Source organism: Luteimonas changyuni (assembly GCF_039548395.1).
GTDB lineage: Bacteria > Pseudomonadota > Gammaproteobacteria > Xanthomonadales > Xanthomonadaceae > Luteimonas.
Window position 1 is genome coordinate 110956 of the sequence record NZ_JBCLUZ010000001.1, and the last position, 56356, is coordinate 167311.

Annotated in this window: 53 protein-coding genes (2 of these 53 running past the window's edge); 32 read left to right on the forward strand and 21 right to left on the reverse strand. The window is 68.5% G+C overall.

Features of this window, described 5'->3' with window-relative positions:
- Positions 1 to 116 carry the 5' end (the start) of an efflux RND transporter periplasmic adaptor subunit gene (locus tag WCD84_RS00530; protein WP_343280048.1) on the reverse strand. 1186 nt of this gene lie to the left of the window's left edge, so 116 of the gene's 1302 nt are visible here — the first part of the coding sequence; it begins with the start codon at positions 114 to 116; its stop codon lies off the left edge, out of view.
- 161 nt (positions 117 to 277) lie between these two features.
- Here WCD84_RS00530 and WCD84_RS00535 point away from each other — a divergent pair, with 161 nt between their 5' ends.
- The gene (locus WCD84_RS00535; protein WP_343280049.1) at positions 278 to 919 is read left to right on the forward strand and encodes a TetR family transcriptional regulator; all 642 of its coding nucleotides are present in this window, start codon (positions 278 to 280) and stop codon (positions 917 to 919) included.
- Between the two features lie 87 nt (positions 920 to 1006).
- Here WCD84_RS00535 and WCD84_RS00540 read toward each other — a convergent pair whose 3' ends face one another.
- Positions 1007 to 1600: a YceI family protein gene (locus WCD84_RS00540; protein ID WP_343280050.1), complete on the reverse strand. Its 594-nt coding sequence runs from the start codon at positions 1598 to 1600 to the stop codon at positions 1007 to 1009.
- Positions 1601 to 1910: 310 nt separating this feature from the next.
- Between WCD84_RS00540 and WCD84_RS00545 the strand changes: the two genes are divergently transcribed.
- The 3 genes from WCD84_RS00545 to WCD84_RS00555 are packed head-to-tail and all read left to right on the forward strand — an operon-like array spanning position 1911 to position 3789.
- Positions 1911 to 2618 (forward strand): pirin family protein, encoded by a 708-nt coding sequence (locus WCD84_RS00545; protein WP_343255082.1) that lies wholly within the window; start codon positions 1911 to 1913, stop codon positions 2616 to 2618.
- A 12-nt stretch (positions 2619 to 2630) separates the two neighbouring features.
- Entirely contained in the window at positions 2631 to 3215 is a 585-nt protein-coding gene (locus WCD84_RS00550) for a cytochrome b (RefSeq protein WP_343255081.1), read from the forward strand.
- A gap of 1 nt (position 3216) precedes the next feature.
- The gene (locus WCD84_RS00555) at positions 3217 to 3789 is read left to right on the forward strand and encodes a YceI family protein (protein WP_343280051.1); all 573 of its coding nucleotides are present in this window, start codon (positions 3217 to 3219) and stop codon (positions 3787 to 3789) included.
- A gap of 213 nt (positions 3790 to 4002) precedes the next feature.
- On the opposite strand, the gene WCD84_RS00560 is transcribed toward WCD84_RS00555, so the two are convergent.
- From WCD84_RS00560 to dtd, 7 genes are all read right to left on the reverse strand, one after another.
- On the reverse strand, positions 4003 to 4902 hold the full coding sequence (locus WCD84_RS00560) for a pirin family protein (protein WP_343280052.1): 900 nt from the start codon (positions 4900 to 4902) through the stop codon (positions 4003 to 4005).
- Positions 4903 to 4988: 86 nt separating this feature from the next.
- Positions 4989 to 6101, reverse strand: coding sequence for an alkene reductase (locus tag WCD84_RS00565; protein WP_343280053.1), 1113 nt, complete (start codon positions 6099 to 6101; stop codon positions 4989 to 4991).
- Positions 6102 to 6239: 138 nt separating this feature from the next.
- Positions 6240 to 7448: a beta-ketoacyl-ACP synthase I gene (gene fabB, locus WCD84_RS00570; protein ID WP_343255077.1), complete on the reverse strand. Its 1209-nt coding sequence runs from the start codon at positions 7446 to 7448 to the stop codon at positions 6240 to 6242.
- Complete coding sequence (gene fabA, locus WCD84_RS00575) at positions 7448 to 7963, reverse strand: bifunctional 3-hydroxydecanoyl-ACP dehydratase/trans-2-decenoyl-ACP isomerase (RefSeq protein WP_343255076.1); 516 nt, start codon at positions 7961 to 7963, stop codon at positions 7448 to 7450. Before fabA ends, fabB begins: the two co-directional genes overlap by 1 nt.
- A 659-nt stretch (positions 7964 to 8622) precedes the next feature.
- Positions 8623 to 9000 carry a hypothetical protein gene (locus WCD84_RS00580; RefSeq protein ID WP_343255075.1) on the reverse strand — a complete coding sequence of 126 codons (378 nt, stop codon included), beginning with the start codon at positions 8998 to 9000 and terminating at the stop codon, positions 8623 to 8625.
- Between the two features lie 782 nt (positions 9001 to 9782).
- Positions 9783 to 11681, reverse strand: a complete 1899-nt coding sequence (gene rpoD / locus WCD84_RS00585) for an RNA polymerase sigma factor RpoD (protein ID WP_343280054.1) — start codon at positions 11679 to 11681, stop codon at positions 9783 to 9785.
- Between the two features lie 55 nt (positions 11682 to 11736).
- Positions 11737 to 12177, reverse strand: coding sequence for a D-aminoacyl-tRNA deacylase (gene dtd, locus WCD84_RS00590; RefSeq protein WP_343280055.1), 441 nt, complete (start codon positions 12175 to 12177; stop codon positions 11737 to 11739).
- 46 nt (positions 12178 to 12223) lie between these two features.
- On the opposite strand from dtd, the gene WCD84_RS00595 reads away from it, so the two are divergent.
- Genes WCD84_RS00595 through WCD84_RS00605 form a run of 3 tightly spaced genes read left to right on the forward strand, consistent with a single transcriptional unit; the run spans position 12224 to position 15190 of the window.
- Complete coding sequence (locus WCD84_RS00595; protein ID WP_343280056.1) at positions 12224 to 13150, forward strand: lauroyl acyltransferase; 927 nt, start codon at positions 12224 to 12226, stop codon at positions 13148 to 13150.
- On the forward strand, positions 13147 to 13677 hold the full coding sequence (locus WCD84_RS00600; RefSeq protein ID WP_343280057.1) for a PH domain-containing protein: 531 nt from the start codon (positions 13147 to 13149) through the stop codon (positions 13675 to 13677). The genes WCD84_RS00595 and WCD84_RS00600 overlap by 4 nt, the downstream gene beginning before the upstream one ends.
- Positions 13661 to 15190, forward strand: coding sequence for a PH domain-containing protein (locus WCD84_RS00605; RefSeq protein WP_343280058.1), 1530 nt, complete (start codon positions 13661 to 13663; stop codon positions 15188 to 15190). Before WCD84_RS00600 ends, WCD84_RS00605 begins: the two co-directional genes overlap by 17 nt.
- Here WCD84_RS00605 and WCD84_RS00610 read toward each other — a convergent pair.
- Together WCD84_RS00610 and WCD84_RS00615 are read right to left on the reverse strand one after the other, a co-directional pair.
- A complete protein-coding gene (locus WCD84_RS00610; protein ID WP_343280059.1) occupies positions 15167 to 16066 on the reverse strand; it encodes a glycosyltransferase in 900 nt (299 codons plus the stop codon). The genes WCD84_RS00605 and WCD84_RS00610 overlap by 24 nt on opposite strands.
- A gap of 106 nt (positions 16067 to 16172) precedes the next feature.
- Positions 16173 to 17237 (reverse strand): CDP-glycerol glycerophosphotransferase family protein, encoded by a 1065-nt coding sequence (locus tag WCD84_RS00615; RefSeq protein ID WP_343280145.1) that lies wholly within the window; start codon positions 17235 to 17237, stop codon positions 16173 to 16175.
- On the opposite strand from WCD84_RS00615, the gene WCD84_RS00620 reads away from it, so the two are divergent.
- Both WCD84_RS00620 and asnB read left to right on the forward strand, forming a co-directional pair.
- Positions 17233 to 18048, forward strand: a complete 816-nt coding sequence (locus WCD84_RS00620; protein ID WP_343280146.1) for a glycosyltransferase family 2 protein — start codon at positions 17233 to 17235, stop codon at positions 18046 to 18048. The genes WCD84_RS00615 and WCD84_RS00620 overlap by 5 nt on opposite strands.
- Before the next feature lie 9 nt (positions 18049 to 18057).
- Positions 18058 to 19974 carry an asparagine synthase (glutamine-hydrolyzing) gene (asnB, locus tag WCD84_RS00625; RefSeq protein ID WP_343280060.1) on the forward strand — a complete coding sequence of 639 codons (1917 nt, stop codon included), beginning with the start codon at positions 18058 to 18060 and terminating at the stop codon, positions 19972 to 19974.
- Here asnB and rsmB read toward each other — a convergent pair.
- The 3 genes from rsmB to def form a co-directional block, all read right to left on the reverse strand.
- A complete protein-coding gene (gene rsmB / locus WCD84_RS00630; protein ID WP_343280061.1) occupies positions 19971 to 21290 on the reverse strand; it encodes a 16S rRNA (cytosine(967)-C(5))-methyltransferase RsmB in 1320 nt (439 codons plus the stop codon). The two genes, asnB and rsmB, sit on opposite strands and share 4 nt — an antisense overlap.
- A gap of 73 nt (positions 21291 to 21363) precedes the next feature.
- Positions 21364 to 22296, reverse strand: a complete 933-nt coding sequence (gene fmt / locus WCD84_RS00635; RefSeq protein ID WP_343280062.1) for a methionyl-tRNA formyltransferase — start codon at positions 22294 to 22296, stop codon at positions 21364 to 21366.
- Between the two features lie 48 nt (positions 22297 to 22344).
- Positions 22345 to 22860 carry a peptide deformylase gene (gene def / locus WCD84_RS00640; RefSeq protein WP_343280063.1) on the reverse strand — a complete coding sequence of 172 codons (516 nt, stop codon included), beginning with the start codon at positions 22858 to 22860 and terminating at the stop codon, positions 22345 to 22347.
- 141 nt (positions 22861 to 23001) lie between these two features.
- On the opposite strand from def, the gene WCD84_RS00645 reads away from it, so the two are divergent.
- The 9 genes from WCD84_RS00645 (at position 23002) to WCD84_RS00685 (ending at position 32665) form a co-directional block, all read left to right on the forward strand.
- The gene (locus WCD84_RS00645) at positions 23002 to 24180 is read left to right on the forward strand and encodes a LysM peptidoglycan-binding domain-containing protein (RefSeq protein ID WP_343280064.1); all 1179 of its coding nucleotides are present in this window, start codon (positions 23002 to 23004) and stop codon (positions 24178 to 24180) included.
- A 74-nt stretch (positions 24181 to 24254) separates the two neighbouring features.
- On the forward strand, positions 24255 to 25403 hold the full coding sequence (gene dprA, locus WCD84_RS00650) for a DNA-processing protein DprA (RefSeq protein WP_343280065.1): 1149 nt from the start codon (positions 24255 to 24257) through the stop codon (positions 25401 to 25403).
- 27 nt (positions 25404 to 25430) lie between these two features.
- Positions 25431 to 25904, forward strand: coding sequence for a DUF494 family protein (locus WCD84_RS00655; RefSeq protein ID WP_343255590.1), 474 nt, complete (start codon positions 25431 to 25433; stop codon positions 25902 to 25904).
- 217 nt (positions 25905 to 26121) lie between these two features.
- A complete protein-coding gene (locus tag WCD84_RS00660; RefSeq protein ID WP_343280066.1) occupies positions 26122 to 28653 on the forward strand; it encodes a DNA topoisomerase I in 2532 nt (843 codons plus the stop codon).
- 64 nt (positions 28654 to 28717) lie between these two features.
- A complete protein-coding gene (locus WCD84_RS00665; RefSeq protein WP_343280067.1) occupies positions 28718 to 29368 on the forward strand; it encodes a hypothetical protein in 651 nt (216 codons plus the stop codon).
- 75 nt (positions 29369 to 29443) lie between these two features.
- Positions 29444 to 30499, forward strand: coding sequence for an XVIPCD domain-containing protein (locus tag WCD84_RS00670; RefSeq protein ID WP_343280068.1), 1056 nt, complete (start codon positions 29444 to 29446; stop codon positions 30497 to 30499).
- A 59-nt stretch (positions 30500 to 30558) separates the two neighbouring features.
- A complete protein-coding gene (locus WCD84_RS00675; protein WP_343280069.1) occupies positions 30559 to 31122 on the forward strand; it encodes a Sua5/YciO/YrdC/YwlC family protein in 564 nt (187 codons plus the stop codon).
- A 74-nt stretch (positions 31123 to 31196) separates the two neighbouring features.
- Positions 31197 to 31976: a DUF4124 domain-containing protein gene (locus WCD84_RS00680; protein WP_343280070.1), complete on the forward strand. Its 780-nt coding sequence runs from the start codon at positions 31197 to 31199 to the stop codon at positions 31974 to 31976.
- Positions 31976 to 32665, forward strand: a complete 690-nt coding sequence (locus tag WCD84_RS00685; protein ID WP_343280071.1) for a DUF4124 domain-containing protein — start codon at positions 31976 to 31978, stop codon at positions 32663 to 32665. Before WCD84_RS00680 ends, WCD84_RS00685 begins: the two co-directional genes overlap by 1 nt.
- Here WCD84_RS00685 and WCD84_RS00690 read toward each other — a convergent pair.
- The 3 genes from WCD84_RS00690 to WCD84_RS00700 all read right to left on the reverse strand — a co-directional run bounded on the left by WCD84_RS00690 (position 32662) and on the right by WCD84_RS00700 (position 35767).
- Entirely contained in the window at positions 32662 to 34122 is a 1461-nt protein-coding gene (locus WCD84_RS00690) for a DUF2235 domain-containing protein (protein ID WP_343280072.1), read from the reverse strand. The two genes, WCD84_RS00685 and WCD84_RS00690, sit on opposite strands and share 4 nt — an antisense overlap.
- A 120-nt stretch (positions 34123 to 34242) precedes the next feature.
- A complete protein-coding gene (locus WCD84_RS00695) occupies positions 34243 to 34872 on the reverse strand; it encodes a hypothetical protein (protein ID WP_343280073.1) in 630 nt (209 codons plus the stop codon).
- An 85-nt stretch (positions 34873 to 34957) separates the two neighbouring features.
- Entirely contained in the window at positions 34958 to 35767 is an 810-nt protein-coding gene (locus WCD84_RS00700; protein ID WP_343280074.1) for a DNA-formamidopyrimidine glycosylase family protein, read from the reverse strand.
- Between the two features lie 162 nt (positions 35768 to 35929).
- Here WCD84_RS00700 and WCD84_RS00705 point away from each other — a divergent pair, with 162 nt between their 5' ends.
- The 14 genes from WCD84_RS00705 (at position 35930) to WCD84_RS00770 (ending at position 50803) form a co-directional block, all read left to right on the forward strand.
- The gene (locus WCD84_RS00705) at positions 35930 to 36676 is read left to right on the forward strand and encodes a DUF72 domain-containing protein (RefSeq protein ID WP_343280075.1); all 747 of its coding nucleotides are present in this window, start codon (positions 35930 to 35932) and stop codon (positions 36674 to 36676) included.
- A 72-nt stretch (positions 36677 to 36748) separates the two neighbouring features.
- Positions 36749 to 37000: a hypothetical protein gene (locus tag WCD84_RS00710; RefSeq protein WP_343280076.1), complete on the forward strand. Its 252-nt coding sequence runs from the start codon at positions 36749 to 36751 to the stop codon at positions 36998 to 37000.
- Between the two features lie 59 nt (positions 37001 to 37059).
- On the forward strand, positions 37060 to 40752 hold the full coding sequence (locus tag WCD84_RS00715) for a class I SAM-dependent DNA methyltransferase (protein ID WP_343280077.1): 3693 nt from the start codon (positions 37060 to 37062) through the stop codon (positions 40750 to 40752).
- A 120-nt stretch (positions 40753 to 40872) separates the two neighbouring features.
- Positions 40873 to 41343, forward strand: a complete 471-nt coding sequence (locus WCD84_RS00720; RefSeq protein WP_343280078.1) for an RDD family protein — start codon at positions 40873 to 40875, stop codon at positions 41341 to 41343.
- A gap of 38 nt (positions 41344 to 41381) precedes the next feature.
- On the forward strand, positions 41382 to 41609 hold the full coding sequence (locus tag WCD84_RS00725) for a hypothetical protein (RefSeq protein WP_343280079.1): 228 nt from the start codon (positions 41382 to 41384) through the stop codon (positions 41607 to 41609).
- 911 nt (positions 41610 to 42520) lie between these two features.
- Positions 42521 to 42853, forward strand: a complete 333-nt coding sequence (locus WCD84_RS00730; RefSeq protein ID WP_343280080.1) for a Qac family quaternary ammonium compound efflux SMR transporter — start codon at positions 42521 to 42523, stop codon at positions 42851 to 42853.
- A gap of 260 nt (positions 42854 to 43113) precedes the next feature.
- On the forward strand, positions 43114 to 44181 hold the full coding sequence (locus WCD84_RS00735) for a catalase family peroxidase (RefSeq protein ID WP_343280081.1): 1068 nt from the start codon (positions 43114 to 43116) through the stop codon (positions 44179 to 44181).
- Positions 44178 to 44735 (forward strand): cytochrome b, encoded by a 558-nt coding sequence (locus WCD84_RS00740; protein WP_343280082.1) that lies wholly within the window; start codon positions 44178 to 44180, stop codon positions 44733 to 44735. Before WCD84_RS00735 ends, WCD84_RS00740 begins: the two co-directional genes overlap by 4 nt.
- Positions 44736 to 45135: 400 nt before the next feature.
- Positions 45136 to 45552, forward strand: a complete 417-nt coding sequence (locus WCD84_RS00745; protein WP_343280083.1) for a DUF1801 domain-containing protein — start codon at positions 45136 to 45138, stop codon at positions 45550 to 45552.
- Between the two features lie 4 nt (positions 45553 to 45556).
- Complete coding sequence (locus tag WCD84_RS00750; RefSeq protein ID WP_343280084.1) at positions 45557 to 46051, forward strand: DUF6265 family protein; 495 nt, start codon at positions 45557 to 45559, stop codon at positions 46049 to 46051.
- 100 nt (positions 46052 to 46151) lie between these two features.
- Positions 46152 to 46583 carry a hypothetical protein gene (locus WCD84_RS00755; RefSeq protein WP_343280085.1) on the forward strand — a complete coding sequence of 144 codons (432 nt, stop codon included), beginning with the start codon at positions 46152 to 46154 and terminating at the stop codon, positions 46581 to 46583.
- Between the two features lie 37 nt (positions 46584 to 46620).
- Positions 46621 to 47898 carry a serine hydrolase domain-containing protein gene (locus WCD84_RS00760; RefSeq protein ID WP_343280086.1) on the forward strand — a complete coding sequence of 426 codons (1278 nt, stop codon included), beginning with the start codon at positions 46621 to 46623 and terminating at the stop codon, positions 47896 to 47898.
- A gap of 119 nt (positions 47899 to 48017) precedes the next feature.
- On the forward strand, positions 48018 to 50390 hold the full coding sequence (coaE, locus tag WCD84_RS00765; RefSeq protein WP_343280087.1) for a dephospho-CoA kinase: 2373 nt from the start codon (positions 48018 to 48020) through the stop codon (positions 50388 to 50390).
- On the forward strand, positions 50387 to 50803 hold the full coding sequence (locus WCD84_RS00770) for a DUF1801 domain-containing protein (protein ID WP_343280088.1): 417 nt from the start codon (positions 50387 to 50389) through the stop codon (positions 50801 to 50803). Before coaE ends, WCD84_RS00770 begins: the two co-directional genes overlap by 4 nt.
- 132 nt (positions 50804 to 50935) lie before the next feature.
- Here WCD84_RS00770 and WCD84_RS00775 read toward each other — a convergent pair whose 3' ends face one another.
- From WCD84_RS00775 to WCD84_RS00790, 4 genes are all read right to left on the reverse strand, one after another.
- Complete coding sequence (locus WCD84_RS00775) at positions 50936 to 51712, reverse strand: SDR family oxidoreductase (RefSeq protein ID WP_343280089.1); 777 nt, start codon at positions 51710 to 51712, stop codon at positions 50936 to 50938.
- Positions 51713 to 51717: 5 nt separating this feature from the next.
- Complete coding sequence (sppA, locus tag WCD84_RS00780; RefSeq protein ID WP_343280090.1) at positions 51718 to 53610, reverse strand: signal peptide peptidase SppA; 1893 nt, start codon at positions 53608 to 53610, stop codon at positions 51718 to 51720.
- A gap of 97 nt (positions 53611 to 53707) precedes the next feature.
- Positions 53708 to 55093 carry an MATE family efflux transporter gene (locus WCD84_RS00785; protein WP_343280091.1) on the reverse strand — a complete coding sequence of 462 codons (1386 nt, stop codon included), beginning with the start codon at positions 55091 to 55093 and terminating at the stop codon, positions 53708 to 53710.
- Positions 55090 to 56356 carry the 3' portion of a DUF3106 domain-containing protein gene (locus tag WCD84_RS00790; protein ID WP_343280092.1) on the reverse strand. Its footprint extends 227 nt past the window's final position, so the window shows 1267 of its 1494 coding nt (coding positions 228-1494); its start codon lies beyond the right edge, outside the window; it ends in the stop codon at positions 55090 to 55092. Before WCD84_RS00790 ends, WCD84_RS00785 begins: the two co-directional genes overlap by 4 nt.

Here is a 56356-nt window from a genome sequence, read left to right on the forward strand (position 1 = left end):
ACGGTGACTTCGGGCTTCGGGGGCTCTCCGCCCTGCTGGCCGCCGCCACAGGCAGTGAGCACTGCGGCAGCAAGGACGACAAGCATTGGGCGGGCACGGCGGAGGGTCGTGGTCATGTGGGCAGGGGCCTTGTGGGAATTCGAAAACATACGCCCAGCAACCGGAGTTCCGCGCTTGCGGCATCGGTGCTGGGCGTTTCAGGTGACGGGGTGTAATATACATACATGAATGTATGTTGGTCAACGGGCTTAGACTGCCCGCCGGACAGGAGGCGTTAATGGCACGCAGGACAAAGGAGGACGCGCAGGCCACGCGCGAGGGCATCCTCGACGCGGCCGAGGAGTGCTTCCGCGAGAAGGGCCTGGCCGGCACCAGCCTGGAAGCCATCGCAGCGCGCGCTAGCGTGACCCGCGGCGCCGTCTACTGGCATTTCAAGAACAAGGCCGAAGTGCTGGAGGCGATGATCAGCCGCGTCACCCTGCCCTTCTTTCATGGCCTGGATCGCGTCTCGCGCCCCGACGGCAGGACGCCACTGCTGGACCTGCGAGAAATGTTGCGCCAGGCCTTCGCGGACCTGGTGCACACGCTGCGGGTGCGCGCCACCCTCGAGGTGCTCGAGCTGCGTTGCGAAATCCCCGCTTCCGACGACGCCCTGGCCACGCTGCGCAAAACCGGCATGCACCAGACCCTGTCGCGCATCAAGGCGGCCTTCCGCCGCGCCGACGCCCTGGGCCAGCTGCGTGAGGACATGAGCGCGGACAGCTGCGCGCGCACGCTGCACTTCGTCATCGGCGGCGCCCTGCGCATGCACCTGGTGGATCCCGAGGAGATCGACCTGGAGCGCGACGGGCTGGCCGCGATCGAACTGGTGCTGCGCGGCTGCGCGCGCGATCCCTCGCAGTTCGACGCAAAGGGCTGAGCGTTCCGGCACTGAAAAGGAGCCGCCGCACCTCGCGATGCGGCGGCCCCTGGCGACGGCGTCTGCGCGCCTGCGCAGTGCCGGGGCTTACTCGCCCTGCTTGGGCACCGCGGCTTCGGTGGTGATGCGAAGCTGCACTTCGTCGCTGACGTAGGGCGCGTTCATGCCCAGGTCGAAGTCGGTGCGCTTGAGCGTGGCCACGGCATCGAAGCCGGCGGCCGGCTGGCTGGTCATCGGGTGGGTGTCGACCTTGTTGATGGTGGCGTCGAGCACCACCGGCTTGGTGATGTCCTTGATGGTCAGGTCACCGGTGATCTTGAGCTTGCCCTCGCCGGCGGATTCCACGGCGGTGCTCTTGAAGGTCGCCTGCGGATACTTGGCGGCATCGAAGAAATCGTCGCTGCGCAGGTGGTCGTCGAACGCCTTCACGTGCGAGGACAGACCGGCCAGCGGGAGGATGACCTCGACGCTGGATGCGGCCACGTTGTCGGCGTCATAGGTGATGGTGCCTTCGACCTGGCCGAAGTGGGCGATCGGGTTCGAGAAGCCGAGGTGGTTCCACTGCGCGACCACGTCGGTATGGCCGGGGTCGATGGTGTAGGTCACCGGCGCGGCAAAGGCGTAGGCCGACGCGGCGGCAAGGGCAAGACCGAGGATGGTGCAGGGAATACGGTTGGACATGACAGGCTCCTGGATGAGGCGTGTGCGTCGCGGATGATGGTGGGCTCGAAAGGACCGGAGGACACGGGTCACCAACCGAGGACGACAGTCTATCGTTCTGTATTCGTGTTTAGTTGCTTAAAAATGAAACAAAAGATCACAAATCTAGAACACGCGCCGATTTGAGACTTGCGTAATAGAGCCCGGCGCCGTCCTCAATGCCGACAATATTGGAACAATGATGGGTAATTGATGCTGTTTATCCCAAACATCGCATCAATCACACTGTCTCTCCACCGCGCAGAGTCGCATTCGCCACGGAGTCCGCATCATGATCACCTACCGCCCCGCCAACCAACGTGGACACGCCCGGCATGGCTGGCTCGAGTCCTGGCACAGCTTCTCCTTCGCAGGTTACAACGATCCCGACCACGTGCACTGGGGTCCGCTGCGCGTGATCAACGAGGACCGCGTGCAGGCCGGCCAGGGTTTCGGCACCCATAGCCACCGCGACATGGAGATCATCAGCTACGTGATCGACGGCGCGCTGGCGCACAAGGATTCGATGGGCAACAGCGCGGCGATCGTGCCCGGCGAGGTGCAGCGCATGAGCGCCGGCAGCGGCGTGACCCACTCCGAGTACAACCACGACCAGGAGGGCCTGACCCACTTCCTGCAGATCTGGATCATCCCCGACACCCGGGGCATCGCGCCCGGCTACGAGCAGAAGACCTATGCCGACGCCGAGAAGCGCGGCCGCCTGCGCCTGGTCGGCAGCCGCGACGGCAGCGAAGGTTCGGTCACCATCCACCAGGATGCGAGCATGTACGCGGGCCTGTTCGACGGCAACGAATCGGCGACGCTCGACATCGCCGCCGGGCGCCTGGCCTATATGCACGTGGTGCGCGGTGCGGCGGTGGTCAACGGCCGCGCCGTCTCCGCCGGCGACGCGCTGCTGTACGCCGACGAGCCGCGGGTGGAGATCACCAGCGGCGACAATGCCGAGATCCTCGTGTTCGACCTGCCACGCCTTCAGTAAGGGAACACCGCCATGCAAATCGTCAATTCCGACCATCGCTGGGGCCCTGTCAGCATGTTGCTGCACTGGGGCATCGTGGCCCTGATCGGCTGGATGGCCTGGCTGGGCCTGACCATGGTCGACCTGCCGCCGACGCCGGCGAAGATCAACGCCTACGCGCTGCACAAGTCGCTGGGCCTGACGCTGCTGGCGCTGGTGGCCGTGCGCGTGGCCTGGCGGCTGTTCGCCGGTGCGCCACGTCCGGTGCCGGGCACCCCGACCTGGCAGGAGCGCATCGCAAGCCTCACCCATATCGCGCTGTACGTGCTGCTGTTTGCGATCCCGCTGAGCGGTTGGGCGTTCAACTCCGCTTCCGGGTATCCGCTGCAGTGGTTCAAGCAGTTCAACCTGCCGGCAATCACCGGGCGCAGCGAAGAGCTGGCCGCGACCGCCATCCAGGTGCACGAATACGGCTTCTGGCTGCTGATCCTGCTGGTGCTGGCCCACGCCGGCGCCGCGTTTTACCACCACATTTTCCAGGGCGACGACACCCTGCGCCGCATGCTGCCCTCGCTGCGCCGCGCCGACGCCACTCCCGACCCGACTTCGGAGCACTGACATGAACACCCGCATCCTTCGCAACCGCATGCTTCCCCTCGCCCTTGCCGCCACGCTCACCGCGATCGCGGCCCCGGCCGCCGCCGCCGACTACGTCCAGTCTTCGGGCGCGCTGAGCTTCGCCAGCGAATACCAGGGCGAGACCTTCGTCGGCCTGTTCCCCGACTTCAGGGCCACGCTGAGCTTCGACCCCGCGGCGCCGCAGGACGCGAAGCTGGAGGTCACCATTCCGCTGGCCACGGCCGACAGCAAGAACGGCGACCGCGACGGCACGCTGAAGACCGCCGATTTCTTCAACGTCGCGAAGTTCGCCACCGCCCGCTACACCGCCAGCGGCTTCCGCAGCCTGGGCGACCACCGCTACGTCGCCGACGGCACGCTGGAGCTGCGCGGAGTAAAAAGGCCGGTGGCGCTGACGATCACCTGGACCCCGGGCCGGCAGCCGGTGCTGGTCGGCAATGCCACGGTCAAGCGCCTGGACTTCGGCGTCGGCGCCGGTGACTGGGGCGACGTATCGATCATCCCCGACGACGTCGCCATCTCCACCAAGGTCACGTTCGCACCCGCGCCCTGATCCGTGCGCCTTTTCCCTTGTGGAAGCCGCCATAGCGGCGAAGCTTCCGCCTTTGTGGGAGCCGCTATAGCGGCGAAGCCTCTGCCTTTTACAGCGGCGAAGCTTCTGCCTTTGTGGGAGCCGCTATAGCGGCGAAGCTTTCCACACAAGCGGCCGACGGCCCGCAACCCGGATCGACCGATCGCCGCCATGGCGGCTCCCACAGGGGTGCGCTCACGACATCGGTTCGGGCTCGCGCATGCGGCCGATCTTCGGCGGCAGCGGGATGAACTCGTCGTTGTCCAGGTCCGGCAGCTTCATCCGCCCGGCTGCCCAGTCGGCGCGCGCCTGCTCGATGCGCTCCTTCGACGAGGACACGAAGTTCCAGTCGATATAGCGCGGCCCGACGGGCTCGCCGCCCAGCGCCATGACCACCGCATCACTGAGCGCTGCGATGGTCGCAGCCTTGCCGGGCGCAAGGACCGCCATGCTCCCGGCCTCCACGCGCTGGCCGGCGACTTCCACCGCGCCCCTGGCAACGTAGACCGCGCGCTCGCTGTATTCCGCGGGCAGCGATGCCCGCGACCCCGCGCGCAGCTGCCAGTGCACGTAGAACTGCGGCGAATCGACCTGCACCGGCGACTGCACGCCCGCCAGCCGGCCCGCGATCAGGCGCCCGACGATGCCATCGCCGTCGAACACAGGCAGCGCGTCGCTGGGGTAATGCCAGAAGCCCGGATCCATTTCCTCCCGCGCATCGGGCAGCGCCACCCAGGCCTGGATGCCGTCGATCGGCCCGCCTTCGCGGCGCAGGCGCTCGAAGCGTTCGGAGTGGGTGATGCCGCGGCCGGCGGTCATCCAGTTGACCTCGCCCGGGCGGATGCCCTGTTCGGAGCCGACGCTGTCGCGGTGCATGATCTCGCCGTCGAACAGGTAGGTGATGGTCGACAGGCCGATGTGCGGGTGCGGTCGCACGTCCGCCTCGGGCGGCAGGCCCGGCGCGAGGTCCTTCGGGCCCATGCGGTCGAAGAAGATGTAGGGGCCGACCATGCGGCGCCTGGCGAAGGGCAGCACGCGGCCGACCTCGAAGCTGCCGAGGTCGCGGGCGCGCTGCTGGATGACGAGTTCGATCATCGACTGGCTCCGGCCTGATGGAAACGGGTTCGCGGGTCACGTCGACTATCGCACCGGGCGCGTGCGGTCGCGTTGTCCCGGATTCCTCAGGCCGGTTCGGCTTCCAGGCGATAGGCGGGATAGTCGGTGTATCCGGCCGCGCCGCCGCCGTAGAAGGTGTCGTTGTCGCCATCGGCGAGCGGCCAGTCGTTGCGCAGCCGCTCCACCAGGTCGGGGTTGGCGATGAAGGGCCGGCCGAAAGCGACCAGGTCGGCGAGGCCGGCGGCAAGGTCGGATTGGGCGCCTTCGCGCGTGTAGTTGCCCGCCAGGATCAGCGTGGTTCCGGCACAGGCCTCGCGGAAGTCGCGCAGGAAGCCTTCGCCGGCATTGTCGATGATCGCGCCGCGGTTGCTGAGGTGCACGTAGGCCAGGTCGCGCGTGGCGAGTTCGCGGGCCAGCGCAAGCGCCGTATCGGCCTCGCCGTCAAAGGCCGGCATGTCGAACACGCGGTTGAACGGCGACAGCCGGATGCCGACGCGATGGCTGCCGATGGCCGCAGCGACGGCGTCGACGGTTTCGAGCACGAAGCGCAGGCGGTTGGCGATGTCGGCGCCGCCGTAGCGGTCGTCGCGCACGTTCAGTCCACCGTTGATGAACTGCTCGAACAGGTAGCCGTTGGCGCCGTGGATCTCGACGCCGTCGAAGCCGGCCTCGATCGCGTTGCGCGCCGCGGCGACAAAGTCCGCGGTGATGCCCGCCAGCTCGTCGGCGGCCAGCGCGCGCGGGGTGCTGGTCGGCATCTGCCCCGGCGTTCCGTCCTCGCGGTAGACGAAGGCCTGTACGCCTTCGGCCGCCTTGGCCACCGAGCTCACCGGCGCGCGTTCGCCCGGCTGCAGCGAACGGTGCGCGACGCGGCCCACGTGCCAGAGCTGCGCGAAGATCGCGCCACCCTCGGCGTGCACCGCCGCCGTGACCGCCTTCCAGCCCTGCACCTGGGCCTTGGAATGCAGGCCGGGAGTGAACAGGTAGCCGCGCGCCTGCTCGGAAACCTGCGCGCCTTCGGTGACGACCAGCCCGGCGCCCGCGCGCTGCGCGTAGTAGGTCGCGGTGAGCGCGTCGGGCACGGTGCTGGCGGCGCGGGAGCGGGTCATGGGGGCCATGACGATGCGGTTGCGCAGGCCGAGGCCGCGCAGGTCGAAGCGGTCGAAAAGAGTGCTCATGACGGGGTCCGGTGTTCCAGTGACGTATGCGTCCAATCTACGTCGCCGGCGCCCGCGGCGGGCGCCCTGCAGTGGAACGATGGATTCCGGACGCGTCGTGCCGTGGCGCCTTGAAGGGCCGCGCCACGGCGCTGCGCATCAGGCGCGCGCGAACACCAGGCTGCCGTTGGTGCCGCCGAAGCCGAAGCTGTTGGACATCACCGTGTCGAGCTTCGCGTCGCGGCTTTCGCGCACGATCGGATAGCCCTCGGCACGCGCGTCGAGCTGGTCGATATGCGCCGAACCGGCGATGAAGCCGTCGCGCATCATCAGCAGGCTGTAGATCGCCTCGTGCACGCTGGCCGCGCCGAGCGAATGCCCGGTGAGCGCCTTGGTCGACGACAGCGGCGGCATCGCCCCGCCGAAAGCGGTGCGGACCGCTTCGAGTTCGACGATGTCGCCCAGCGGCGTCGAGGTGCCGTGGGTGTTCAGGTAATCCACCGGCGCGTGCACCGACGCCAGCGCGTTCTTCATGCAGCGCACCGCGCCCTCGCCGCTCGGCGCGACCATGTCGGCGCCATCGGAGGTCACGCCATAGCCGACCAGCTCGGCGTGGATGGTCGCACCGCGCGCCTTCGCGTGCTCGTACTCCTCGAGCACCAGCATGCCGCCGCCACCGGCGATGACGAAGCCGTCGCGGCCTGCGTCATAGGGCCGCGAGGCTACCGCGGGCGTGTCGTTGTAGCCCGAGGACAGCGCGCCCATGGCGTCGAACATGACGCTCATCGCCCAGTGCTCTTCCTCGCCGCCACCGGCGACGACCACGTCCTGGGCCCCGTGGCGGATCAGGTCCGCGCCGGCGCCGATGCAGTGCGCCGAAGTGGCGCAGGCCGCCGAGATCGAATAGCTCAGTCCGAGGATGCCGAAGGCGGTGGCCAGCGTGGCCGACACCGTCGAGCACATCGTGCGCGGCACCATGTACGGGCCGACCTTGCGCACGCCCTTGGCGCGCAGCAGGTCCGCGGTGGCGACCTGCCACTCGGCCGAGCCGCCGCCGGAACCGGCGATCACGCCCACGCGCGGGTTGCTCACCTGTTCGGCGGACAGCCCGGCGTGCGCGATCGCGTCACGCATCGCCACCCAGGCGTATGCCGCGGCATCGCCCATGAAGCGCTTGCGCTTGCGGTCGATCTCGGCGTCGAGGTCGATCACCGGCACGCCGGCGACCTGGCTGCGCAGGCCGAGTTCCGCGTACGCCGGCGCCGCGGTGATTCCACTGCGGCCCTCGCGCAGTGCACGCGAGACGTCATCAAGCTTGTTGCCAAGGCAGGACACGATGCCCATGCCGGTCACGACTACGCGACGCATCAGTTCTCCTCCAGGTCCTTGAACAGGCCGACCCGCATGCTGCGGACGACGTAGATTTCCTTGTCGTCGACGAAGGTGCGGCCGTCGGCGATCACCAGCGGCACCTTGCCGCGCATCACGCGCTTGATGTCGATCTCGTAGCGCACGCGCTTCGCGCTCGGAAGCACCTGGCCGGAGAACTTGAGTTCGCCGCAGCCCAGCGCCCTGCCGCGGCCGGGTTCACCCAGCCAGGGCAAGTAGAAACCGGCGAGCTGGAACATGGCGTCAAGGCCGAGGCAACCGGGCATCACCGGATCACCAAGGAAGTGGCATTCGAAAAACCACATGGACGGGTCTATGTCGAGCTCGGCAACGATCACACCCTTGCCGTAGGCACCGCCCTCGCTCGCGATGTGGGTGATGCGATCCATCATCAGCATCGGCGGGGCCGGCAGGCGGGCATTGCCTTCGCCGAACATTTCACCGCGACCACAGGCCAGCAGTTGCTCACGGTCGATGGAAGAAGGACGCGTCATGGGACTCCCGGGTCAGTGCGGCGCAGGCGCCGGAAAGGCCGACATTGTGCACCACGCAGGCGGCGGCGCACCTGATCCCGGTCAGCAATCGGGTGGCGGCGACGCCGGGAATATCGATGCGCGTGCGTATGGTGCGGCTTTCTGGTGGGCCCACCAGGATTCGAACCTGGAACCAAGGGATTCGCGTATCCCGAAGGTTTCCCTCCGGCGCGGACTATCTCTTCACCCTTCGCTTTCGCGGGTGGGGTGCGGGACGCTCGAGCCTGTGATCAAGGGCACTGCAGCCCCCAGGTAGTCTCTGCACCTTCCGGCGGTGTACCGCCGGCTTGGCTCAGGGTTGCCACCGTCCACGCCTGGGCGCGCCGCTGAGGTTTCCCTGAATTCATCCCGTTCCCGTCCGCGCATTCCTGCGCGGCGGCACCTTTTCGATGAGTCCCCTGCTCTAACCGTTGAGCTATAGGCCCGTCGGACAATCTTACCCATTCCGGCGATACAAGGGATGGCCCCGCAATGGCATCTGTTCCCGCAGATGCGAACGTCCTGAGCGCGCCCCCACAAAAAAGAATCGCGCGGCCGCGACCAGACGACGAGGACTGGCCACGACTGCGCGACACGATCCCGCGACGAAACCCGTCGCAAGGTTCGTTGCAGTGGACGGCTTACATGCCGTCGGTGTTGTTCTCGCCATCGGCCGCCGCGTTGGCTTCCTCGGCCGCGTCCTGCGCCTGCTCGGCAGCATCGGCAGCCTTTTCGGCAGCGTCGGCGAGGTCATCGCGGCGGGTCATTTCGTCGCCCGTGTCCACCTGGCCGGCAATGTGCGCGGAGGCATCGGCTGCGGCATCGGCAGCATCGGCCGCGGCCTGCGCCGACTGCGCGGCGGCCATGTCGCCGGTGTTGGAGGCGTGCTGCGCGGCTTCCTGGGCTTCGGTGGCCGACTCGGCGGCTTCCTGGGCGGAGTTGGCGGCCTGGTCGGTGTTGCTGCATGCGGCCAGTGCGGTGGCGAAACCGAGGGCGAGAAGGGTCTTGGCGGTATTCATGAAGGGATCTCCTGTTCGGGCGCCGTGGTGCGCCGTGGCGGTCACATTGCATGCCCGGATGTAGCGATCATGCGAAGGCGACCGCATGCTCGCGGGCGCCATTCATATTCCCGCCAACGAAAAAGTTCTTCTCCCGATTGCGGGGAGGCTGTGGGTGATTGCTCCGGGAGGGTGCGCGCTGCCCGCCGTGGACGCAGGGGGGATGCCCAGCCGGAATATGCGCATCCTGCTCCCAGTTCCGGCTCTGGGCATCCCCCCTGCCTCCACGGCGGGCCCGGGCCTTTTGCGCGGTGGTGGACGGGGGCAACGTCGACGCAGATGTCGCAACCGGGTGGTCGTCACCGGATCAAGCGGCACGGTCACGCCACGTCACACCACGGCCACGATCCGCGAGCGCGCGCCCGCTCTTGATCTCCGTCCCGAAGCAGGAAAACTCCACGGCCCGTCCCGTGCACAGGGGGTGTGCGGAGAGCCGGCCATGGATGGCCGGCGCCCGGCCGCTGGGAGCAGGACGCGGAGACGGCCGGCGCAGCACACCCCCTGTGCGCGGGACGGGCAGCGCGGGCTACAACGGAGAAATGCACGGAACGGGCAGCGCGGACCAGAACGGCGCAGCTTCCCCGCAACAACGTGCTCCAACTGTCACGTCAGCACCCCGGAGCCTCGACAAGAACCAGCCACTCCGCCGGGTCGGCCGTGCACCTCTCCTTCAGCTGGGAGAAGAACCACAAAAAAAGCCCCGCCAGTGGCGGGGCCTTTCCTGGATCAGCCTGTCCCGGTGCTCACTCGATATCGAGGAAGCTCCGCAGCTGCTCCGAACGGCTCGGATGACGCAGCTTGCGCAGCGCCTTGGCCTCGATCTGGCGGATGCGCTCGCGGGTGACATCGAACTGCTTGCCGACTTCCTCGAGGGTGTGGTCGGTGTTCATGTCGATGCCGAAGCGCATGCGCAGCACCTTGGCCTCCCTCGGGGTGAGGCCGGCCAGCACGTCGTGCACGGTCTCGGAGAGGTTGGTGTTGGTGGTCGCGTCGATCGGGGACTCCACGTTGGTGTCCTCGATGAAGTCGCCCAGGTGCGAGTCCTCGTCGTCGCCGATCGGCGTCTCCATCGAGATCGGCTCCTTGGCGATCTTCATCACCTTGCGGATCTTGTCCTCGGGCATCTCCATCTCCTTGGCCAGCTCTTCCGGCGTCGCCTCGCGGCCGAACTGCTGGAGCATCTGGCGGGAAATGCGGTTCAACTTGTTGATCGTCTCGATCATGTGCACCGGGATGCGGATGGTGCGCGCCTGGTCGGCGATCGAGCGGGTGATGGCCTGGCGGATCCACCAGGTGGCATAGGTCGAGAACTTGTAGCCGCGGCGGTACTCGAACTTGTCGACCGCCTTCATCAGGCCGATGTTGCCCTCCTGGATCAGGTCCAGGAACTGCAGGCCGCGGTTGGTGTACTTCTTCGCGATCGAGATCACCAGGCGCAGGTTGGCCTCGACCATTTCCTTCTTGGCCTTGCGCGCCTTGGCTTCGCCGATGGCCATGGTGCGATTGATCTCGCGCAGGTCGGCCAGCGTCACCATCATGCCCTTCTCGATGGCGATGGTCGCTTCCTGGCCGGCGACGATCTGGTCCTTGACGTCACGCAGGCCGCTGGCCCACTTCTGCTTGCGCTTGAGCAGCTCGTCGACCCACTCGAGGTTGGTCTGGTTGCCGTCCCACGCACGGATGAAGTCCTTGCGCGGCATCCGGGCGACGCGCGTCGACAGGTCGAGGATGCGGCGTTCGTGGTCCTTGATCTCGCCGACCACGTCGCGCAGCTGGCGGACCAGGACATCGGTCAGCGGCAGCGGCAGCTTGAGGGTGGTGAAGGTCTCGGCCATTTCTTCGCGGAGCTTGAGCGCCGCCTTGGCGGTCGGGCCGCCCTTGGCCACGGCCTTTTCGAACTTGGCGTAGTTGGCCGCCATCTCTTCCATGCGGCGGGCGACCTCGGCCGGGTCGGGGCCGGTGGGACCGGTCTCCTCGGCAGCGGCGTCGTCCTTGTCGTCGTCCTCGTCCGCGTCGACATCGTCGTCGGAGGCCTTGGCATCCGGGGCTTCGTTGCTGGCGGCCGGCGCCGCGGGGGCCGGCGGCGCTGCAGGCGGCGGCACGGAATCGTCGAGGCCGTCGGTGAAGCCGACCACGATTTCGGGCAGGCGCTTCTTGCCGGCCTTGTGCAGTTCGTAGTCCCCGAGCAGGTGCGCGATCGTGCCCGGGAAGGTCGCCAGGGCGGCGGCCATCTGGTTCAGGCCTTCCTCGATGCGCTTGGCGATCGCGATCTCGCCTTCGCGGGTCAGCAGCTCGACCGTGCCCATCTCGCGCATGTACATGCGCACCGGGTCGGTGGTGCGGCCACCCTCGCCGTCGAGTGCGGTCAGCGTGGCGGCGGCTTCCTCGGCGGCGGTGTCGTCGACCTCGCGGCCACCGCTGGACTCGCCGGCCAGCAACAGCGTCTCGGCATCCGGGGTGGTTTCATGCACCTGGATGCCCATGCTGTTGATCATGCCGATGATGTCTTCGAGCTGCTCCGCATCGACGAGATCGTCGGGCAGGTGGTCGTTGACTTCGGCATAGGTGAGGTAGCCCTGCTCGAGACCCTTGGAGATCAGGATCTTGATGTCGGACTGCGGGGCTGGACGCTCGATCGCCATGTGGCGCGCACCGTAGAAAAGGGGAACCCGTAATTATACCATTCCGCGCGAGGGCTCAGGACCGCAGCAGGAAGGTGGTTGGCCCGTCATTGACCAGGCTTACCGTCATATGGGCCCCGAAGCGGCCAGTTTCCACCCCCCCGGCATGAAGTCGGCGGCATTCCTTGACCAGGGCGCTGAACGTGGGTTCAGCTTCGGCCGGCGCTGCAGCGGTACTGAAGCCCGGCCGGAGCCCGGAGCGGGTGTCGGCAACCAGCGTGAACTGGCTCACCAGCAGCAGCCCGCCGCCGGTATCGGCCAACGAACGGTTCATGCGCCCGGCATCGTCGCCGAAGACCCGATAGGCGAGCAGCCGCGGCGCCATCTTCGCGATCTGCAGCGCACCGTCTCCGGGCTCGATGCCGGCCAGCACCAGCAGGCCCGCGCCGATGGCACCGACTTCTTCGCCGTCCACCTCGACGCTGGCCCGGGTCACGCGCTGCAGCAGCAGGAGCATCGATCGGCATCCTCGTGATGGTGGGTCCGGCGGATAGACTCTAGCGATGACCGAGCTGTCCGCAAGCCTGCTGCACGCCGCCGCTTCCGCCATCGGGCGCCTGCCATGGCCGGTGCAACGGGCGCTGGGCGACGCGCTGGGCTGGCTGGCGCGCACGCTGCGTACGCGCGAGAGCGTGGTGGCGCTGCGCAACCTGGAGCTGGCCATGCCCGCCCTGGACCACGCCGCGCGCGAGCGGCTGCACCACGAGGTGATGCGCACCACCGGCCGGCAGATGATCGAGACCCTGCGCCTGTGGACCCGGCCGCACGCCGAGAACCTGGCGCTGATCCGCGAGGCCCATGGCGAAGCGCTGTTCGATGCCGCGATGGCCACCGGGCGCGGGGTGATCGTGGCCGCGCCGCACCACGGCAACTGGGAGCTGCTCAACCAGTGGCTGGCCGCGCGCACGCCGCTGGCGATCCTCTACAAGCCGCCGGAGTCGGCGATCGGCGAGGCCTTCCTGCGCCGCGTGCGCGCCGACACCGACGCCGGCCGCATCACCCAGGTCCGCGCCGAGGGCCCCGGCATCCGCCAGCTGTACAAGACGCTCAAGGATGGCGGCGTGGTCGGGATCCTGCCCGACCAGCAGCCCAAGGCCGGCGACGGCGCGTTTGCGCCCTTCTTCGGCGTGGAGGCGCTGACCATGACCCTGCTCTCGCGCCTGGCCGAACGCAGCGGCGCGACGGTGTTGTTCGCCTGCTGCGAGCGGCTGGAGGGCCGCGACCTGGCCTATGCGCTGCGCATCGACCCGGCACCGGCCGGCATCCACGACCGTGACACCACGGCATCCGTTGCCGCGCTCAATGCCGGCGTGGAACACATGGCACGGCGTGCGCCGGCGCAGTACCAGTGGACCTACAAGCGCTACAAGCTGCGCCCGCCCGGGAGCAACGAACCCAATCCCTATCGCGACCTGGAACGCCGGCGATGAGCGAAGACTTCATCCCGGTTCCGCCCGGCGACGCCGCAGCCACCGCGGCCCGCGACGGCTGGCAGCCGCTGCCGCCGCGCGCGCGGACCCTGTTCCTGCTCGCCAACGGCGCCGGCTGGGGCGGCCTGGCGCTGGCCAGCCTGGTGCCGATCGGGCTGCTGCTGCCCACGCCGCTGCCGGCACTGCCGGTCGCCGTCGCCAGCCTGTTGCTGCTTCCGGCCTGGGGCCTGTGGCTGGCCGTCCGACGCTACCGCCACACCCGCTGGCTGCTCGATGACACCGGCCTCGGCTATCGCCGCGGTCGCATGTGGCATGTCGAGACCCGCGTCCCGCGAACGCGCGTGCAGCACGTCGACCTCAAGCACGGACCGCTGGAGCGGCGCTTCCGGCTGGCCACCTTGGTGGTCCACACCGCTGGCACCCGCGACAGCGCGGTCGCGGTGGCCGGCCTTGATGCCGATGTTGCGGCAAGGCTGCGCGACCTCCTGGCCCAGCAGGTGGACGACGACGATGCCGGCACCGCCTGAACCCCGCGCACGGGTGGATGGCGACGAGCGCCGCCTGCACCCGTGGTCGTGGCTGTTCGTGCTGCTGCAGCAGCTGCGCCAGTTCATCGTGCCGCTGCTGGTGCTGGTATTCCTCGGCCGCGGCGATCGCTATGCGCTCTGGCCCCTGGTCGGCGTGGCGGTGCTCGCGGCGGCCTCGATCTGGCGATACTTCACCTACCGCTACCACGTCGATGGCGATCGCCTTGTCGTGCGCGAGGGCTTTCTGGAGCGGCAGGTCCGGCAAATCCCGTTCGCTCGGATCCACAACGTGGCGCTGCACCAGACGCTGCTGCACCGCGTCTTCGGCGTCGCCGAGGTGCGGCTGGAATCGGCGGGCGGCAACAAGCCCGAGGCCGAGATGCGCGTGCTGCGCATGGGCGAGGCGCTGGCGCTGGAGCGGCTGATCCGCAGCCATGGCGCGGCAGCCGCGAATGCCGATCCCGATGCACTCGAAGGCGAAGGCGCGGCCGACCACGCCGACGGCAGGCTGCTGCTGTCGCTCCAGGGCGTCGAGCTGGTGCGCCTGGGGCTGGTCAGCAACCGCGGCATGGTGGTGGTGGCCGGCGCCTTCGCGGTGTCCTGGCAGGTGCTGCCCGACCACATGCTCTCGAGCGTGGTCCGGGACGCCGCGGACAGGATCTTCGGCTACGCCAGCGGCTTTGCCGACGGAATGATGGCGCGCGCGGCGGCGGTGGCCTTGGTGGTGATCGCGGCGCTTGCACTGCTGCGGGTGCTTTCGGTCGCACTCGCGCTGCTGCAATACCACGGCTTCCGGCTGCTGCTGCAGGGTCGGCGCCTGACCGTCGAGCGCGGACTGCTCACCCGCCTGCGCACCAGCGCGCCGCGGCGGCGCATCCAGTCCTGGTCCCTGCGCGAAGGCCTGCTCCACCGCCTGCTGCGGCGCCGTTCGCTGTACATCGACACCGTCGCCAGCGCCGGCGACGGCGGCGAGCAGCGCGGCCTGCGCGAACTGGCGCCGATCGCCACCCCGGAGGCCTGCGACGCCCTGGTGCGCGAGGTGCTCGCAGGCGCGGCACCGGCGTGGCCACCGGCGGGATGGCGGCGCGTGCATCCACGCACATGGCAGCGGCTGGCGCTGCCGGGACTGATGTTTGCCGGGATGGGTGCCCTCGCTGCCTGCTGGTATTTCGGCCCCGCGGGTCTGCTGGCCCTGGCCTGGGCGCCGTGGGCCGTGCACGCGGCGCGCCAGAACGCGCAGCGCGCGGGCTACGCGCTCGACGCGCGCATGGTGGCCGCGCGCTGGGGCTGGTGGTCGCGGCAGTGGCGCTTCGCAGAGATCGACAAGCTGCAGGCCCTGCGCCTGGAGCAGTCTCCGCTGGACCGCTGGTTCGGCATGGCGACGCTGTCGCTCGACACCGCCGGCGCCCGGCCCACGACCGTGCTGCGGCTGCGCTTCATGCCGGAGGTCGAGGCCCGCGCGCTGCACGGGCGACTGGCGGCAGAGCTGTCACGACTTCCATTGCGCTGGTGACGCCGACAGCGGAAGCGCGGAAGGCGCCGCGGAGCCGGACGGGGCCATGACCGGGCCCGGCCGGATGCCGAACTCGGTCCACGCCCGCCCGGTGCGCCGGGTCTCCGCACGCAGTGCGCGGTTGAAGGCGATGCCCTCGGCCGTCACGTAGCCCCGCGGGTGCTCAAGATGGACCGCGATCGCCCGATGACGGATGCGCTTGCCGCGGATACCGGCGTTTTCCAGCCGCTCGCCGAACTCGCGATCCTCGCCGCCGTAGCGCATGCGCTGGTCGAAGCCATTGACCGACAGCACGTCCAGGGCCCAGCCGGACGCGTTGTGACCGTTCCAGCTCGCGCGCGCGGTGCTGACCGCGTCGAGCAGGCGCGCGGCAGTCGGGCCGGCAGTGAGCTTGCGGTCGCGAAGCGTGCGCGGCATGCCCCGCGCATGGAGCCAGCGCGCATCGAAGCAGCGCTGGTCGCGGATGTCATCGGCGGTGATCGCGTGGCTCGTCGCCATCGGCAGCTTGTGGTAACCGCCCGAGAGGAAGCGGCCCGGTGCGCGTTCGCGCAGGTGCGTGGACACGAAGTCCGCGCGCGGGATGCAGTCACCATCGGTGAACACCAGGTAGTCGGAACGTGCCGCCGCGATGGCCATGTTCAGCGCCTCGCACTTGCGGAAGCCGTCGTCGGGCTGCCAGAGGTGGCGCACGGGCATCGGCAAAAGCGGCCGCAGCGCGAGCAGGCGTTCGCGGGTGCGGTCGTCGCTGCCGTCGTCGGCGACCAGCACTTCGAAATCGGCGCGATCCTGGGCGGCGAAGCCGAACAGCACCTTCTCCAGCCAGTCCGGCTGGTTGTAGGTGGTGAAAATGACGCTCGCGGCGGTCGCACGATTCATCGCAACATCATCACAGGGCCGGTGCCTTCGAGCATATGCCCGGACGACAGTCCGATTGCAATGCCGGGGCGGCAACGCGCGGCCGATGCCGGACTGGTGCGCGGGCTCAACGCGCTGCCGGCCCCCAGTACCCCAGCTCCCTGCGAATCTGCAGGCCGCGGTACGCGGCAGCAAGCGGGCGCCTGCGCAAGCGACCCGGAGTGCCGGCCAACAGTGCATCGGTCGCCGCGATGACCCGCTGTGACGAGCGACCGTCCCTGTACGGGTGGATCCGGTCGGCATAGGCCGCCAGCGCGTCCTGCAGCTCCGGCGTCGGCGCGAAGGCCCGCGCAAGCAGCACCGGCAGGGCCGCCGGATCGTCGAAATCGAGCATGTGCGGCTTCGGCGCGCGATTGCGGAAGGTCACCACCGGCCTGCGCTGGACCACGAACTCGCTGACCACCGAGGTGGTGTCGGCCACCAGCACGTCGGCCGCGCGTTCGGCGCTGACCAGCTGCTCGGTCTCGACGAAGGCGGCGTTGGCACCCGCCAGGGCGCGATAGCGTTCGACCAGCCCCGGCGGGCACTTCGGATGCAGGGTCAGCAGCCAGTACCGGTCGCCCGAGGCGACCTCCGCTGCGATCGCTTCGTACAGGTGCGGCGCGGCGCTCAGGCGCTCGGTGAAAGTGGAGGCAAACATCACCACCTCGCGCCCGCCGGCCTGCGCGCGCAGCCGCGCCGCCAGCGGATCCTCCGGCCCGAACAGGGGGTCGAGCTTGGGCCAGCCGGTTTCGGCCACCCTGAAGTGGCCTGCCCGCTCCGCCAGGGCCTGGAAGGGCCCGGTCGTGGCCGGCCCCTGGGTGCAATACAGGTCGAACAGGCCGCGCAGGCGGAAATGGCCGCGGGCGTCGCCGCGCTTCTCGACGTTGAAGCCGTGGAACAGCTGCACCTTGGCGCCAGCCACGAACGGCGGCACCCAGTTGGCGGCGCTGAACACCGCGCGCGGACGCAGGCGCACCGCGTCGCGCGCGCTGCCGACCATGTGCACCGGCGCCGGCAGGCGCGATTCCGCGGCCCCGTCCACCAGCCAGGCATGCACGGCGTGCCCGGCGCCTTGCAGGGCATCGGCCAGCGGCTGCAGGATGGGCAGCCCGTAGCGCTCGGTCGCGAACAACAGGTAGTCCGCCATCAACACCTCCTCGAGCCAAGACCCCGCCGTTACGGCCTGCATTATCGCGTTCAACGAGGCCGACCGGATCGGTGACTGCCTGGCGTCGCTCGCATTCTGCGACGAGATCGTGGTCGTGGACTCGTTTTCCACCGATGCCACCGCCGACATTGCCCGGGCGGCGGGCGCGCGCGTGCTGCAGCGCGCATTCGATGGTTTCCGCAGCCAGAAGGCGTTTGCGGTCGAACAGGCCAGCCATGACTGGGTGCTGTGCCTGGACGCGGACGAACGCGTGGGCGACCAGCTGCGCGCGTCGATCCAGTCCGCGCGCGCCGGCGGGCTTCGGCACGCCGCCGGCTACCGCTTCGCGCGCCTGGACAACTACTTCGGCCGCTTCCTGCGCCATGGCAACGCCTATCCGGATCGCGTGCTGCGGATGTTCGACCGCCGTCGCGGCGGCTGGCGTGGCACCCGCGAAGTACACGAGGCAGCCAGCGTCGACGGCCCGGTCCACACGCTTGCCGGCGACCTCATCCACTACCCGTACCGCTCGCTGGAACAGCAGCTGGCCAAGACCGGCCGCTACGCGCGGATGATGGCCGAGCACGACTTCGCCCGCGGCAAGCGCGCATCGCTGGCAAAGCTGGTGCTGTCGCCGGGGTGGCGCTTCCTGCGCGGCTACGTGCTGCGCGCCGGCTTCCTGGACGGCTGGCACGGCCTGGTCTACGCCTATGTGCGGGCCAATTACGTGCGCCAGAAGACGATCATGCTGTGGCTGCTGCAGAACGGGCAGCCCGTGGCGACGCCGCCGCGCGCCGGCGCGGCGCAGGACTGAGGCGGCACCATGTGCGGAATCGCAGGCGCCTGGGCGCCCGGCCCGGAGGATCCCGGCGTGCTGCATGCGCTGGGCGCGGCGATGGGCGTGGCCATTGCGCATCGCGGCCCCGACGATGCGGGCACCTGGGCCGATGCCGAAGCCGGGCTGGTGCTCTCGCACCGCCGCCTGGCGATCCTCGACTTGAGCCCCGCGGGTCACCAGCCGATGGCGTCAAGCGACGGACGGTGGCAGCTGGCCTACAACGGCGAGGTCTACAACCACGCCGAGCTGCGTACCGAGCTGGCGGCACTCGGGGTCGCGTTCCGCGGACACTCCGACACCGAGGTGCTGCTGGAAGCGATCGCACGCTGGGGCGTGGACGCGGCGCTGGCGCGCGCCAACGGCATGTTCGCCTTCGCCGCCTGGGACACGCAGGCGCGCGAACTGTGGCTGGCGCGCGACCGCGTCGGCAAAAAGCCGCTCTATTACGGCTGGTGCGGCGACGGCAGCTTCGTCTTCGGCAGCGAACTGGCGGCGCTGCGCGCGCATCCCGCGCTGAAGGTTGAGGTCGATCCCGACGCGTTGGCGCTGCTGTTGCGCTTCGACTACATCCCGGCGCCGCACGCGATCCTGCGCGGCGTGCACAAGCTGGCCGCCGGCCGCCTGCTGCGCGTCGACGGCGCGCGGCGCCAGGCCGGCGGCGCCGGCCACGACCCGATGCGCGACCAGCAGACCTGGTGGAACGCCCGCGAGCGGCAGGAGGCCGCGATCAGCCAGGGGTTCGACGGCGACGAGGCCGCCGCGACCGACGCCCTGGACGCCCTCCTGCGCGACGCGACCGCGCTGCGCATGGAGGCCGACGTGCCGCTGGGTGCGTTCCTGTCCGGCGGCACGGACTCCTCGCTGGTCACCTCGCTGATGCAGGCACAGTCGATGCGCCCGGCGCGCACCTTCTCGATCGGGTTCGACAACGCCGTCCACGACGAAAGCGCGCACGCCGCGGCCGTGGCCCGGCACCTCGGCACCGAGCACACCGCGCTGCACGTTGACGGCCGCGCCGCGCTGGACCTGGTGCCGTCGATGCCGCGGGTGTTCGACGAGCCGTTCGCCGACTCCTCGCAGCTGCCGATGACGCTGCTGTGCAGCCTCACGCGCCGCCACGTCACCGTCGCCCTGTCCGGCGACGGTGGCGACGAACTGTTCTTCGGCTACGGCCGCTATGCGCGCGCGCTGCGCAACCAGCGCATGGCCGCGCGGATCCCCGCGCCGCTGCGCGCCCTGCTTGGCGACGATCGCGGCGAGGCCGCCCGCCTGGGCGGCGTGGCGGCGCTGCGCGCGGCGCTGGCGGCCGACAGCGTGCAGGACATCGCGCGCCAGCGCGTGCAGCGCTGGCGCGATCCCGAAGCCGTGGTCCCCGGTTCGCGCCGCCGGGCCACCGCCTATGACGACCCCGCGGCCCTGCCGCGCAACGGCAGCCCGGCCGACGCGCTGATGGCGCTCGACTTCGCCTGCTACCTGCCCGAGGACGTCCTCACCAAGGTCGACCGCGCGAGCATGGCCGCGTCGCTGGAAGCGCGCGCGCCGCTGCTGGACTGGCGCGTGGCCGAATTCGCCTGGTCGCTGCCGCTGGACATGAAGTGGCGCGACGGCCGGCTCAAACACCTGCCAAGGCAGCTGCTGGGTCGCTACCTTCCGGACGCGCTGGTGCAGCGCCCGAAGTCCGGCTTCGGCGCCCCCGTGGGCGACTGGCTGCGGGGCCCGCTGCGCGAATGGGGCGAGGCCCAGCTCGACGAACGCCGGCTGCGCGAGGAAGGGCACTTCGATCCGGCGCCGGTGCGCGCGCTGTGGAACGCGTTCCAGGCCGGCGAGCGCAAATGGCACACCCACCTCTGGGGCGTGCTGATGTTCCAGGCCTGGCTGGAAAAAGGCGCGACGACAGCCTAGGGCGCGGCCGTCCGGCGCAGGCGCGCGACGTAGAACCCGTCCATGCCGCCTTCGCCGGGCAAACGCTGGCGGCCGGCGCCGCTTTCCCGGCCGCAGCGCGCGTCCAGCGGTTCCGCGGTGGCATCCGCATGGCGCGCGAGGAAGCCCGCGACCTGGCCCGCGTTCTCCGCGGCCAGGATCGAGCAGGTGGCATAGAGCAGCACGCCGCCGGGGCGCAGCATCGTCCAGGCTGAGTCGAGCAGCCGGGCCTGCAGCGCCACCAGGGCGTCGACGTCGGCCGGGCGGCGGTGCAGCAGCACGTCGGGCTGGCGGCGGACGATGCCGGTGGCCGAGCAGGGCGCGTCGACGAGGACGGCATCGAAGGGCTCCCCGTCCCACCACGCGGCCGGGTCGGCGGCGTCGGCCACGCGCGCGGCGGCACCGGGATCGATGCCTTCGCCCAGGCCCAGCCGTCGCCAGGTGTCGCGCACCCGCGCCAGGCGCCGCGCGTCGACGTCGATTGCCAGCAGGCGCAGCGTGGGGTCGCGTTCGAGCAGGTGCGCGGACTTGCCGCCGGGCGCGGCGCAGGCGTCGAGCACGCGCGCGCCGGGCGCCGGCACCAGGGCGTCGGCCACGGCCTGCGCGGCACCGTCCTGCACCGAGACGTCACCATCGGCAAACCCGGGCAGCGAGCCCACGGCGATGGACTGGGGCAGCCGCAGGGCATCATCCAGCGTCGCATCGGCCTCGGCGCCGATGCCCGCCTCGTGCAGGCGGGCGAGATAGGCGTCGCGCGTCCCGCGGCGGCGGTTCACCCGCAGCCAGGTCGGCGCCGGCTGCGCACTGGCCGCGAAGATGGCGTCGGCATCGTCCGGCCAGTCGGCGCGGATGCGGTCGCGCAGCCACGCCGGCCAGGCATCGGCGGGAGCGGCTGCGGGCAGGCCGTCGCGCTGCGCGCGGCGCAGCAGGGCATTGACCAGCTTCGCCTGGTGCGCGCGGCCGATGCCGCGGGCGGCATCGACGGTTTCGGCCACCGCGGCGTGCGGCGCCAGTCCGAGCGGATCCAACTGGGCGAAGCCGGCGTGCAGCAGCGCGCGCAGGTCGCCGTCGCGGCGGCCGGGCGGCTTCGCCATCCACGCCGACAGCGCGGCATCGGCGCGCGCGTGCTGGCGCAGGGCGGCGAAGCAGATCGCCTCCACCAGCGCGCGGTCGCGCACGTCGTCGAGCGCATCGAGGTGCGCGGCGAGCTCGGCGCGCAGCGAATGCCCGCGGTGCAGCACCGCGTCGAGGATGTGCGCGGCCACCACGCGCGTGCGGCTGCCGGATGAAGTCTTCATCCCCGCATTGTCGCGCGATGCGCCCGTCCCGTGCGGGCAGCCATGCCAGAGAGGTCTGGCTGGTCGAGGTTGTCTAGCGTCCGGGCGCGACGAGGTCGCGGCGGGCGTTGAGGTAGTCGGCGGCGGTGATCGCCTTGCCGCCGTCGCGCTGCAGCACGCGGATGCGCAGCGCACCGCTGCCGCAGGCGACATCGATGCCGTCGCGGCCGGCGGCCAGCACGGTGCCGGGCGTCGCACCAGCCGCGACATCGACATCGACGGCGACGGCACCGTGGATGCGCACGCGCTCACCGGACAGCGTGGCTTCGGCCATCGGCCAGGGATTGAAGGCGCGGACCTTGCGTGCCAGCGCGTCGGCCGGCTGCGACCAGTCCAGCTTCGCCTCGGCCTTGTCGAGCTTGCGGGCGTAGGTCACGCCCTGGTCGGGCTGCGGCTGCGGAACCGGGCGGATGCCGGCGCGCAGCAAGCCGAGGCCGTCGGCAAGGACCTGTGCGCCGAGCGCGGCCAGGCGGTCATGCAGCTGGCCGCCGGTCTCCTCCTCGCCGATGGCCAGCGCCTGCGACAGCAGCACCGGCCCGGTATCCAGGCCCTTCTCCATCTTCATCAGGCAGACGCCGGTCTGTGCATCACCGGCCTCGATCGCGCGCTGGATCGGCGCCGCGCCGCGCCAACGCGGCAGCAGCGATGCATGCACGTTCCAGCAGCCGTCTTCGGGGATGTCGAGGATCTTCTGCGGCAGCAGCAGGCCGTAGGCCACCACCACCATGAGGTCGGGCTTGAGCGCGCGCAGGGCATCACGCGAGACCTGCGTTTTCAGGCTCTCCGGCTGCAGCACCGGGATGCCGCGCGCCAGCGCCTCGAGCTTCACCGGCGAAGCCTGCAGGCCGCGACCGCGTCCCGCGGGGCGGTCGGGCTGGGTATAGACAGCCACCACCTCGGCCTTGGTGCAGGCCGCGCGCAGCGAGGGCACCGCGAATTCCGGCGTGCCGGCGAAGACGATCTTCAACGCATCGCCTCCAGGGTTGCCAGGGATGCGGTCATCGCGCGGCCGCGCTCAGTCGCCATGTCGGCGCAGCTTGTCGTACTTCTTCAGCGCCCGGTCGCGCTTGAAGGGCGAGAGATGGTCGATGAACAGCGTGCCGTCCAGATGGTCGATCTCGTGCTGCACGCAGGTGGCCAGCAGGCCGTCGACGGCCATGGTGAACGGCTTGCCGTGGCGGTCGAGCGCCTCGACTTCGATGCCGTCGGCGCGGGTGACGTCGGCGAAAATGCCCGGGATCGACAGGCAGCCTTCCTGGTGCACGCGCAGTTCGGCCGAACGCTCGCGGATCACCGGGTTGATGAACACCAGCGGCTGGTCGCGGGTATCGGTGACGTCGAGCACCATGAAGCGCTCGTGGACATCGACCTGGGTCGCCGCCAGGCCGATGCCCGGCGCTTCGTACATGGTCTCGAACATGTCGTCGAGCAGGCGCTGGAAGGACGGATCGGCAATGCCTGCCGCCTCGCGCTCGGCAGCGACCTTGCGCAGGTTCGGATGGGGGTGTTCGAGGATCGTGATCAGGGACATACAGATGGGCGATAAAGGGGGGCCGCCGTCACAACCGTACGGCACGGCTTGCGATTGTAGCGCCAGCAGGCTTGCGCAGGATCGGTTCCTGTAGGCATAGTGCGGCCGCTATACGGGGAAATCTCCAAGGGGAGCAAGTAGATGGCCGGCAAGCTTCAGCGCCTTTCTAATGCGCTACGCACGGGTGTTGCGGTGGCGATGCTCACGGTGGCTACGTTCGCGGCGGCCCAGGGCCTGCGCGGCGACCACCCTGATACCTATGTCGTCCAGCGTGGCGACACGCTGTGGGACATCTCGGGCCGCTTCCTCGAGAAGCCCTGGCTGTGGCCGGAAATCTGGCAGGCCAACCCGCAGATCGCCAACCCGCACCTGATCTACCCGGGTGACGTGATCAGCCTGGCGTACCTGAACCGCGTCGGCGTCAGCGTCACGCCGGGCCCGCGGACCGAGGCCGCGCCCGTCAACGCCGTGCCGCTGTCCGAGATCGAGCCCTTCCTCAAGGACCTGCGCGTGGTCGACGACTTCGACCACATGCCCTACGTGGTCGGCCTTGAAGAAGACCGGATGCGCGCCAGCCGCGGCCAGGTGGTCTACGTGCGCGGACTTGGCGACGCGTCGCCCGGCACCCGCTACGCGGTGCTGCGTCCGACGGTGCGCTACACCCACCTGCTGCGCGCCGGCATGTGCTGCGACACCTTCGGCCGTGACGAGCTCGACGCCACCGGCCGCCGCAGCGTTGACTGGGGCCAGTACTGGGCCAACGTGGTCATGCCCGACAAGGGCCAGGAAGTGCTGGGCCACGAGCTGATGCGCGTGACCGCAGGCACCCTGACCCGCGGCGAAGTGGGCGGCATCCAGGCCAGCACCCTGCTGCTCGACGAGGAGGGCCGCGAGGTCCGCATCGGCGACCGCGTGGTGGCGGTGGACGCCCAGCCCTACGACCTGCAGTTCTTCCCGCACCCGCCGAAGGTCCAGACCGACTACGGCAAGGCGCGCGTGCTGGCGGTGACCGACATGCTCACCTCCGGCGGCCCGCGCGACGTGATCGCGCTGTCGGTCGGCGCCCGCGAAGGCGTGGACAACGGCACCGTGTTCTCGATCTGGCGCGAAGGCAGCAACACCGTCGACCGCGTCGAGAAGGGCCTGGACCGCGACGAGGACACCGTGTTCTTCGAGAACAAGGTGCGCCTGCCCGACGAATTCGCCGGCCACGTGATGGTGTTCCGCACCTTCGACAAGGTCAGCTACGGCCTGGTCATGGACAGCATCAAGCCGAGCCGCGTCGGCTACCACCTGAAGCATCCGGACGCGACCTACTGAGGCGCGGCCTTCCCTGACCTGCACACGCGACGGCGCCCGAGGGCGCCGTCGTCGTATCCGGGCCAGGCTGGGCCATGGACAGCGAAGACACCCTGGCATTGCTGCGCCTGCTGGCCGCAGGCGGTCGCAGCGCCCCCCGCCGCAAATTGCTGGAGCAGCACGGCAGTCCCCGCGCGGCGCTTGGCGCCGGACGCACCGCCTGGCGTGCCGCCGGCCTGGACACCGCCCAGCAGGGCGCACTGTGCGCCCGCGGCGGTGGCCAGGACCTGCTGCAACGCCAGCGCTGGCTCGATGCCGGACCCGGGCGCCGGCTCATCGGCGTGCAGGATCCGGACTATCCACCCCTGCTGCGTCGCCTTGACACCGCGCCGCTGGCGCTCTGGGTCGTGGGCGATGCCAACCTGCTCTGGCATCCGGCGGTGGCCGTGGTCGGCAGCCGCGCCGCCAGCGCCGGCGGCCTGAGGAACGCCTACGACTTCGCCCGCGCCTTCGCCACGGCCGGCCTGTCGGTGTGCAGCGGCATGGCCGCCGGCATCGACACCGCCGCCCACGAGGGCGCGCTCGCGACGCCCGCCGGGCGCACCGTGGCCGTGCTCGGCACCGCCATCGACCAGCCCTACCCGCGGCGCAACGCCGGGCTCTACCAGGACATCGCCCGCACCGGGGCGGTCGTCAGCGAGCTGCCTCCGGGCTCGGCTTACGGGCGCGGCGCGTTCCCCAGCCGCAACCGGATCCTCATGGGCCTCTCGCTCGGCGTCGTGGTGGTGGAGGCGGCCCTGCGCTCGGGAGCCGCCATCACCGCCCGCCTGGCCGGGGAGGCCGGGCGCGAGGTGTTCGCCATCCCGGGCTCGATCCACAACCCCAAGGCCCGCGGCTGCCACCGCCTGATCCGCGACGGCGCCGCCCTCGTGGAATCGCCCGCCGAAGTGGCGCAGGCGCTGGCTCCGCTTGCGATCAGCTACGGCGACGACTTGCGCGGGCGCCTGTCCGTCCCCATGGTTGGGGTCGGGAACAACGCCACGGCGGCCGGCAATGCCGACCCGCCTGCAGGCTCCGACCACCAGCGCTTGTGGCAGGCACTGGGACACGACCCCACCGGTATGGATGAACTGGTCTCACGCACCGCGTTGACGGTTGCGGAGCTAGGCAGCATGCTGCTGCTCATGGAGCTGGAGGGTCGTGTCGCGGTCGAGCATGGCCGGTATTCCCGAAAGTCTCAGTAACGCGCCCGCGGGCGCAGGCCGGGGGAAATGAAAGAAAGCATCCTGGACGTCCTGCTCTACCTGTTCGAACACTATTTCACCGAAGACGCGGACCTCGCCCGCGACCGCGATTCCCTCCAGAGCGGCCTGCTCCAGGCCGGGTTCAGTCCAGCGGAAACCAGCAAGGCCTTCGATTGGCTCGATGCGCTGGCCGCCCAGCGCCCCGGGGATGGCCCGTCGCGCGCCAACGGTCCCACGCGCCTGTTCTCGACCCCGGAAGAGGCCAAGCTGGACGTGGAATGCCGGGGTTTCCTGATGTTCCTCGAGCAGCACGGGGTGATCGACGCCGATCGCCGCGAGCTGGTCGTGGACCGCGCCATGGCGCTCGACCAGGACGAACTCGACCTCGACGACCTCAAATGGGTGGTGCTGATGGTGCTGTTCAACCAGCCAGGCTCCGAGGCCGCGTATGCCTGGATGGAAACCCAGATGTTCCTGGACGAGCCTGAAACTGTGCACTGAAGCCGCGTCGCATCAGTACGCACGGGCGTTGTTCCTGCGAAACCGGCCACAATGCGGCCAAGGGAGTCCCTCCACGCCGCACTTGACAGTGCCATCGCCGCCGTGATTCCACTATAAAGAGCAGCATCGAACGCCCGGGGCACCTGTCCCGGGCGTCGGCGTCTACATCACCCCACATCAAGGCGCGGCGCCCGCCGTCCCCGGAACCCCAGCCGCAATGGCCAAGAACCTCCTCATTGTCGAGTCGCCCGCCAAGGCCAAGACGATCAACAAGTACCTCGGCAAGGATTTCCAGGTGCTGGCCTCCTACGGCCACGTCCGCGACCTGGTGCCCAAGGAGGGTGCGGTCGATCCGGAAAACGGTTTCCGGATGCGCTATGACCTGATCGACAAGAACGAGAAGCACGTCGAGGCGATCGCCAAGGCGGCGAAGGTGGCCGACGGCATCTACCTCGCGACCGACCCGGACCGCGAGGGCGAGGCCATCAGCTGGCACATCGCCGAGATCCTGCGCGAGCGCGGCCTGCTCGAGGGCAAGGAGCTGCAGCGGGTGGTGTTCACCGAGATCACGCCGCGTGCGATCAAGGAAGCGATGCTGAAGCCGCGCGCGATCGCCGCCGATCTTGTCGATGCGCAGCAGGCGCGGCGCGCGCTGGACTACCTGGTCGGCTTCAACCTGTCGCCGGTGCTGTGGCGCAAGGTGCAGCGCGGACTGTCCGCGGGCCGCGTGCAATCGCCGGCGCTGCGCATGATCGTGGAGCGCGAGGAAGAGATCGAAGCCTTCATCGCCCGCGAATACTGGTCGATCGAAGCCGAATGCGCGCACCCGACGCAGGCCTTCAGCGCCAAGCTCACCAGGCTCGACGGCAAGAAGTTCGAGCAGTTCACCGTCACCGACGGCGACACCGCCGAGGACGCGCGCAGCCGCATCGTGTCCGCGGCGCAGGGCGCGCTGCACGTCACCGACGTCGCCAGCAAGGAGCGCAAGCGCCGCCCGGCGCCGCCGTTCACCACCTCCACCCTGCAGCAGGAGGCCTCGCGCAAGCTCGGCTTCACCACCCGCCGCACCATGCAGGTGGCGCAGAAGCTGTACGAGGGCGTGGCCATCGGCGACGAGGGCACCGTCGGCCTGATCAGCTACATGCGTACCGACTCGGTGAGCCTGTCGGCCGAGGCGCTGGGCGAGATCCGCGATGTCATCGCGCGCGACTTCGGCACCAGGGCGCTGCCGGACAAGCCCAATTTCTACCAGACCAAGTCGAAGAACGCGCAGGAGGCCCATGAGGCCGTGCGCCCGACCTCCGCGCTGCGCACCCCGGCGCAGGTCTCGCGTTTCCTGTCCGACGACGAGCGCCGCCTGTACGAACTGGTCTGGAAGCGCGCAGTGGCGTCGCAGATGGTGCCGGCGATCCTCAACACCGTGTCGGTGGACCTGGCCGCCGGCAGCGAGCACAGCTTCCGCGCCAGCGGCACCACGGTGATCGACCCCGGCTTCCTGGCCGTGTACGAGGAAGGCAAGGACAACAAGGGCAAGGACGACGACGACGAGGGCCGCAAGCTCCCGGCGATGAAGCCCGGTGACCGCGTGCCGCTCGACCGCATCCACGCCGACCAGCACTTCACCCAGCCGCCGCCGCGCTTCACCGAAGCCTCGCTGGTGAAGACGCTGGAGGAGTACGGCATCGGCCGGCCGTCGACCTACGCCTCGATCATCCAGACCCTGCAGTTCCGCAAGTACGTCGAAATGGAAGGCCGCGCCTTCCGCCCCAGCGACGTCGGCCGCGCGGTGTCCAACTTCCTGAGCAGCCACTTCACCCGCTACGTCGACTACGACTTCACCGCGAAGCTTGAGGACGAGCTCGACGCGGTGTCGCGCGGCGAGGAAGAGTGGGTGCCGCTGATGGAGAAGTTCTGGGGCCCGTTCAAGGAGCTGGTGGTCGAGAAGACCGAGTCGGTCGACCGCTCCCAGGCCACCGGCGCGCGCGAGCTCGGCACCGATCCGAAGACCGGCAAGCCGGTCAGCGTGCGCCTGGGTCGTTACGGACCGTACGCCGCGATCGGCAGCATGGCCGAGGGCGAAGAGGAGAAGCCGCGCTTCGCCTCGCTGCGCCCGGGCCAGAGCATGCACACCATCACTCTCGAGGCCGCGATCGACCTGTTCCGGCTGCCGCGCACGCTGGGCGAGGACAAGGACGAGGAAGTGAGCGTCGGCGTCGGCCGCTTCGGCCCCTTCGCCAAACGCGGCAGCGTGTATGCCTCGCTGAAGAAGGAAGACGACCCGTACACGATCGACCTCGCACGCGCGGTGTTCCTGATCGAAGAGAAGGAAGAGATCGCGCGCAACCGCATCATCAAGACCTTCCCCGACAGCGACATCCAGGTGCTCAACGGTCGCTACGGGCCGTACATCAGCGACGGCAAGCTCAACGGCAAGATCCCCAAGGATCGCGAACCCGCATCGCTGACCTTCGAAGAAGTGGTGACGCTGCTGGAAGAGACCGGCAAGCCCGCGCGCGGGCGCTTCGGCAAGAAGGCCGCGGCGAAGAAGGCGCCTGCGAAGAAGGCCGCGGTGAAGAAGGCACCCGCGAAGAAGGTGGCGAAGAAGGCAGCCAAGAAGGCCACTGCGAAGAAGACCGCGACGAAGAAAGCTGCGGTGAAGAAGACAGGAACGAAAGCAGCAGCAAAAAAGGTCCCTGCAAAAAAGGCCGCCACGCGGAATACGGAGTTGACCGACGACGCTCCCTTCTGATCGCGCACCTTTGGAGCTGCGGGCCGTGTTATATAGCGGCAACGTAACCAACAAGGATGTGGATATGGAAAGGATTTTCCGTGCGGCGATCCTGCTCGGGCTTGCTTCGCTGGCTGCCTGTGGGGCGGCAGGACCCAACCCGGCACATGCGACCTCGCCTGTTGCAGGATCAATCGCTTCGGGCGTGGACATGCTCGACGGCCCGGCGATGTCCGATGAAATCCACGGCGTCCTGCCACGCGGCGCGGAAGTGCTCGCGGTGTCGCAAGGCGACATCAACGCCGATGGCCGTCCCGATGTGGTGGTGGCCCTCGACGGCAATCCCGATGCTGCAGGCGCCCGGATCCCACGATCGATGCTGTTGTTCGTTCGCGACGCCGAGGGACAGCTCCAACTTGCCGCACGCAACGATCGCATCGTGCCTTGTGCCGAGTGCGGTGGTGCGCTTGGAGAGCCATCCATCCATCTGGTCTCAGGTCCCGGCTCTTTCATGTTGCGGACGGAAGGCGGAGCAGGTTGGCTCTGGTCGAACGAATACTCCTTCGAACATTCAGGCGACAACACCTGGCAACTGGTGTCGGTGTCACGGATGAGCAGTCATCGAGTCAGCCACGAAACCCGCAGTTCGAATCGAACCGCAGACGACTTTGGTCAAATGGACTTCGTCGACTTCGACCCGGAAACCATCGACGACACAGCGCTGCCCCGGGAGTGACGCGTCATGCCCACTCCAAGAGAGCTCGAAATGCTCCAGGCAGCGAGGGACGCAGGCATCAGTTCGCGAGAGGAGATGGCCAACTTCATGGCCCAGATCAGCGCGGAGTCCCGCAACCTCACCGCCCTGGAGGAGTCTTTTGCCTACACACGGGGAATCGACCAGATTCCCGTGCGATGGGCCAGGCGCGAGGGCGATATCGCCCTTGAGAACGCGCGTCTCGAGGCCGTGCGCGGACGGCCCGAAGCTCTCGCCGAACTCATGTATGGCGCCCGCATGGGCAATGACGAGGCGGGAGACGGTTACCGCTATCGCGGCCGCGGATACATCCAGCTGACTGGCCGCGACAACTATCGAGCCATGGGAGAAGAACTTGGCCTGGGGCTCGAGGCCAATCCTGGACTGGCAGCCGAGCCCGAGAACGCAGCCCGCATTGCCGTGGCGTTCTGGCAAGCGAATGTGCCTGTGGCAGACCGGGAAGACGTGCTCGCCGCCACGAGACGGATCAACGGTGGCACCAACGGTCTTGAGCATCGCCGCAGCCAGTACGATCGTTGGCATGCGGTGCTGACACCGGAGTTCATCGCCGACCTGGATGCAGGCCGTCTGCAACCAGACGACGAGCAGCCCCAGCGCGTTGATCAGGCGGCTCCCGAACGCGGCGGCAACGCTCCGGAATCGTTGGACCCCACCAACCCCTCGCACCCCGACCACGCCATGTACGAGCGCATCCGCTCCGGCGTCCGTGCGATCGACGAGGCCAACGGCAAGCCCTACGACGAGGCGAGCGAGCGCATCAGCCGGAGCCTGCTGGCCCGGTGCAAGGGTGCCGACGCCTGTCCGGAGGCGGACGCGCCCGTCGCGCCCGGCATGACGCTGCGACGCGTCGACCATGTGCTGATGGGTACAACCGGCAACGTGTTTGCCATCGAAGGGCGGCTGGACGACCCGGCACACCGGCGGGCATCGGTGTCCGCGGCCGAAGCCGCGCTCGTCACCGTCGAGGAGTCCGACCGCCGGCTGGCGGTGGTGAACACGATCGGCGAGCGGGAGCACGATGTCGTCCGGCAGCAAGCGACTCCGCTCCGTCCGGGCCATCCTTCCGCGGGCCTGCCCTGCATGGCGGGGTAAGCTGTCGGCGCGGGCCGCAGCCGGCCGGCACCACGCCTTTCCGCAGCCCTGTTGCCCCGATGAACCGGTCACCACAATTTGAAGCTGCCGCCGCCACGCTGCGCCGTGGTGGCGTCATCGCCTATCCGACCGAGGCGGTCTGGGGCCTTGGCTGTGATCCATTCAACGAGGCCGCGGTCATGCGGTTGCTGGCGATGAAGCAACGCGCGGTGGACAAGGGCCTGATCCTGATCGCCGCCGATACCACGCAGCTCGAAGGCCTGGTCGACTGGGGCGCGCTGCCGGATGCACGCCGCGAAGAAGTCTATGCGTCATGGCCGGGCCCGCATACCTGGGTCATGCCCGCCACCGCGCGCGTGCCGCGCTGGATCACCGGCGAGCATGACGGCGTCGCCGTGCGCGTCACCGCGCACCCGCTGGTGGCCGGCCTCTGCGATGCCTTCGGCGGCGCACTTGTGTCGACCAGCGCCAATTCAGCGGGCGCACCCCCGCCGCGCATACTCGCCGAGGCCGACGCTGCGCTGTTCGCGGCGCTCGATGCCGTGCTGGAAGGCGACACCGGCGGAAACGACCGTCCCACGCCTATCCGCGATGCCCTGACCGGCGTCCCGTTGCGCTTGTAGGAGCGCGCCGGCTTTCGCCGTGGACGCGGCTGGCGCAAGATGCACCCATGATCCGGATCCGCTCCAGTGCCGCCGTGTCCGTCATTCTTTTTGCGCTGGCCGTGCTGGCCATTGCGCCGCTGCCGGCCCAGGACGACGTCACCATCTATCGCTGCACTGATGCCGGTGGCCATGTGGTCATCGGAAACGTGCCCTGCGTCGACGGGACGCAACAGGACGTGCGCAGCATGGTGCGCCCGGTGGACGGCGAGCCTGCGCCGGTGCCGGACGCCCCGCGCGCGCCCGAAGCGGCTCCGGCACCAACCGTGCAATACGTGGTCGCACAGCCGCCGCAGCCCCTGTACGAATGCGTACGCCCGGACGGCAGCGTCTACCAGAGCGACAGCGGCGACGGCGAGCCGCGCTGGGTGCCGCTGTGGACGACGGGATATCCCGTAGGCATCGGCGCCGGGCCTCGCGGCCGTCCCGGTCATGGCGGCCGCGGTGACACCGGTGGCCACGGTCGCGGCGACATCGGCAGCCGCGGCCCGACCGTTTCCGCCGGCAACGGCCTGAGCGCACCGCCGATCAGCCGCATCAGCATTCCGCCCGACCCGCCGCGCCCGGATCCCGGCAGCCTCGGCTCACGTCCGCGTCCGCCACATGGCGGCCACGGCTGGCCGGGTGGCGCCGGCACGTGGGAGCGCGACCAATGCCACGTGCTGCCGGCGGCCGAGACCTGCGCCCGCCTGGCCGACCGCCGCGACGCCATCCGCACCCGCTTCTTCAATGCCCAGCAGCGCGAGCGCGATACCCTGCGCGTCGAGGAGCGTGGCATCAACGCCCGCATCGACCGCGACTGCAGGACGTATTGATGTATCGATCCACCCCACGCTGCCCGGGCCGCCCGGGCCTGGCGACGCTGATCGCCATCGCCATCGCCATCGCCGCGATCGCCATGACCGCGGCGGCGGCCGCGCCGCAGGTCGTGATCTACCGCTGCACCGACGCCAGCGGCGCGCTCACCGTGCAGAACGACGAGCCCTGCCCTGCCGGCAGCAGGCAGGAACGCACGGTGGTGGAGCCGCCACCGCCGATGCCGGTCTATGTGCCGCTGCCACAGCCGCCCGCGGCAGCCGACCCGACCCCGGCCGCCGCCGCGGAACCCGTGCCAGCTGCCGAACGGCCCGACGCACCGCCGCCGGCACGCATCGCCGACGCCGACCGCCTGCCGCCACCGCCGATTTACCGTTGCCACACTCCCGGCAACGACCGCTACGTCAGCGAATCATCCGAGCCGCAGCCGCGCTGCGTCGCGCTGCAGACCGTCGGCATCAACGGCGACCCCGGCCTCGCCGCCGGCGCCGCCTGCGAATGGCAGTACGACCGCTGCGAACGCATCCCGGACGGCGAAGCCTGCGAAGGCTGGCGTCAGCGCGGGCGCGAGATCGAATCGGGCTGGCGCTACGCCCGCGGCGACGCCAAGGCGCCGCTGCAGGAAGAGTTCGCACGCGTGGCGACGATCCTCGGCGATACCACCTGCGGACTGCCGGCGACGCGCTAGTGCGGGAAGAGCGCGGGCGCCGGGTGCAGCGGCGCCGGATCGCGATGCGGCACTGCCAGAAGTTCCGGGCTCAAGCCTTCCACCGAAATGCCCGAAAGCTCCGGGCGCGGGCTTTCCAGCTGACGTGCGCTCTCAGCCAGCGACTGCGCCAGCGCCGGCACCGTATCCACCCACGCCCGCCGTTGCGCCGGATCGTGCAGGAGGCCCTGCACCGCGAAAATCCGGCGGCCGCTGTCGCCAGCGACAACGTGGTCGATGCTCCGCAGCCCCTCGCGGCCGGCCGTCGCCGCCAGCGCAGCGGCCAGGCGCTCGCTGCCCGCGTCAGGCTCCCGCCCCAAGCGGGCATCGAGCGCGTGCACGCCGTCCAGCGCCTGCCGGAACAGCGCATGGCCGGGGTGCCCGGGGTCGTGAAGCGGTGACATCGCGACCTCCGGCGACGGCATGGGTGCGACGGATGGCGACCGGTATTTGAAGCGCGCCGCCAGCGCCTCGTCACGCGGCACCGCGTCGGTGCATGGATCGACCACCACGCAGAGGCGCTCGCGCACGTAGCGTTCGCCGGGTTTCGATGCGCCAATGGAGAACAGGCCAAACATCGCCTGTTCCGGCCGATGGACGACGCTCATGGCGGGATCATTGGGGACCTCGCGCGTAGACAGCAGCGGGCGATCCATCAGCGCGTTGAGATAGCCGACCATCACGTTGCCGGAGCGGATCTCAAGTCCGTTCGCACGATAGCCGCCGCCCACGTCGGAGTGCGAGCCCGCCACCGTGCTGCGACCGAAACGCCCGTCCGGCGTGACGCCGTCGCCGATCATCGTGGTGTGCGAAAACAGCCGCCGCCGTTCATCGGCGGCCAGCAGCGAATAGCCCGAGATCACCGATGACGGCAGGCGCATGTCGTAGTTCTTCGGCAGGCCGGTGGCGACGGGATCGAACAGGGCAACCGCGTGCGCGGTTTGGCCGGGTGGGACCAGCGGTGGGCGCGAGCTGGTGGCGACGAGTTCCCCGCTTTCGTTCTTGTGGAAGGCCAGGCCGGTGGGGTCAAGAATGCCGTGCTGCTCGACCAGGCGGGCGAAACCGGGGATCAGCGTGGCGCCGCGGCTGTAGCCGATGGAGGCGATGTGGATTTCGGCGCTGGGGTTGTCCGCGAGCCAGTGCTGCGCTTGGTTCGCGCACTGCCGGTACATCTGGATGATGCGCTCGTCGTAGCTGAAGGCAAGGGCGTTGTCGAGAACCATTACGACCGGATTCCGCTGCGTGCCCGGACCTGCGACGTACCCAGACGCGATGCGGCGCCCACTCTGCTCAGCGAGGATCTCGATCTGTTCGTTGATTGCACCGACATTGGTCGGCACCCCTCCCACGCGACGTGCATCCTGACCGCTACCGTCAAAGGCAGCGAAGTACACGTAGCTGTTCGAATCATCGTTCCGATACAGGACCGGAACCCGCATCTCGGACAAATCTCGGCGAGCCGCGTCGTATGTCTGCAGGTGCGGCGTTTCGGCTTGATTCGCGCTGGTGCCACCTAGCTTCCCGCCTCCCATGGCGTGGCGCTCCTTGCTTCTAGCTTCTTAGAACGATTCCGTATGAATCAGGATCAGATCGCGTTGCATCGTGCTGAATCGGTTGCCGGGAATCCGCGGCTCCTTCAGCGGGATGGAAGCAAGCATGTAGACGTTGATCGTGCGGTCATTCACCTCGAGTTGTATGTCCGGATTTCCGAACGTCGCGAATGAAGGGATCTTTTCTCGCGGCACGTTATGTCGAACAAGTTCGTCGCTGAAGAGTTGCCCGAAATCGATTGATGTCTCATGTGAGACGCCATCCTTCGACATCCAGCTCACTCTCATTGGCGGCGGAAAGTTGTGAAACCCCAGCCTTCCGCCAAGCCAGTTCTTTCGATAATCCGGACCGATGCTTTCGGACGACGGCCGTAGCACATCAGGATTCTGCATCGCCTGCACCCGCCCGTCATACACCACCTTGCATCCATAGGTATCAAAACAATGGATGCCCAGATTGTGCTTCTTGAACTTCAGCGGCCAAGGCGAGTACAGCTCGCCGGAAGCCGCGGCTTCATCTCTTTGCGCGTCGGCAGATGCGTCGTTGCTCATGTTCGTCTGGCATCCCTGCAGCAGGAGGGGCGCGGCCAGGGCCATGGCGAGCACGGCGGCGGGCGCGGCGGGGCGGCATCGTCTCATCGGGCGCTTCCTTGCACGGTGTCCAACGGATGTAACACCTGCCCGTTGCGGCATGCAAGCGCGTGCGGCCGGGAATGGGGTCGGGTTATCCCTTTCCCCGCCGGGGCGCCGTTGGCCTTCCGGCAAGCGGCCTGGGCCGTGGCTGCCCCAGCCCCTCCGCCGCGTACAGCCGCTGGCACGTGTCACACCAGAACGCCCGCCGCTGCGCCTGCCCCAGGTGCTTGCGGTAGCTCAGCGGCGTGCCGTCGCGGGGACAAGTGGTCTTCGCATGCACCTGCCAGTGCTTCCTCAGCACGAAGTCCTTTTTCCAGCGGAGGAAGTCGAAGCTGTACTCACGCGCCTGCGCCACCAGTTCGCCGAGCTTGCGCGGCGGCAGCGCACCGATACGGCTTTCCGGATGCACGCGGATCCGGTGCAGCACCTCGTTCTTGATGATGTTGCCCACGCCCGCGAACACATCCTGGTCAAGCAGCACGTCGGCGGCCAGTGCGTCCGGCCGCGCCCGCAGCTTGCGCCGAGCGGCCGCGGGGTCCCAGTCGTCGGACATCACGTCACCGCTCCAGTCGTAGCTGTCATCGAGGTCGCCTTCGATGAAGCGCACCGAGCAGGCATAGAAGTTCAGCGCTTCGCCCTTGCTGAAACCCAGGGACAGCCGCGGCGGCGTGTCCTTGCCCTCGTTGATGCGGTAGCTGCCGAACAGCAGGAAGTGGATGCGCAGGCTGAAGCCGGCGAACTCGAGCAGGAAGTGCTTGCCCCAGCTGCGCACGGCCAGGACCTTGCGGTTGTGCATGCGGCCGATGTCCTGCGTGCTGTTGCCCGACACCCGCAGCACCTTGCGGCCGGCGAAGTGCGCGGCTTCCTCGCGCAAGATGACGATGGACGGGCCTTCGGGCATGGCGGGAGTATCACCGCGGGCGGTGAGGCGGGGATCAAGGGCGGTGCGCGACGGCCGGCGCGCAAGCGGCGCGAATGGTCCAGCACGTTCACGGGCCCCGGCCCGCGCGGCTGCTATCGATGACACATCACCCGTCGAAGCCCCCACGCCGCCCATCGCCCCATGCCGCGCCCACCTGTCACGCCTCCGGTCCGCACCGCCACCGCCGGCTGGTCCATCGCAAGCCAGCACCGCGATCTGTTCGGCGCCGGCGACAGCACGCTCGCGCGCTACGCGACGCGCTTCAGCGCGGTCGAGATCAACTCCTCCTTCCACCGTCCCCACCGCCCAACGACCTATGCCCGTTGGGCAGCCAGCGTGCCCGACGGGTTCCGCTTCTCGGTCAAGCTGCCGAAGACGATCACGCACGAGCACCGCCTGCAAGCGACGATGCCGCTGCTGGATGCCTTTCTCGAACAGGCCGGTGGCCTCGGCGACAAGCTCGGCTGCCTGCTCGTGCAGCTGCCACCGGGCCTGCCGCACGACGCGCGTGTCGCCCACGCCTTCTTCGCCGCCCTGCGCCGGCGCTGGGCGGGCGGTGTCGCCTGCGAGCCACGCCACGCCAGCTGGTTCGCGCCAAAGATCGACGCCCTGTGGCAGCGCCACCGCATCGCACGCGTCGCCGCCGATCCCGCGCCGGTCGCGGGGGCTGCCGAACCCGGTGGCGACCCCGCGCTGCGCTACTGGCGCTGGCACGGTTCGCCACGCACGTACTACAGCGCCTACAACGCCGACGCCTTGGCCTCGCTGGCCGCACGCGTGACATCGACCTTGCCGCCGGGCGGCGAAGCCTGGGTGGTGTTCGACAACACCGCGCACGGACACGCGACGCCGAATGCCGCGGACTTCCAGGAGCTGCTGCGGGGCTGAGCGCCGTCGGATTCACGCCGATCCAATCCCGCCAACGCTACGGTCAGGCGCACCCCCGCCTGGAGCACCCGCATGACCACCGACCCCACCCCGCAGAAAATCCCCGGCCAGATCCCGCATCCCGCCCGTGATCCGATCCCCAACCAGCCGCGCGATCCCGTTCCCAACCAGCCGCACGACCCCGTACCCGACCAGCCCATCGATCCCGTTCCCGACCGCCCCGTCGACCCCACCGCACCGCTGCCGCTGCGCGAGCCCGACCATCCGGAACCGGAGCCCGTGCGCGAGCCCAACCCTCAGCCCACGCCGGAGCCCATGCGCTGAGTTGACGTATCCTTGCGTGCACAACGCACGCACCACGGGCTGGGGGGCCCGCCCCCGACGTGGCAGACGCAGACATCGCACCGCAGGCCGACAGCGCCGCCGCGGATGCCTTCATCGCCCGCTGGCAGGGCGTCACCGCATCGGAACTCTCGACCTCGCAGTCGTTCCTGATCGACCTTTGCCGCCTGCTCGGCGTCGACGCCCCGCACCCCACGCCCGAACAGGACTACATGTTCGAGCGCCCCATCACCTTCGCCCACGGCGACGGCAGCACCAGCGCCGGCCGCATCGACCTGTACCGTCGCGGCGCCTTCGTCCTCGAGTCGAAGAAGCTCAAGCAGGGCGCGCACACCAAGGGCTTCGACGACGCCATCCTGCGCGCCCGCAGCCAGGCCGAGGCCTATGCCCGCGCCCTGCCCGCCGCCGAAGGCCGCCCGCCGTTCGTGGTGGTGGTGGACGTGGGCCACCGCATCGAGCTGTATTCCGAATTCAGCCGCTCCGGCGCGACCTACGTGCCGTTCCCGGACCCGCGCAGCCACCGCATCACGCTCACCGACCTGCGCCGCCCGGAGATCCGCGAGCGCCTGCAGCGCATCTGGACCGACCCGCTCGGCCTCGATCCCAGCCGCGAATCCGCCCGCGTCACCCGCGAGATCGCCGACCGCCTGGCGCGGCTGGCCCGCAGCCTCGAGCGCGGCGTCGATGGCCACGCCGGCCACGATCCCGAGGCCGTCGCCCAGTTCCTGATGCGCTGCCTGTTCACCATGTTCGCCGAGGACGTGCGGCTGCTGCCGCACGACAGCCTGCGCGACCTGCTGGCGCGCCACGCCGAACAGCCCGACGTAGCCATGCGCATGCTCGCCCAGCTGTGGCGCGACATGGACGCCGGCGGCTTCTCCGCGGTGCTGGCCGGCAACGTGCTGCGCTTCAACGGCAAGCTGTTCAAGCAGCCCGACACCCTGCCGCTGGACCGCGCCCAGCTCGACCTCCTGCTGGAAGCCGCCCACGCCGACTGGAAGCACGTCGAGCCGGCCATCTTCGGCACCCTGCTGGAACGCGCGCTCAGCCCCAGGGACCGGCACAAGCTCGGCGCCCACTACACCCCGCGCGCTTACGTCGAACGCCTGGTGCTGCCGACGGTGATCGAGCCGCTGCGCAAGGAATGGGGCGAGGCCCAGGCCGCCGCAGGCACGCTCGCCGCCGAGGACAAGCCCGACGCCGCCATCGCCGAACTGCTGCGCTTCCACCGCCGCCTGTGCACCGTGCGCGTGCTCGACCCCGCCTGCGGCTCGGGCAACTTCCTGTACGTCACCCTGGAACACCTCAAGCGCCTGGAAGGCGAGGTGCTCAATGCGCTCGACGAACTCGGCTACCGCCAGACCGGCCTGGCCCTGGGCGGCGAGCGCGCCGACGCCGCCGGCGGCGAGACCGTGGACCCGCACAACCTGCTGGGCATCGAGCTCAACCCGCGCGCCGCGGCGATCGCCGAAGTGGTGCTGTGGATCGGCTACCTGCAGTGGCACTACCGGACGCGCGGCGACGTGCACCCGCCGCAGCCGGTGATCCGGGACTTCCGGAATATCGAGAACCGGGATGCGGTGCTGGCGCATGACGGCGTGGAGTTCGTGACCGACGAGCGCGGCGTGCCGGTGACGCGGTGGGATGGGGAGACGATGAAGATGTCGCCGGTGACCGGGGAGCAAGTGCCGGACGAGGAAGCGCGGAGGCCGGTGGAGCGGTATCTGAATCCGAGGAAGGCGGCGTGGCCGGAGGCGGATTTTGTCGTGGGGAATCCGCCTTTCATTGGCGGCTGGCGCCTGCGTGCAGTGCTCGGCGATGGCTACGTCGACGCCCTCTGGTCCGTTTATCCGGACATTCCGCCAAAGGCGGACCTAGTCATGTTCTGGTGGGACAAAGCTGCCGACGCAGTAGGGGCGGGAAACCTGGAAGCGTTTGGCTTCATTACCACCAACAGCATTGGCCAAGGATTCCAACGCCGCGTCGTAGAGAAGCATGTCACGGCCCGGAGCAAGGGGTCCACCTTCGGGCTTGCATTTGCGGTGCCCGACCATCCGTGGGTGGATTCCGCAGACGGTGCGGCCGTACGAATTGCAATGACCGTCGGGCGTGCAGACACCCGGACTGGGCGCCTTTCCGAGGTCGTGGATGAAGCTTCGGGTAAGGGAGATGTCGGAGTCACGGTTGCAGATCGCTTCGGCGTAATTAACGCGGACCTGACGGTGGGAGCGGACGTGCCTTCCGCTTTGCCGTTGTCTGCGAACGCGGGGCTGTCGTCCCCTGGTGTCCAGCTCTATGGAGCAGGGTTCATTGTCGACGAACCTCTCGCGCAGGAGATGCGCGCTAGCGCCACCAGCGATCGGGCCAAGCGGGTGATTCGCCGCTATGTGAACGGTCGTGACGTGATGCAGCTTTCGCGCAACGTCTCTGTGATCGATTTTTTTGGGCACAACCGGGATGAGGCGGCGCGCCTGCATCCAGCGGCTTATCAGCGAGTCTTCGATTACGTGAAACCGGAGCGCGATCAGAATCGGCGCGCAGCAATTCGCGATAAGTGGTGGCGTTTTGGATGGGAGCGACCGGTAATGCGCCAGGCAATGAGCGGCCTGCGCCGCTTCATCGCCACGGTTGAGACCTCCAAACATCGAGTGTTTGGGTTCCTTGATGAAGAAACATTGCCCGACAACATGCTCATCAACATCGCTAGCGACGACGCTGCGCTGTTGGGCATCTTGTCGAGTACCGTTCATGTGACTTGGGCGTTGGCCGCAGGAGGCACGCTCGAGGACCGACCTCGCTACAACAAGACTCGATGTTTTGAGACATTTCCCTTCCCCGATCTTCACGCCGCAGACAAATTCGGCGGCCCCATCGGTGTCGCCCTCGACAACCCGGACGGCACGCCAGGCCCCACAAAGACCTACGGCGAATACCCTTCCGACCGGATCCGCAACCTCGCCGAACAGCTCAACGCACACCGCAAGCGCCAGCAGGCAGCCCACCCCGGCCTCACCCTGACCGGTATGTACAACGTGCTCGACGCCCTGCGCAGCGGCCAGCCGCTGACCGCGAAGGAGCGCGCCATGCACGAACAAGGTCTGGTCTCCGTCCTGCGCCAGCTGCACGACGAACTCGACGAGGCCGTGTTGTACGCCTACGGCTGGGGCGATCTGCTGCCGCTGTTGCGCGCCGCCCACGGCAACCAGCCGCCCGACAGCCTGCAACAGTTGGGCGACTCCGAGCGCGATCTGCCTGAAAGCGAACGCCAGGTGCATGGAGGCCCCGCACCCACGCGCGAGGATGCGAAGCGCGCGTTCGACGAAGCGATTCTCGAACGCCTGGTCGCCCTCAATGCCGAACGCGCCGCCGAGGAAGCCCGAGGCCTCGTCCGCTGGCTGCGTCCAGAGTTCCAGAACCCGGAACCCGCCCGCGGGCGCGAACCAGACCAGGCCCGCTTCGACACGGATCGCGACGCCAGTGAAGCAGCCGGGACCGACCAAGAGCCTGCTGCCGGCCAAGCTACCAAGCCAATGCCTTGGCCGAAGGACGCCGTTGACCAGGTGCGCGCCGTGGCCGATGTCCTCGCTGCGAGTCCAGTGCCGCTCTCAATCGATGGGATCGCGGCCAGGTTCATTGCACGCGGCCCATGGAAGAGGCGGCTGCCAAAGCTGGTGGAGATGCTGGTAGCGCTGGGGCGGGCGCAGGAGCAGGAGGGTGGCTATGTTGCGGGGTAGGCAGTCGCCCGGGCTTCCGCAGCCCGGGCGTCCTTCTATCCTGCCCGCCAGTACAACCGGGTGCATCTGAGCGACAGCATCGAACAACACTGAGCAACACAACCAGACAGGGGGTTTCAAATGCAGGACCAGGAACTGGAGTACGTAGGCTTTTGGGCACGCGCTGGCGCGAGCATCATCGATTGGATCATCATCATGTTGGTGAGCATTCCGCTGCTCGTCACGTTTTATGGGTGGGGGTATTTCACCAACGACGAAGCTTCTTTTATTGCCGGTCCCGCAGACTTCCTGATCTCATGGGTCATGCCATTCGTCGCAGTAGTCCTGTTCTGGGTCCACAAGCAGGCGACACCCGGGAAGATGGCCGTGTCTGCGCGCGTAGTGGATGCGAGAACCGGGAATCCGATGAGCGTGGGGCAGGCGATCGGCCGTTACGTCGCGTACTTCGTATCCATAATCCCGCTGTTCCTCGGCATCATCTGGGTCGCGTTTGACCCGAAGAAGCAGGGCTGGCACGACAAGCTGGCCGGCACGGTCGTGGTCCGTTCGCAGAACCGCGGCCCCGAGCCGGTACGTTTCGACCGGGCGTGATTCAGCGCCTGGCCTTCTGGCCGGAACAGGAGTAGCCCGTGGCAAAGTTTCTCAACACCAGCGCGAGCAACTACTTCCTTGAAGAACTCATCAAAGACGCCAGGGATCGCCCGATCCTCGTCAGCCCCTACCTGAAGCTCAACGACTGGGTGAAGGCGCTGCTGGCCGACAAGAACCGATTGAAGGTTGACGTCCGGACTGGCGCTATGAGTCCCCGCCGGAGGACGTTGCAGGCTCATCATGCGCCTGGTCGACATGACGAATGACGTCGGCGCATACCGGCATATTCGGGGCGGTAATGCATACCGCCTCACTCTTGCACTGTAATTCGAATTGTACCGCCCCAAAGGTGGGGCTTACTTAGCGTTAGGCCTAAAATAACCAACCACGCGCATCATCCATCCAACCCTTTAGTAGAGAACCAATGAAGATAACGTACTTGTCTTTTGCTCTTTTGCTCGCCCCTTCACTCGCACACTCGCAGTCAATCAACTCGAATGACGTAGACCAAAACGTGGCTTCAGTGGTGTCGATGTACGGATCTTCTATCTCCTGCGGAGATGTAGAGGTCACCTCAGACGACATTGCCACGCTGTCCCCCTACACAAGCTGGGAAGATCGAGAAAGCGCGACATTTGCTGTGCTTTGGCACGGCGATATAGGATGCCTCGGCGGTTCCGGCACTACGACTACGAACATCGCCATTGTGAACGTTCGTACGGGCGACTCGTATGTAGTCGACCCAGCCCAGTCATCGCCCACCGTAGATGTTAGCTACTCAGGTCTAGGGGGAAGAATTGTGCGTAGCACGCACAATAGTATTGTTCTCGAGACGTCGGAACATGCACCTGGGGATGCAAACTGCTGCCCCTCGATCACCAAAGATGTTCAACTGAGGCGGGATTCGCGGGGCAACTGGGTCGCTACTGACTAACCGCACACCGGCTACAGCTGGCGCGGAGGCCTAACAATGCGTTCAAGCCGAAACCGCTTCGCTCCGCAAAGCACATGGCAGGTACAGCTTGCCATGTGCTCCGATCCGCTACGCGTTTCGGCTTAGCTTAGGCGTTAGATGCCAGAGGAAGTACGCTCGTGCGCATAGCTACAACAGCGGCGCAATCTGTCGCTTCCGTCTTTAATCGCGCACAATGCGTTGCACACGCGTCGGTGAGAACTGATGAAAGTTTGGCTATTGCTGGCTATTGCGATCTTTGCTGAGGTAGTCGCAACATCTGCACTCAAATCCAGTGAAGGATTTACCAAGCTTGTTCCATCTGCGGTCGTTGTCGTCGGTTACGGTGTTGCCTTTTACTTCCTTTCTCTGGTGCTGAAATCCATTCCGGTAGGAATTGCTTATGCAATTTGGTCAGGGCTCGGAATCGTGTTGGTCGCGGCCGTCGCGTGGATCGTCCATGGGCAAAAACTTGACGTATGGGCTTTCGTTGGCATGGGGCTCATAGTCAGTGGTGTGGCAGTACTCAACCTGCTGTCTAAAACAAGTGCTCACTAAGTGCGACTTGCATCTAACAATTCGCTCAAGCCACTGCCAGGCCCTCGGCCCGCAGCTCATCGCGCGGTCTGACTCTCAGCAAAAGGTTGAGTAGCGGACCAGAGTCCGGTGGGCTGGCTCAACCACCGGCGCCGGTTGGAGCCGGTGAGGAACATCCCGCCGGTCAAAGCCGAGGCAGCCTGTTATCGGCCCACCCGTGAGCTCGCCATGGCGGATTCCCGGGGCGGTTCAGTCCCACGTATGCGTAGCGAGGTCTGATCGTGAATTCCGGAAAGAACCCCAGGAAGCACTGGCCCGCCCTGGTCGCCATCGCGCTGATCGCTGGCGGCTTGGCTGCCGCCTTTCTGTTCACCTCGGGCCGTGTTGGCGATCGCATCACGACCTCCACCTTCCTCGAAAATACCCCGCCATCCTTTCCCGCCGGTTATCGGCGCGCGCATGGGAAGGGGATGTGCTTCGATGGCGTTTTCCGGCCAAGCACCGAAGCAGCCGGTCTTTCCAGGGCCCGGGTTTTTTCCGCGCCGCAGACACCGGTGATCGGGCGGTTCTCCATCGGCGCCGGCAGCCCGTACGCGGACGACAGGTCGACCAAAACCGTAAGCATGGCGCTGCTTCTCGATGCCGACGGCCAGCAGTGGCGAATGAAGCTGAACAACTCGCCGTATTTCCCCACCCGGGATGCGCCGGGCTTCCTTGCCCTGGGGAAGGCCACCACGCCGGACCCCGCCACCGGGCAACCGGACCCGGCCAAGGTGTCCGCGTTCCTGGCCAGGTACCCCGAGGCGGCCAAGCATATGGCCGCGTCTGAGAAGACGCCTTGGCCGGGCAACTTTTCCGGGGCCCGGCTCCATGCCATGCACGCATACTTTTTTGTTGGCGAAGCGGGAGAGCGGCAGGCTGTCAGGTGGTCATTCCGCCCGCATGCGCCATTTGTCGCGGCAACCGCTGAAGAGCGGGACAAGGGTGGCGTCAACATGCTCTTTGACGGCCTGGCGGAGCAGCTTTCCCATGCGCCGCTGAAATGGGATCTGGTCTTGCAGATTGCCGAACCCGGTGACCCGACCGACGATCCGTCGCAGCCGTGGCCGGACTCCCGGGAGCAGGTCGTTGCAGGCACGCTTGAAGTCCGCCGGGTCTTTGAACAGGCCACCGGCGCATGTCGAGACATCAACTTCGACCCCACGCTGGTGCCCCCGGGCATCGAGCTGTCCGACGATCCGGTGCTTGCGGCCAGGGCCGGCATCTACGCGCACTCCTACAACGCCAGGCAGCGCGAGATCGGCTACGGGAAAGCCACCGATGCGGTGGGCAAGGAGGCACCGCGGTGACCGCCCCGGGCAGCTACAACCTGTTGGCGAGGATCCTCCACTGGCTGATGGCGCTGGCGATCATCGCCATGCTGTTCATCGGCGTCGGAATGATGAGCTCCCTCACCCATCGGCCTTGGCTTCTTGCGCTTCACCAGCCACTGGGCATCGCCATTCTTCTGCTCGGGCTGGTGCGGCTGGCAAACCGGCTCATCTCCGGTGTCCCGGATCTTCCGCCGGATCTCCCGCGCTGGCAGGTGCTGGCGGCAAGAGGGTCGCACTGGGCCCTGTATGCGCTGTTCCTGGCGATGCCGCTGCTCGGCTGGGGCGTCAGGTCGGCAGGCGGGTGGCCGGTGACCCTGGGCGCGGGCGTGGTGCTGCCGCCGATTGCGCCGGCCCATCCTGCCGTATACGCAGTGCTGCGCGATGCCCACGGCGTGTTGGCGTGGCTGCTGTTCGCGCTGGTGCTGGGGCATCTTTCGGCGGCACTGTTCCACGCATGGGTCCGCCGCGATGGCGTTTTCAGCGGCATGGTGCGGTCACGAATCAATGCGCGAAGTGCGGCTTCCCGGTGAACTCTTCGATTCGCTCGATCGAGGGTCTTGCAGCGATATCGCCTTCCTGGCCCCGGCTTCCACCTTCTTTGCCCGATTGCCCGGCTTCCGGGCGTGGCGTTCCGGGCTCTTCGCGCGGTGTCCCGGCCTACTTGCGTGCCCGTTCACCCGTTCCGCTCGGTGGGTGGATCAATTTGCTCCGCATTCCGGCCTCCCGACCCGGCGCTCCGGCCTCAGAGCTCGGCGGGTGGACAAGTTTTGTCCACCGCCCGCCTTCCCAGTGCCAAGCCCCGCTATGACACGATCATCAAGCTCGTCCGCGCGCTTGGCGTCGAACTGCACAATACACCGGCACCTCCGACCAGGACCTGACGGGTGACGTCATGCGGAAGTTGCTCGACATCACGGACTCCAAAACACCATGAGCGAGAACAAGACCCAACCGACCGACGCGAGCGTGTCCGCATTCCTGGCAGCCATCGAGGATGCGCAGCGTCGGGAAGACTGCCAAGCGCTTCTCGCCATGATGGCCAGGATCACGGGCAAGCCGGCCGCCATGTGGGGGCCTGCCATCGTCGGTTTCGACACGTATCACTACAAGTACGCGAGCGGGCGCGAGGGCGATGCGGCGGTCACCGGCTTCTCGCCGCGCAAGAACGACATCAGCGTCTACCTCACGGCCGAGGGCCCCGACCAGACCGAACTGCTTGCACAACTCGGCCGCCACAAGATGGGCAAGGCGTGCCTGTCCATCCGCAGGCTCTCCGAAGTGGACCTTGAGGTGCTGGAAAAGCTGATCGTGGGCTCCGTGGCCGAGGTCAGGCGCCTTCATGGTTAGGTCTATGGGCTTCCTGCGACAGATCCCGCTCCTGCTTTCCGTCTTCGCGATGGCCAGCGCATCCGCCGCCGGGCCGGGGCTGTCCAGCCTGTCCTGGCTGTCCGGTTGCTGGGCGTCCGAAGGGGGCGAACCCGGCTCGGGCGAGCAGTGGTCGGCGCCTGCCGGCGGAACGATGCTCGGCATGGGCCGCACGGTGAAGGACGGCAAGACCGCGCAGTTCGAGTTCATGGAGCTGCGCCATCTGCCGGACGGGACGCTCGCCTTCATCGCGCATCCGTCCGGGCAGCGCACGACAACGTTTCCCGTCCTGCGCATCAGTGGGTCGGAGGTCGTCTTCGAAAACCTGCAGCACGACTTTCCCCAGCGCGTGGCCTACGCACGTGAGGGCGATCACCGGCTCAGGGCGCGGATCGAGGGAATGCGCGGGGAGACGCTCCGGGTCGTCGAGTTCCCGATGGATCGCGTGGCGTGCCGTGGAGGAGCCGGGCGCCCGGGGTAGCGGACTGCGCCGCCGGAGCAGTGGGCTGGCTGGGGCTCACTTACGGTAGCGGCTCGCCCATCGGCGGCACCACGTCCGGCCGGCAAGCAAGGGAGATCACGTGGCAAGTCCAACCAACAAGCTCCTCTTAGCCGGCGGCGTCCTGAGTTGCTTCGCCGCCCTCATGCATCTGGCCTGCCTGGTGGTAGGTGCGCCGCTCTTCCGCCTCCTGGGCGCGGGAGAGCAGATGGCACAGCTGCACACAGCGGGCCACTGGTACCCCACGGTGGCTACGCTGGCGATCGCCGCCGTCCTGGCAATCTGGGGTGCCTACGCGCTCTCGGCTGCGGGAGTGCTTCCCAAGTTTCCGCTGCGTCGGACAGTCCTCTGTGCCGTCACGGCCGTTTACATCGGTCGCGGTGTGGCGTTCGTGCCCGTCATGGCCTATTTCCCCGGCAACAGCATCACGTTCTGGGTCGTGAGCTCATCGATCTGCCTTGCCATCGGCCTGGTGCACCTGGTGGGGCTTCGCCAGTCGTGGGCCAGGCTGTAACGTTCACGACCTGACACGGCATTCAAAGGCCCCTCCATTGACGACGCCCTATCGACGCGGCACGGATGTTCAGCCACGAAGCCGCACCGGGAAGCTCCTGCGCGTTGCTGCCTGGCTGGCATTGATACTGCTCGTTCTTGCCGGCCCGAACATCGTCTTCTACTTCAAATGGATGCATCCGGATGAATCGATTCCGCCGGTAGATGACAGGATCGACCAGCTGGCTTCGACCGAAGCGACTGCTGCATTGGGATTCGGCACGATCTTGCACGAGGCGCGTGCAGGGGCAGGCCTGCCATCGATGTCCGGCGCCATCGGATACGGCGGAACTGTTCAATGGGCGGGCGCAGTCGGATACTCCGATATCGAAAGTCGTACTCCGGCAACCCTGCGCTCCCGCTACCGCCTGGGCAGTACATCCAAGGCGCTGACCGGCGTGTTGCTGGCTCGGTTGGTGGATGCCGGACAGGTCGACGTGGATGCCCCGATTTCAAGCCAGGTCCAGGGGATGCCAGCGCATCTTGCGCCACTGACCGCACGTCAATTGGTGTCGCATAGCGGAGGTGTGCGCCACTATTCCATGCCGGCCTGGTGGCTGGGCTGGTGGGAGATGTATTCGAACCAGCCGTTCAACAGCGTGGATGAAGGACTGTCGCTTTTCCGGGATGACAAGCTGCTGTTCACTCCAGGCGAAGGCTTCAACTACTCCACGTTTGGCTATTCCTTGCTTTCCCGCTTGATGGAAGGAGCAAGCGGGATGGATTTTCCGCGTTTGCTGGAAGAGCAGCTCTTCATGCCTGCCGACATGCAGGATTCCGACGTGGACCGCGCCGGCGAAATGCCTCGAAGGGTGTCCTTCTACAGTGCTGATTCGGGCCGCTTCACGCCGGACTATCCAACCGACAGCAGTTACAAGATCGCCGGTGGCGGGATGGTCTCGACACCTGTTGACCTGGTGCGGCTGGGCATTCGACTGCTTGGCAGCGGGTTTGTCTCGGATGCCGGAAAGCAGCTGCTGTGGACGCCAATGCTTTTATCCGACGGCGCACCGAATCCGCAGAACTATGCCGCTGGTTGGCGCATAGACACGTCGGAGCGACTGCTTGGCGCAGGTGATCCGACACTGATCTTCCACCATGGCGGAACCCAGGCAGGCGGCGCGGCATTTTTCATGCTCGTGCCCGAGTACGACATGGCGGTTGCCGTAGTCTCGAACTCGGGTACAGGAACTGCCCGCTCTGCCGTCCAGGAGACGGCGTATGAACTCGTGCGTCGTGCGCTTGCATCGAAGCAGGTGGCCTCCCCGCATGACTAGATGACTGTTGCTCCTGCTCGCTCTGCGAACCACGAGGCCAGCGACCGGGCCAACCGGGCACGACACCGTCACGTGTACGCGACACATCATTCCCGGGACGTTGATCACGGGAGAGGTTCATGCTGACCCGGCTGCACGATTTCCTCGGCCTTCGGACCGGCCCGGTGACGTTCTTCGTCTCCGTGCTGATCATCTTCGCCTTCGCCGCGGCGATGTCGCTCTTCCCCGGCCCCCTCCAGAGCGCATTTGGCGTGGTGGCAGACTTCCTTCGCTACGAGCTCGGCTGGCTTTACACCCTCGGTACGACCGCGCTGGTGATCTTCGCTCTCGGGCTGGCGGCCAGTCGCTATGGACGCGTGAAGCTTGGCGATGACGATGCGGAGCCGGAGTATTCGGGAGTGGCCTGGTTCGGCATGCTCTTCGCGGCGGGAGTGGGTGCGGTCCTGATGTTCTGGGGCGTGGCGGAGCCGGTGACCCACTACGCCAATCCGCCGCTCTACGGGACCATGCCGGCAACCGACGTGGCGGCCATGCAGGCCCTGGCCATCGCCAACTTCCACTTCGGCATCCACATGTGGGCCCTGCTGGTGATCCCGGGGCTGTGCTTCGGCTACTTCACCTACAAGCGCCGGCTGCCCCCGCGCGTGTCTTCGGCGCTGCAGCCGCTGCTCGGGGAGGGGATCCACGGGCCGTGGGGCAAGGCGGTGGACATCACCTGCGTGGTGGCAACCGTCTTCGGGCTTGCCGTGTCGGTCGGCCTCGGCGCGATGCAGATCAACGCCGGCATGCGCTACGTCATGGGCGTTCCCATGAACGGCTGGCTGCAGGCCGGCATCATCGCCTTCATCACCGCACTCGCGCTGGCTTCGGCGCTGGCCGGCCTGGACAAGGGCGTCAAGCGGCTTTCCTACCTGAACATCGTCCTGATGGTCGCGCTCATGGTGTTCGTGCTCATGTGGGGTGCCAGCATGGACACGATCCGCGGCATCGTGGAGTCGGCGGGGGCCTATGTGTCGCATCTGCCGATGCTCTCCTTCTTCAACGATGCCTTCGGCGGTGGCAGGTGGTCCGGGGACTGGACTGTTTTCTACTATGCGTGGACCGTCACCTGGTCGCCCTTCGTCGGGCTGTTCATCGCCCGCATCTCGCGCGGGCGCTCGATACGGGCCTTCGTCACCGCATCCATCGGCCTGCCGACGGCCTTCGTCGTCATCTGGATGGGAACCTTCGGGTTCAGCGCCTTCCGGATCGACCGGGCGGCGGCGACGGCCGGCTCCCTGACCGAAACCATCGTGAGCAACGGCAACGTGGAGGCCGCGCTGTTCCAGTTCCTCCAGTCCTTCCCGATGTACGGGTTCACGGCGGTGCTGGCGCTCGTCGTGATCACCATCTTCTTCGTCACATCCCTCGACTCGGGCGCACTGGTGCTCGACAACCTGGCTTCCGGGCATGAAGACCCGGGGCCCAAGCGACAGCGCGTGATCTGGGCCCTGTCCGTGGGCCTGGTGTGCGCCGTGATCCTGGTGACCTCGGGTGAGCACGGGCTCGCCGCCCTGCAGGAGGTCATCATCGTCATCGGAGCGCCGGTCCTGTTGCTGGTCATGGGCCTGTGCGTGCTGCTGCTGCGGGCGCTGCGCGAGGATGCCGGGACGGTCAAGCCGATGCGCACGCGCCAGTGGAAGCAGGTCCTGCCGGTCGAGGAATACAGGCGGCGCGCGCGCGAGGATGAGCACGACATGGCCGAGTACGTGATCCGGCCCGAGTACGAGCCGGGAACCGAGCCGGAGCACGACACCCATCCGCCGGCCACCCGTCTGGGGCGGCAGGCCCGGGACAGCGCGGCCCTGCTGACCATCGGGCTGACCGGTGGCATCGGCGCGGGCAGGACGCTTGCGGCCCGGGACCTGCGCGAACTGGGGGCGGTGGTGATCAGCGCCGACGAACTGGTCGGCCGGGTGGTCATGCGCGACACCGAAGCGCTCCGCGAAATCAGGGAGGTCTTCGGAGAGGAAGTGATCACCGGGGGCGGCGAACTGGACCGCCGCGCCCTGCGAAAGCTCGTGTCCGGCAACGACGCCGCCCGGGCCAGGCTCAACCAGATCATCCATCCGCGGGTGCGCGCCGAGATCGCGCGCCGTGCCGCGCAGGCCGGCCCCGACGCCGTGGTCGTAGCCGACGTGCCCTTGCTGGTCGAGGCCGACCAGCCGCGGGTCGGACTCGATCTGGTGCTGGTGGTGGAGTCGCCTGCCGAGGTGCGGGTTGCCCGCCTGGTCAGCGTGCGCGGCATGTCCAGGCAGCAGGCCTGGAAACGGGTGGATGCCCAGGCAACGGACGCCGAGCGCCGGGAAATCGCCGACGTGGTCATCGTCAACGATACGGGACGGGAGGCCCTCGCCGAAGCGGTGCGCGAATTCTGGAGCGAGCGGGTGCAACCGGTGCTGGATGAACACCGGGCCGGCGCGGACCCGGAGGCGGAGTCACGAGCACCATGAGCGAAAACAAGACCAGACCAACAGACGCGAGCGTCTCCGGATTCCTGGCAGCCATCGAGGATGCGCAGCGTCGGCAAGACTGCCAGGCGCTCGCCGCCATGATGGCCAGGATCACGGGCAAGCCGGCCGCCATGTGGGGACCTGCCATCGTCGGTTTCGACACGTACCACTACAAGTACGCGAGCGGGCGCGAAGGCGACACGGCGGTCACCGGCTTCTCGCCGCGCAAGAACGACATCAGCGTCTACCTCACGGCCGAGGGCGCCGACCAGGCCGAACTGCTTGCGCGACTCGGGCGCCACAAGATGGGCAAGTCGTGCCTGTCCATCCGCAGGCTCTCCGACGTGGACCTTGAGGTGCTGGAGAAGCTGATCACGGGCTCCGTGGCCGAGGTCAGGCGGCTCCATGGCTAGGCCGATGGGCATCCTGCGACAGATCCCGCTCCTGCTTGCCGTCTCCGAGTGTATCGGCGGCGGCGTGCGGGCCTACTGAACGACCCGACGACTGCCAAGGCGCTGGCTGAGGGCCGGGGCGATAGCGAAGCCTCAGAACCCGTAGCGCAGGAACCCACCGTCCACCGCGATGCACTCGCCGGTGACATACGACGACGCCGGCAGGCACAGGAAGGCCACCGCGGCGGCCACTTCCTCGGGTTCGCCGATGCGCCCCATCGGCGTGCGCAGCAGCACGTCGTCGAGGTAATCCGGATCGGCCAGCGCCGGCGAGGTGCGGCGGGTGCGGATATACCAGGGTGCCACGCAGTTCACGCGCACGCCGTCCTCGGCCCATTCGCAGGCGAGGTTGCGGGTCATCTGGTGCAGCGCGGCCTTGCTCATGCCGTAGGGCGCGCCGGTGCGGACATGGGTGAGGCCTGACACGCTGCCGACGTTGACGATGCAGCTGGCCGCATGCTGCGCGAGCAGCGGATGCGCGTAGCGCGAGAGTTCAAAGGCGCTGAACAGGTTGACCTCGAAAATCTCGCGCCACTCGTCTTCGGTGTAGTCGATCGAGGATTTGGCCAGGTTGCCGCCGGCGTTGTTGACCAGGATGTTGAGGCCCTCGCCCTGGTCCTCGACCCAGTCCAGCAGTTCGCGACGCTGTTCGTCGTCGGCGACGTCGGCGATCAGCGCGCGCACGTCGCCTTCGGGATGCTCCTCGAGCAGCTCCTCGCGCGTGGCCTCGAGCGCGTCGCCGTCGCGCGCTGCGATCAGCACGCGCGCACCGAAGCCGAGCAGTTCCGAAGCGATCGCACGTCCGATGCCGGCGCTGCCGCCGGTGACCAGGGCCAGCTGTCCATCGAGGCGCCAGCGCGACCGGTCCATGCTGCTCACGGCATGCAGAAGCAGTGGGCCACGGCCTTCACCGGGTGGCCGCCGCGCGCCATGACCTGTTCGATGAAGCGCAGCTCGGCGACCAGCTCGGGAGCCACCCTGGCCAGCAGGCTCTGGGCCAGGCCGCTGCGGGCCATCACGCTGGCGCCGATGCGGCTTTCGGCCATGCCGGCGACGAAGTTCTCGAACGGCGTCATCGGCTTCTCGATGTAGCTCACGCCCCAGCCGTCCTCGCCCAGCTCGGCGCGCGAGGCGGCATTGGCCAGCGCGTCGCGCAGGCCGCCGAATTCGTCGACCAGGCCGCGCTCCTTCGCCTGTGCGCCGCTCCACACGCGGCCCCGGGCCACGGTGTCGATCTGTTCCACGCTGCGCTCGCGCGCCGTCGCCACCTTGCCGATGAAGTCGCGATAGCCCTTGTCGATCACGCTCTGGATCACCGTGCCCACCTCCGGCTGCAGCGGGCGCGTGGGATCGAAGGCGCCGGCGAAGCGCGTGGTGCCGACGCCATCGGTGCGCACGCCGATCTTCTCGAGCGTGCGCGGGATGGTCGGGAACATGCCGAAGATGCCGATCGAGCCGGTGATGGTGGACGGGTCGGCGTAGATCGCGTCGGCGTCCATGCTGATCCAGTAGCCGCCGGACGCGGCCATGTCGCCCATCGACACCACGACCGGCTTGCCGGCCTGCTTCAGCGCGACCACTTCGCGGCGGATCTGCTCGGAGGCGAAGACTTCGCCGCCGGGGGAGTCCACGCGCAGCACCACGGCCTTGACCTTGTCGTCGTCGCGCGCCGCGCGCAGCAGGGCCGAGGTCGACTCGCCGCCGACGCTGCCCGGGTTCTGCTTGCCGCCCATGATCGCGCCCTCGGCGACCACCACCGCGACCTGCGGCCGTGCGTCGACGGCGGCCATCGGGCTGGTGACGTGCTGGAGGTAGGCGTCGTAGGCGATCTCGCGCACGCCGCTGTCGTTGTCCTCGTCGGTCTCGCCACGCTCGGCGAGCAGCTGCTGCACTTCTTCGAGCGTCTTGAGGCCGTCGACCAGCTTCTGGTCCAGCGCCAGCCTGGCCAGGTCGCCACCGGCGGCCTGCACGCCCTCGGGCAGGCCGTCCACGCCGGCCGCCAGCGCCGCGACGTCGAGCCCGCGCGCGGTGGCGATGTCGCCGAGGAAGCGCTGCCAGATGTCGCTCATCCAGTACAGGTCGGCTTCCTTGGCCTCGGGCGAGGCCTGGTCGAGGATGTAGGGCTCGGCCGCGGACTTGAACTCGCCGACCTTGAACAGGTGGATGTCGACGCCGAGCTTGTCCTGCAGGCCTTCGCGGTAGTACTGGCGGTAGCGGCCCAGGCCCTCGAGCACCAGGCCGCCGTAGGGATCCATGTAGACCTCGTCGGCCTGCGCGGCCAGCAGGTACTGCGCCTGGCCGAAGTAGTCACCGTAGGCGACGACCTCCTTGCCGGCCTCGCGCAGCGTGCCGACGGCGTCGGCGAGTTCGCGCATCGATGCGTAGCCGGAGAACGCCATGCGATCGGTGCGCAGCAGCACGCGCTCGATGCGCTCGTCTTCGGCGGCCTTCTCGATCACGCGCAGCAGGTCGCGCAGGCGGACCTCGGGCGTGTCCTGGCCGGTCATCTTGCCGAACGCACGGCTGACCGGGTCGACGCTGAACTGCTCGACCAGGGCACCTTCGGGCGCGATCACCAGGGTGGTGCGATCAAGCAGCGGCTTGGCCCGCTCGGCGCTGAAGATCGCCGCCAGCACGAGCAGCACCAGCAGCAGGAACAGCAGGTTGAACACCAGGCGACGGGTGAAATTGAGCGCGTCCCAGGCACCCACGATCACGCGGGCGATGGGGCCGCGTCGACGCGGCGCGGTCGGGGGCAGTGCTGACATGGCGGACAACCGGGAAAAGGCAATGCGGCCAGTATCGCCGCTGGCGGCGGGCGGCGTCATCCGCCATCGGTCACTGTGCTTCCGCGGCCGGGCGCCGTCAGCCAGGGTTCCGCGGGGGCAGCCGGCCGCTGCTGCGCAGGAAGCGCCCGGCCATCAGCACGGCGGCGACCGACAGCCCGGCGATCAGACCGATCCACATGCCGCGCGGGCCCATGCCCAGGCCCAGCCCGAGTCCGGCGCCAATCACCATGCCCACGCCCCAGTAGGCGAAGGCCGCCAGCAGCATCGGCACGCGCGTGTCCTTCAGCCCGCGCAGCGCGCCGGCGGACAGCACCTGGACGCCATCGGGGAACTGGAACGCCGCCGCGAACAGCAGCAGCGAGGCGGCCAGCCCCGCCACCGCCTCGTCGGCCGTATAGACCGCGGCGATCGCGTCGTGGCCAAGCACCAGCACCAGCGCCGACAGCGCCTGGGTGCCCAGCACCAGGGCCAGCCCGGCGAGCATCGTCCTGCGCACGCCCTCGCGACCGCCACCGGTGCCCAGGGCATGGCCCACGCGCACCGTGGTGGCTTCGGCCACGCCAAAGGGAATCATGAAACACAGGCTGGCGACGTTCATCGCAATCTGGTGGGCCGCGGCCTCGAACTGGCCAAGCCGGCCGATCAGCAGCGCGGTGACGATGAACAGCCCGCCCTCCATCGCCACGGTCACCCCGATCGGCAGGCCGGTGCGCAGCAGGTCGCTGATCGGCTCCCGGCGCGGCGGGTCGAAGCGCGCGAACAGGCCCAGCGAGGCGAAGCGCTTCGCACGCGCAAGGTAGACGGCGAACGCGGCCGCCTGCGCCCACATCATCACCGACGACGCCAGGCCCAGACCGCCGGCGCCCATCTCCGGCACGCCGAAGGCGCCAAAAGCGAATACGTAGCCCAGCGGCACCAGCAGCAGCAGGCCGCCGAAGCCGAGCAGCATGGTCGGCAGCGTCCAGTGCAGGCCGTCGCTCAGGTAGCGCATCGCGTAATACAGGGTCAGCGCCGGCACGCCCCAGCGGATGCCGTGCAGGAAGTCGCGTGCACCCGGCTGGATGTCTTCGGCGATGCCCATCGGCACCAGCGCCAGCGGTGCAAGGCTGAGGAAGGCGAACAGCAGCACGCCAAGCGCAAGCGCAAGCCACAGCGACTGCCGGAACAGGGGCGCGATGGCGTCGCGGCGACCGGAACCATTGAGCTGCGACACCGAGGGCGGCAGTGCCATCAGCGTGCCCATCGGCACCATCATCGGCAGCCAGAACACGGCCGTGCCCACCGAGACCGCGGCCAGGGTGGCGGTGCCGTGGCGACCGGCGATCACGCTGTCGACGAAGCCGATCAGCCCGGTCGAAAGATGCCCGGCCACCAGCGGCAGGGCGAGCATGGCGGTGGTGCGCACCTCGCCCGCGAAGCCCGGGACAGGGGTCTCGCGCACCCTGCCCGGGACGGAGTTCATTGGACCGGTGCCACCCTGCGCCGCAGCCAGCGGCTGCGCTGGGCCGGCGGCGTTGCGAGCAGCTCGATGCGCAGCTCGGCGCGCTCCTGCGGGGGGGTACGCACGGCAAGCACGACGAGGTCGTCTCGCGCCTGCGGGTCGAGGCCGCGCAGGGCCTCTACCAACGCGGTGCGCGCATCCAGCGGCACCTGGGCGATCAGCGGATGCAGCTGGGGGTAGTCGGCGCCAAGGTCCGGCCCCAGCAGCCAGCCGTGGCGGTCGCTGGCGTCGAGGGCGTCGAAGCGAGCGCGCAGGGCGGCCTGCTCGTCCGGCGTGCGCAGGGCGTGCTGCGCTGCGGCGCCGCGCAGCGACTGGCGCTCCGCGACGGAGAGGTCGCGCCAGGCCAGCCAGCGCTCGCGGCGCTCACCGCGCTGTTCGTGCGGCAGTGCGTTCCAGCGATCACGGCGCTGCGCCAGCTGCGCAAGGGCCGTGGGGTCGAGTGCATCCAGGCGTTCTTCCGCCGGGGCCGCGGGTCGCTCCGCAGGAATCCGGATCGCCGCCGCGGCGGGGACCGAAGGCGGGTCGGTGGCGATGGCACTGGCTCCCGCGTCGGCACCTGCAACGGGGTCCGCATCGGCTTCGCCCTCGGCCAGCAGCCAGGCGTGGAACGCGGGATCGGCGGCGGCCGCGTCGGCTTCGCCGGCATCGAGCAGCAGGGCCAGGTCCGGGTGCAGCGCGAGCGCCTCCTGCTCGGGGTAGCGACCGGCGGGTGCTTCGGCCGCGGGGAGTGCTTCCACCAGAATGCCGTCCGGCGCCTGGGCCAGGCCGGCGGGAAGGCCATCGAAGCGCACGAAGGTCGCGACCAGCCCGAGCACGGTGGCGGCCGCCACCAGCCACAGCGACGTGCGCAGGCCCCGGCCAGCGGGAGCGCGCGTCGGCGCGCCATCGCCAGGGCCGGGCGCCGCGCGCGCTGCCGCAGCGGATCGCGTCGACGGGGCCGGCTGCACGTGCGGCTGTGCCCGCAGCAGGTCCTGCACGGCACCGCCCAGCGCTTGCCAGGCGTCGACGTCGGCGTTGCCATCGGCGTTGCGGGGCAGCGCGCGCTGCAGCCCCAGGCGATAGGTCGGTCGCGCGATGCCGAGGACGGTCGCGGCGTCGGACTCGGCCAGCCCCGCGACCAGGCGCAGCAGCAGGGCCGCGCGCGGGCCGTGGCCGATCCGGGACAGCCATTCGAAGTCAGGCTCCCAGTGCGGGTCCGGCGGCGGCCTGCGCATCGCCGGTGCT

Bases quoted from the DNA above. Each gene is read 5' to 3' on its own strand.
- WCD84_RS00535 (WP_343280049.1), top strand. From the start codon at position 278: ATGGCACGCAGGACAAAGGAGGACGCGCAGGCCACGCGCGAGGGCATC.
- WCD84_RS00540 (WP_343280050.1), bottom strand. From the start codon at position 1,600: ATGTCCAACCGTATTCCCTGCACCATCCTCGGTCTTGCCCTTGCCGCC.
- WCD84_RS00545 (WP_343255082.1), top strand. From the start codon at position 1,911: ATGATCACCTACCGCCCCGCCAACCAACGTGGACACGCCCGGCATGGC.
- WCD84_RS00550 (WP_343255081.1), top strand. From the start codon at position 2,631: ATGCAAATCGTCAATTCCGACCATCGCTGGGGCCCTGTCAGCATGTTG.
- WCD84_RS00555 (WP_343280051.1), top strand. From the start codon at position 3,217: ATGAACACCCGCATCCTTCGCAACCGCATGCTTCCCCTCGCCCTTGCC.
- WCD84_RS00560 (WP_343280052.1), bottom strand. From the start codon at position 4,902: ATGATCGAACTCGTCATCCAGCAGCGCGCCCGCGACCTCGGCAGCTTC.
- WCD84_RS00565 (WP_343280053.1), bottom strand. From the start codon at position 6,101: ATGAGCACTCTTTTCGACCGCTTCGACCTGCGCGGCCTCGGCCTGCGC.
- fabB (WP_343255077.1), bottom strand. From the start codon at position 7,448: ATGCGTCGCGTAGTCGTGACCGGCATGGGCATCGTGTCCTGCCTTGGC.
- fabA (WP_343255076.1), bottom strand. From the start codon at position 7,963: ATGACGCGTCCTTCTTCCATCGACCGTGAGCAACTGCTGGCCTGTGGT.
- WCD84_RS00580 (WP_343255075.1), bottom strand. From the start codon at position 9,000: ATGAATACCGCCAAGACCCTTCTCGCCCTCGGTTTCGCCACCGCACTG.
- rpoD (WP_343280054.1), bottom strand. From the start codon at position 11,681: ATGGCGATCGAGCGTCCAGCCCCGCAGTCCGACATCAAGATCCTGATC.
- dtd (WP_343280055.1), bottom strand. From the start codon at position 12,177: ATGCTCCTGCTGCTGCAGCGCGTGACCCGGGCCAGCGTCGAGGTGGAC.
- WCD84_RS00595 (WP_343280056.1), top strand. From the start codon at position 12,224: ATGACCGAGCTGTCCGCAAGCCTGCTGCACGCCGCCGCTTCCGCCATC.
- WCD84_RS00600 (WP_343280057.1), top strand. From the start codon at position 13,147: ATGAGCGAAGACTTCATCCCGGTTCCGCCCGGCGACGCCGCAGCCACC.
- WCD84_RS00605 (WP_343280058.1), top strand. From the start codon at position 13,661: ATGCCGGCACCGCCTGAACCCCGCGCACGGGTGGATGGCGACGAGCGC.
- WCD84_RS00610 (WP_343280059.1), bottom strand. From the start codon at position 16,066: ATGAATCGTGCGACCGCCGCGAGCGTCATTTTCACCACCTACAACCAG.
- asnB (WP_343280060.1), top strand. From the start codon at position 18,058: ATGTGCGGAATCGCAGGCGCCTGGGCGCCCGGCCCGGAGGATCCCGGC.
- rsmB (WP_343280061.1), bottom strand. From the start codon at position 21,290: ATGAAGACTTCATCCGGCAGCCGCACGCGCGTGGTGGCCGCGCACATC.
- def (WP_343280063.1), bottom strand. From the start codon at position 22,860: ATGTCCCTGATCACGATCCTCGAACACCCCCATCCGAACCTGCGCAAG.
- WCD84_RS00645 (WP_343280064.1), top strand. From the start codon at position 23,002: ATGGCCGGCAAGCTTCAGCGCCTTTCTAATGCGCTACGCACGGGTGTT.
- dprA (WP_343280065.1), top strand. From the start codon at position 24,255: ATGGACAGCGAAGACACCCTGGCATTGCTGCGCCTGCTGGCCGCAGGC.
- WCD84_RS00655 (WP_343255590.1), top strand. From the start codon at position 25,431: ATGAAAGAAAGCATCCTGGACGTCCTGCTCTACCTGTTCGAACACTAT.
- WCD84_RS00660 (WP_343280066.1), top strand. From the start codon at position 26,122: ATGGCCAAGAACCTCCTCATTGTCGAGTCGCCCGCCAAGGCCAAGACG.
- WCD84_RS00665 (WP_343280067.1), top strand. From the start codon at position 28,718: ATGGAAAGGATTTTCCGTGCGGCGATCCTGCTCGGGCTTGCTTCGCTG.
- WCD84_RS00670 (WP_343280068.1), top strand. From the start codon at position 29,444: ATGGCCAACTTCATGGCCCAGATCAGCGCGGAGTCCCGCAACCTCACC.
- WCD84_RS00675 (WP_343280069.1), top strand. From the start codon at position 30,559: ATGAACCGGTCACCACAATTTGAAGCTGCCGCCGCCACGCTGCGCCGT.
- WCD84_RS00685 (WP_343280071.1), top strand. From the start codon at position 31,976: ATGTATCGATCCACCCCACGCTGCCCGGGCCGCCCGGGCCTGGCGACG.
- WCD84_RS00690 (WP_343280072.1), bottom strand. From the start codon at position 34,122: ATGCGGGTTCCGGTCCTGTATCGGAACGATGATTCGAACAGCTACGTG.
- WCD84_RS00695 (WP_343280073.1), bottom strand. From the start codon at position 34,872: ATGAGACGATGCCGCCCCGCCGCGCCCGCCGCCGTGCTCGCCATGGCC.
- WCD84_RS00700 (WP_343280074.1), bottom strand. From the start codon at position 35,767: ATGCCCGAAGGCCCGTCCATCGTCATCTTGCGCGAGGAAGCCGCGCAC.
- WCD84_RS00705 (WP_343280075.1), top strand. From the start codon at position 35,930: ATGCCGCGCCCACCTGTCACGCCTCCGGTCCGCACCGCCACCGCCGGC.
- WCD84_RS00710 (WP_343280076.1), top strand. From the start codon at position 36,749: ATGACCACCGACCCCACCCCGCAGAAAATCCCCGGCCAGATCCCGCAT.
- WCD84_RS00720 (WP_343280078.1), top strand. From the start codon at position 40,873: ATGCAGGACCAGGAACTGGAGTACGTAGGCTTTTGGGCACGCGCTGGC.
- WCD84_RS00730 (WP_343280080.1), top strand. From the start codon at position 42,521: ATGAAAGTTTGGCTATTGCTGGCTATTGCGATCTTTGCTGAGGTAGTC.
- WCD84_RS00745 (WP_343280083.1), top strand. From the start codon at position 45,136: ATGAGCGAGAACAAGACCCAACCGACCGACGCGAGCGTGTCCGCATTC.
- WCD84_RS00750 (WP_343280084.1), top strand. From the start codon at position 45,557: ATGGGCTTCCTGCGACAGATCCCGCTCCTGCTTTCCGTCTTCGCGATG.
- coaE (WP_343280087.1), top strand. From the start codon at position 48,018: ATGCTGACCCGGCTGCACGATTTCCTCGGCCTTCGGACCGGCCCGGTG.
- WCD84_RS00770 (WP_343280088.1), top strand. From the start codon at position 50,387: ATGAGCGAAAACAAGACCAGACCAACAGACGCGAGCGTCTCCGGATTC.
- WCD84_RS00775 (WP_343280089.1), bottom strand. From the start codon at position 51,712: ATGGACCGGTCGCGCTGGCGCCTCGATGGACAGCTGGCCCTGGTCACC.
- sppA (WP_343280090.1), bottom strand. From the start codon at position 53,610: ATGTCAGCACTGCCCCCGACCGCGCCGCGTCGACGCGGCCCCATCGCC.
- WCD84_RS00785 (WP_343280091.1), bottom strand. From the start codon at position 55,093: ATGAACTCCGTCCCGGGCAGGGTGCGCGAGACCCCTGTCCCGGGCTTC.